The 53100-nt window shown below is 41.9% G+C and carries 49 protein-coding genes and 1 other RNA gene (1 of these 50 cut by a window edge); 41 read left to right on the top strand and 9 right to left on the bottom strand.

Features of this window, described 5'->3' with window-relative positions; all coding sequences use genetic code 11:
- Window positions 1–112 precede the first annotated feature (112 nt).
- The 4 genes from rnpB to KO530_RS03190 all read left to right on the top strand — a co-directional run bounded on the left by rnpB (window position 113) and on the right by KO530_RS03190 (window position 2769).
- An RNA gene (gene rnpB / locus KO530_RS03205) (RNase P RNA component class A) lies at window positions 113–487 on the top strand.
- Window positions 488–630: 143 nt separating this feature from the next.
- Window positions 631–1092, top strand: coding sequence for a DUF4190 domain-containing protein (locus KO530_RS03200; protein ID WP_216046952.1), 462 nt, complete (start codon window positions 631–633; stop codon window positions 1090–1092).
- 287 nt (window positions 1093–1379) lie between these two features.
- Complete coding sequence (locus KO530_RS03195) at window positions 1380–2009, top strand: hypothetical protein (protein ID WP_216046951.1); 630 nt, start codon at window positions 1380–1382, stop codon at window positions 2007–2009.
- A 307-nt stretch (window positions 2010–2316) separates the two neighbouring features.
- On the top strand, window positions 2317–2769 hold the full coding sequence (locus KO530_RS03190; RefSeq protein WP_303500500.1) for a hypothetical protein: 453 nt from the start codon (window positions 2317–2319) through the stop codon (window positions 2767–2769).
- On the opposite strand, the gene KO530_RS03185 is transcribed toward KO530_RS03190, so the two are convergent.
- Window positions 2766–3962 carry a dipeptidase gene (locus tag KO530_RS03185; protein WP_216046950.1) on the bottom strand — a complete coding sequence of 399 codons (1197 nt, stop codon included), beginning with the start codon at window positions 3960–3962 and terminating at the stop codon, window positions 2766–2768. The genes KO530_RS03190 and KO530_RS03185 overlap by 4 nt on opposite strands.
- Window positions 3963–4469: 507 nt before the next feature.
- Here KO530_RS03185 and KO530_RS03180 point away from each other — a divergent pair.
- Window positions 4470–6083, top strand: a complete 1614-nt coding sequence (locus tag KO530_RS03180) for a glycerol-3-phosphate dehydrogenase/oxidase (RefSeq protein WP_216046949.1) — start codon at window positions 4470–4472, stop codon at window positions 6081–6083.
- 222 nt (window positions 6084–6305) lie between these two features.
- The gene (locus tag KO530_RS03175) at window positions 6306–7085 is read left to right on the top strand and encodes a SapC family protein (protein ID WP_216046948.1); all 780 of its coding nucleotides are present in this window, start codon (window positions 6306–6308) and stop codon (window positions 7083–7085) included.
- Between the two features lie 46 nt (window positions 7086–7131).
- Here KO530_RS03175 and KO530_RS03170 read toward each other — a convergent pair whose 3' ends face one another.
- Entirely contained in the window at window positions 7132–8199 is a 1068-nt protein-coding gene (locus KO530_RS03170) for an aldose epimerase family protein (protein WP_216046947.1), read from the bottom strand.
- A 488-nt stretch (window positions 8200–8687) separates the two neighbouring features.
- Here KO530_RS03170 and mraZ point away from each other — a divergent pair, with 488 nt between their 5' ends.
- The 19 genes from mraZ (at window position 8688) to mutT (ending at window position 31098) form a co-directional block, all read left to right on the top strand.
- The gene (gene mraZ / locus KO530_RS03165) at window positions 8688–9146 is read left to right on the top strand and encodes a division/cell wall cluster transcriptional repressor MraZ (protein WP_216046946.1); all 459 of its coding nucleotides are present in this window, start codon (window positions 8688–8690) and stop codon (window positions 9144–9146) included.
- Window positions 9143–10093: a 16S rRNA (cytosine(1402)-N(4))-methyltransferase RsmH gene (rsmH, locus tag KO530_RS03160; RefSeq protein WP_216046945.1), complete on the top strand. Its 951-nt coding sequence runs from the start codon at window positions 9143–9145 to the stop codon at window positions 10091–10093. Before mraZ ends, rsmH begins: the two co-directional genes overlap by 4 nt.
- Window positions 10090–10410 (top strand): cell division protein FtsL, encoded by a 321-nt coding sequence (ftsL, locus tag KO530_RS03155; RefSeq protein WP_216046944.1) that lies wholly within the window; start codon window positions 10090–10092, stop codon window positions 10408–10410. The genes rsmH and ftsL overlap by 4 nt, the downstream gene beginning before the upstream one ends.
- Complete coding sequence (locus KO530_RS03150) at window positions 10407–12146, top strand: penicillin-binding transpeptidase domain-containing protein (protein ID WP_216046943.1); 1740 nt, start codon at window positions 10407–10409, stop codon at window positions 12144–12146. Before ftsL ends, KO530_RS03150 begins: the two co-directional genes overlap by 4 nt.
- A complete protein-coding gene (gene murE, locus KO530_RS03145) occupies window positions 12146–13669 on the top strand; it encodes a UDP-N-acetylmuramoyl-L-alanyl-D-glutamate--2,6-diaminopimelate ligase (RefSeq protein ID WP_216046942.1) in 1524 nt (507 codons plus the stop codon). The genes KO530_RS03150 and murE overlap by 1 nt, the downstream gene beginning before the upstream one ends.
- Entirely contained in the window at window positions 13669–15060 is a 1392-nt protein-coding gene (locus KO530_RS03140; protein WP_216046941.1) for a UDP-N-acetylmuramoyl-tripeptide--D-alanyl-D-alanine ligase, read from the top strand. The genes murE and KO530_RS03140 overlap by 1 nt, the downstream gene beginning before the upstream one ends.
- Window positions 15054–16136, top strand: a complete 1083-nt coding sequence (gene mraY / locus KO530_RS03135) for a phospho-N-acetylmuramoyl-pentapeptide-transferase (protein ID WP_216046940.1) — start codon at window positions 15054–15056, stop codon at window positions 16134–16136. Before KO530_RS03140 ends, mraY begins: the two co-directional genes overlap by 7 nt.
- A 9-nt stretch (window positions 16137–16145) precedes the next feature.
- Window positions 16146–17450: a UDP-N-acetylmuramoyl-L-alanine--D-glutamate ligase gene (murD, locus tag KO530_RS03130; protein ID WP_216046939.1), complete on the top strand. Its 1305-nt coding sequence runs from the start codon at window positions 16146–16148 to the stop codon at window positions 17448–17450.
- Window positions 17451–17470: 20 nt separating this feature from the next.
- Window positions 17471–18745 carry a cell division protein FtsW gene (gene ftsW, locus KO530_RS03125; protein WP_216046938.1) on the top strand — a complete coding sequence of 425 codons (1275 nt, stop codon included), beginning with the start codon at window positions 17471–17473 and terminating at the stop codon, window positions 18743–18745.
- Window positions 18742–19830, top strand: a complete 1089-nt coding sequence (gene murG, locus KO530_RS03120) for an undecaprenyldiphospho-muramoylpentapeptide beta-N-acetylglucosaminyltransferase (RefSeq protein WP_216046937.1) — start codon at window positions 18742–18744, stop codon at window positions 19828–19830. Before ftsW ends, murG begins: the two co-directional genes overlap by 4 nt.
- Window positions 19827–21281: a UDP-N-acetylmuramate--L-alanine ligase gene (gene murC / locus KO530_RS03115; protein ID WP_216046936.1), complete on the top strand. Its 1455-nt coding sequence runs from the start codon at window positions 19827–19829 to the stop codon at window positions 21279–21281. Before murG ends, murC begins: the two co-directional genes overlap by 4 nt.
- Window positions 21278–22225, top strand: a complete 948-nt coding sequence (locus tag KO530_RS03110; RefSeq protein WP_216046935.1) for a D-alanine--D-alanine ligase — start codon at window positions 21278–21280, stop codon at window positions 22223–22225. Before murC ends, KO530_RS03110 begins: the two co-directional genes overlap by 4 nt.
- Complete coding sequence (locus KO530_RS03105; RefSeq protein WP_303500508.1) at window positions 22225–22971, top strand: cell division protein FtsQ/DivIB; 747 nt, start codon at window positions 22225–22227, stop codon at window positions 22969–22971. Before KO530_RS03110 ends, KO530_RS03105 begins: the two co-directional genes overlap by 1 nt.
- Before the next feature lie 21 nt (window positions 22972–22992).
- Window positions 22993–24222 carry a cell division protein FtsA gene (ftsA, locus tag KO530_RS03100; RefSeq protein ID WP_216046934.1) on the top strand — a complete coding sequence of 410 codons (1230 nt, stop codon included), beginning with the start codon at window positions 22993–22995 and terminating at the stop codon, window positions 24220–24222.
- Window positions 24223–24306: 84 nt separating this feature from the next.
- Window positions 24307–25473 (top strand): cell division protein FtsZ, encoded by a 1167-nt coding sequence (gene ftsZ / locus KO530_RS03095; protein ID WP_216046933.1) that lies wholly within the window; start codon window positions 24307–24309, stop codon window positions 25471–25473.
- A gap of 267 nt (window positions 25474–25740) precedes the next feature.
- A complete protein-coding gene (gene lpxC / locus KO530_RS03090) occupies window positions 25741–26655 on the top strand; it encodes a UDP-3-O-acyl-N-acetylglucosamine deacetylase (RefSeq protein WP_216046932.1) in 915 nt (304 codons plus the stop codon).
- A gap of 286 nt (window positions 26656–26941) precedes the next feature.
- Entirely contained in the window at window positions 26942–27844 is a 903-nt protein-coding gene (locus KO530_RS03085; protein WP_216046931.1) for a M23 family metallopeptidase, read from the top strand.
- Between the two features lie 87 nt (window positions 27845–27931).
- Window positions 27932–30652, top strand: a complete 2721-nt coding sequence (gene secA / locus KO530_RS03080; RefSeq protein ID WP_216046930.1) for a preprotein translocase subunit SecA — start codon at window positions 27932–27934, stop codon at window positions 30650–30652.
- Between the two features lie 56 nt (window positions 30653–30708).
- Window positions 30709–31098 carry an 8-oxo-dGTP diphosphatase MutT gene (mutT, locus tag KO530_RS03075; protein ID WP_216046929.1) on the top strand — a complete coding sequence of 130 codons (390 nt, stop codon included), beginning with the start codon at window positions 30709–30711 and terminating at the stop codon, window positions 31096–31098.
- Here mutT and KO530_RS03070 read toward each other — a convergent pair.
- Window positions 31070–31723 (bottom strand): hypothetical protein, encoded by a 654-nt coding sequence (locus KO530_RS03070; RefSeq protein WP_216046928.1) that lies wholly within the window; start codon window positions 31721–31723, stop codon window positions 31070–31072. The two genes, mutT and KO530_RS03070, sit on opposite strands and share 29 nt — an antisense overlap.
- A gap of 117 nt (window positions 31724–31840) precedes the next feature.
- The gene (locus KO530_RS03065) at window positions 31841–33304 is read right to left on the bottom strand and encodes a sensor domain-containing diguanylate cyclase (RefSeq protein WP_216046927.1); all 1464 of its coding nucleotides are present in this window, start codon (window positions 33302–33304) and stop codon (window positions 31841–31843) included.
- 362 nt (window positions 33305–33666) lie between these two features.
- Between KO530_RS03065 and KO530_RS03060 the strand changes: the two genes are divergently transcribed.
- From KO530_RS03060 to mazG, 7 genes are read left to right on the top strand one after another with little or no spacing between them, the layout of a single operon-like run.
- Window positions 33667–33945 (top strand): hypothetical protein, encoded by a 279-nt coding sequence (locus tag KO530_RS03060; protein ID WP_252728775.1) that lies wholly within the window; start codon window positions 33667–33669, stop codon window positions 33943–33945.
- 11 nt (window positions 33946–33956) lie between these two features.
- Entirely contained in the window at window positions 33957–34685 is a 729-nt protein-coding gene (gene recO, locus KO530_RS03055) for a DNA repair protein RecO (protein WP_252728773.1), read from the top strand.
- Entirely contained in the window at window positions 34682–35413 is a 732-nt protein-coding gene (gene pdxJ / locus KO530_RS03050) for a pyridoxine 5'-phosphate synthase (protein ID WP_216046926.1), read from the top strand. The genes recO and pdxJ overlap by 4 nt, the downstream gene beginning before the upstream one ends.
- 1 nt (window position 35414) lies before the next feature.
- On the top strand, window positions 35415–35798 hold the full coding sequence (gene acpS, locus KO530_RS03045) for a holo-ACP synthase (RefSeq protein ID WP_216046925.1): 384 nt from the start codon (window positions 35415–35417) through the stop codon (window positions 35796–35798).
- A 2-nt stretch (window positions 35799–35800) separates the two neighbouring features.
- On the top strand, window positions 35801–37255 hold the full coding sequence (gene rlmD, locus KO530_RS03040) for a 23S rRNA (uracil(1939)-C(5))-methyltransferase RlmD (protein WP_216046924.1): 1455 nt from the start codon (window positions 35801–35803) through the stop codon (window positions 37253–37255).
- An 18-nt stretch (window positions 37256–37273) separates the two neighbouring features.
- A complete protein-coding gene (gene relA, locus KO530_RS03035) occupies window positions 37274–39430 on the top strand; it encodes a GTP diphosphokinase (protein WP_216046923.1) in 2157 nt (718 codons plus the stop codon).
- On the top strand, window positions 39408–40244 hold the full coding sequence (mazG, locus tag KO530_RS03030) for a nucleoside triphosphate pyrophosphohydrolase (RefSeq protein ID WP_216046922.1): 837 nt from the start codon (window positions 39408–39410) through the stop codon (window positions 40242–40244). Before relA ends, mazG begins: the two co-directional genes overlap by 23 nt.
- Here the strand turns inward: mazG and KO530_RS03025 are convergent.
- A complete protein-coding gene (locus KO530_RS03025; RefSeq protein ID WP_216046921.1) occupies window positions 40233–42326 on the bottom strand; it encodes a trypsin-like serine protease in 2094 nt (697 codons plus the stop codon). The two genes, mazG and KO530_RS03025, sit on opposite strands and share 12 nt — an antisense overlap.
- A gap of 486 nt (window positions 42327–42812) precedes the next feature.
- Here KO530_RS03025 and rplM point away from each other — a divergent pair, with 486 nt between their 5' ends.
- From rplM to KO530_RS02985, 8 genes are all read left to right on the top strand, one after another.
- Window positions 42813–43241 (top strand): 50S ribosomal protein L13, encoded by a 429-nt coding sequence (rplM, locus tag KO530_RS03020; protein ID WP_216046920.1) that lies wholly within the window; start codon window positions 42813–42815, stop codon window positions 43239–43241.
- Window positions 43242–43253: 12 nt separating this feature from the next.
- Window positions 43254–43646 (top strand): 30S ribosomal protein S9, encoded by a 393-nt coding sequence (gene rpsI / locus KO530_RS03015; protein ID WP_008845414.1) that lies wholly within the window; start codon window positions 43254–43256, stop codon window positions 43644–43646.
- A 302-nt stretch (window positions 43647–43948) separates the two neighbouring features.
- The gene (gene petA, locus KO530_RS03010) at window positions 43949–44584 is read left to right on the top strand and encodes a ubiquinol-cytochrome c reductase iron-sulfur subunit (protein ID WP_216046919.1); all 636 of its coding nucleotides are present in this window, start codon (window positions 43949–43951) and stop codon (window positions 44582–44584) included.
- Window position 44585: 1 nt separating this feature from the next.
- Window positions 44586–45854: a cytochrome b gene (locus tag KO530_RS03005; protein ID WP_216046918.1), complete on the top strand. Its 1269-nt coding sequence runs from the start codon at window positions 44586–44588 to the stop codon at window positions 45852–45854.
- Window positions 45851–46585 carry a cytochrome c1 gene (locus KO530_RS03000; protein ID WP_216046917.1) on the top strand — a complete coding sequence of 245 codons (735 nt, stop codon included), beginning with the start codon at window positions 45851–45853 and terminating at the stop codon, window positions 46583–46585. Before KO530_RS03005 ends, KO530_RS03000 begins: the two co-directional genes overlap by 4 nt.
- Window positions 46586–46737: 152 nt before the next feature.
- Window positions 46738–47370 (top strand): stringent starvation protein SspA, encoded by a 633-nt coding sequence (gene sspA, locus KO530_RS02995; protein WP_216046916.1) that lies wholly within the window; start codon window positions 46738–46740, stop codon window positions 47368–47370.
- A 22-nt stretch (window positions 47371–47392) separates the two neighbouring features.
- Entirely contained in the window at window positions 47393–47800 is a 408-nt protein-coding gene (locus tag KO530_RS02990; protein ID WP_216046959.1) for a ClpXP protease specificity-enhancing factor, read from the top strand.
- A gap of 78 nt (window positions 47801–47878) precedes the next feature.
- On the top strand, window positions 47879–48700 hold the full coding sequence (locus KO530_RS02985; protein WP_216046915.1) for a DUF2989 domain-containing protein: 822 nt from the start codon (window positions 47879–47881) through the stop codon (window positions 48698–48700).
- A 43-nt stretch (window positions 48701–48743) separates the two neighbouring features.
- Here KO530_RS02985 and KO530_RS02980 read toward each other — a convergent pair whose 3' ends face one another.
- From KO530_RS02980 to KO530_RS02965, 4 genes are read right to left on the bottom strand one after another with little or no spacing between them, the layout of a single operon-like run.
- Entirely contained in the window at window positions 48744–49319 is a 576-nt protein-coding gene (locus KO530_RS02980; RefSeq protein WP_216046914.1) for a BON domain-containing protein, read from the bottom strand.
- A gap of 4 nt (window positions 49320–49323) precedes the next feature.
- On the bottom strand, window positions 49324–49917 hold the full coding sequence (locus KO530_RS02975; RefSeq protein WP_216046913.1) for a phosphoheptose isomerase: 594 nt from the start codon (window positions 49915–49917) through the stop codon (window positions 49324–49326).
- 45 nt (window positions 49918–49962) lie between these two features.
- Window positions 49963–50322: a YraN family protein gene (locus tag KO530_RS02970; RefSeq protein ID WP_252728771.1), complete on the bottom strand. Its 360-nt coding sequence runs from the start codon at window positions 50320–50322 to the stop codon at window positions 49963–49965.
- On the bottom strand, window positions 50309–52252 hold the full coding sequence (locus tag KO530_RS02965) for a penicillin-binding protein activator (RefSeq protein WP_216046911.1): 1944 nt from the start codon (window positions 52250–52252) through the stop codon (window positions 50309–50311). Before KO530_RS02965 ends, KO530_RS02970 begins: the two co-directional genes overlap by 14 nt.
- Before the next feature lie 85 nt (window positions 52253–52337).
- Here KO530_RS02965 and rsmI point away from each other — a divergent pair, with 85 nt between their 5' ends.
- Window positions 52338–53100 carry the 5' portion of a 16S rRNA (cytidine(1402)-2'-O)-methyltransferase gene (rsmI, locus tag KO530_RS02960; RefSeq protein ID WP_216046910.1) on the top strand. Its footprint extends 77 nt past the window's final position, so the window shows 763 of its 840 coding nt (coding positions 1–763); its start codon is at window positions 52338–52340; its stop codon lies off the right edge, out of view.

Below are 53100 nucleotides of genomic sequence, written 5' to 3'. Positions count from 1 at the left end.
ACTGTGGGGATTCTTCAGGCCTTAGCCCGTGGCGAACATCAAGTTCCACAACGCTTTTTTTACCGGCGACAAAATATTGTATCTAATCAGCAATCAACGTAAACTGCACGCCAGAGCTGGTCAAGACAATCGCCGCTTTGTTACCTTTTAGGTTTTCAAAGGGGAGGAAAGTCCGGGCTCCAACGGGCAGGGTGCCAGATAACGTCTGGGCGGCGTGAGCCGACGACAAGTGCAGCAGAGAGGATACCGCCTAAGCGCGTAAGCGCCGGTAAGGGTGAAAGGGTGCGGTAAGAGCGCACCGGGCCACTGGTAACAGTTGGTTGCAAGGTAAACTCCACCCGGAGCAAGACCAAATAGGGTTCCTTATGGTGCGGCCCGCATCGGAACCGGGTAGGTTGCTTGAGCCAGTGAGCGATTGCTGGCCTAGATGAATGATTGTTAATCTCTTTGAGAAATACAGAACCCGGCTTAATGACCAGCTCTAACTTTTCCCGCTTTATTTGTTTTTCCTTAAATAAACCTTCTAAGTACATAAAAATTATAGAGTTATTAAAGTGAATGGGGTAAATTCAGTTAAATGGGTTTATGTCGGCACCTGTATTATTAATTCGCTTTATATTAGGAACGTAAATGAAAGGAACTATTCTCGATTTTCAGCCAGACTCTAAACAAGGTGTGATCTGCGCCGAAAATAAACGTTTTACCTTTAGTATGGATGAATGGAAATACAGTCAGTCGGCTCGTCCTGGACAACATGTTGAATTTAGTGCGCACTTGGGAAAAGCGAAAGAAATCAAGGCACTTTATAAAGCACCAAATGCAATCGTACTAGCATCAGACGCCGAAAATGCAGTTAAACGATCAAAATGTGCCGTGGCGTCTTTACTGTTTGGTATCCTTAGTCTATTTTTCTTTAGCTCTTTATTGGCGGTGATCTTTGGTCACATAGCTCGCTCTAAAATACGTCACAGTCATGGTAAATTGATAGGTAACAAAATGGCTCTGTGGGGGTTATGGTTAGGATATATCGGTATCATTATTAATATTATTTTCTTTATTATCCTTGCCGCACAATCAGGTAGTGGATATTGAAAAAGGCAATATTTCGCCATACTGCCCTATTGTTGCCGTTTTATCAGGATACATAATTGAGCCATCCAAATTGCTGTTAAACAGTCACTATCATTTAATCTAATTGTGTTTTTATGATTCTTGATTAACTATCTGAATTTATTAGCTAAATTAACGGTTGTTTAGTTGCTTCTTAATGTGCTCAAAACGTCCGAACAGATACTTGTAGTGCCTGTGATCGTTATCGCTGTTGGCACACAATCTGCTAATTCATTCGCATAATCATCTGTTTTGAATTGACAATTGATATGCAAATATATTCCCAACCACTTTCTTTATTTGATTATATCGGTAATCAAACCCAATCGAATCAAGATCTTGAAAATATTGCCCAAGCTAATAAACAAGATATTAAAGGTGGTTTAGCTGTTTTAAACACTGGCTTAGCTAATCAAGAATTTGAAGAAACCTTAAAGTTACTTGAAAAAGGTGAAATCGACTTAGACTTGAATACTGTCGAAAATTACTATCAATTTAATCAGAATAAATTGAACAAGGAAATCGAACAATTATTTGCCCAGTATGACGGCATAGACAGCCTTAAAATTAGTGTCGAGAACGAAAAGCTAACCGTCATTGGTGACAGCCCATCCGCTGAATCATTACAAGGTTATCTTGATCGCGATAGTCGACTAAACGACTTAGTACAACAAACTTCAAAATTATCGCAATTTGTTGAATGGGGTAAAGCTAAAGAGCAAGCGGCAGTTTATCAGCAGGAAAATATGCCAGAAGAGACACTTATTGATTATTTAAAAGAAGCCAGAGACGTTGTCAACAATGTAAATGAACTCACTGTGACTGCCACAGGTGGGGATTTTGCCTCTCACGGTCATACCGATATACTAACTAAAAAGTATTCTACCTCTGAAAACTAAATACTTTTAAAAACCAGCACTGATATTCATTAATCCGCTTTTCGTTATCTTTGTCATTGAATTTATGTCGATGCGGGCATTTTTGATTTATATTAATGTTTGCGACATTTTATTCGAATAAAATGCTGTTTAGTCTTTAGTCTAATTGTTAATCAATAAAGAAGTAGGGTAGATTGGTTAAAATATATACCTTTATTCATATTGGTTATCCGAAATTCATTCAGAGGTTGATATCAACAAGACCATTATCCCGACAATACTCGATATAGAGGCCAGTGGTTTTGGGAGCCATAGTTATCCAATTGAGGTGGGCGTTGTGACTTATTTGTCTCAGCGCTATTGTCGATTGATACAACCAGAAGCTGATTGGCATCATTGGACACAGGAAGCTGAGGACCTACACGGTATTTCTCGAGATGTATTACTGCAAAAAGGTACTGCTGCATCCCAAGTATGCGAAGATTTGAATAACCTTTTGAGAGGTCAAACCGTTTATTCTGATGGTTGGGTGGTGGACTACCCTTGGCTGATCAAACTTTTTAGTGCTGGTAAACAGCACATGAAATTCAAATTTAGTCCGTTAGAAAATATTCTGTCTGAAAAACAAATGGAACTTTGGCATGATACCCAAGAGAACTTAGTTAAAAGCATGGATTGTCGACGTCACAGGGCCAGTTGTGACGCAGAGTTAGTTCAGAACGTATATATGCAAACTCAGCACGATACTGAACTGACTAACTCTACTTCATTTCATTTTTAATGTTTAGCTGCGTACTCTTCTACTTCACGCCAAACGCGAAGTAAATTTGTTCCGAGTATTTTAGCAATATCAGATTCGCTATAACCCTTATCCAATAGGCCTTGAACTAAGTTTGGATAAGCAGATACATCTTTCAAACCTATGGGCAATGAATCGCCAACACCATCGTAATCTGAACCAATACCAACATGATCAATGCCAACCAATTTCACAACATGGTCGACGTGCTCCACGACCGTATCAACATTGGCATAGGGGAAAGGATTGTTTTTGAAATACTGTTCTTCAAAATTCTCTAACTCAGCACTGTCTGCACCAAACTCCTCTTCAATGGCTTTACGCTTTTCACCCATAGTGATGCGCCAACCTCTGGACACTTGGTCGACAAAGGTAGAACCGAAATTGATCATGACTACACCGCCGTTTTCGGCCAAGGCCACTAACATTTCGTCGGTCATATTACGTTCAAAACCCGGAGTAAAGCGGCGCAAGGATGAATGGGAAGCAATAACTGGCGCTTTACTCAACTCTATTACTTGGTAAAAGGCATCATCTGAGACATGGGAAATATCTATCATAATTCCGATGTTGTTCATTTCGCCAACCAGTTCTTTACCAAATGGGCTCAGGCCTTTCCATTTTTTGCGAAGATCGTATGAAGAATCGGAAATGTGATTGGCTAATGAATGGGCTAAGGTGATATATCGGATACCGCGGTCATAGAAGGTTTTCAGGTTTTCCATGTCTCCTTGCAGCGGTGAACCATTCTCCATACCCATAGGCAAAGAGATTAAGCCTTGAGCAAATTGTTTTTCAACATCAGCTGGTGATTTTGCTATGGCAAACTTATCTGGGGCTCTACCTACGATGGCTTCAACGTAATCAATTAATTTGTGAGCTAAGGCCGTGGATTTTGGGGAGTCATCTAAAGATGCTGGAATATAAATTGACATAAAAGGAGCGTTTAGTCCGCCTGCTTTAGCTCTAGGGTAATCGAAATCCCCAGAATCAGTGGCGACAGTCACATCTTCCCATTTTTGCTGTAGACGATAAGGTACATCAATGTGACCATCGACTAAAATATATTTTTGAGTCAGTTCAGTGGCTTTTTTTGAAGCATGAAATTCACTATCAGACGCAGTGACACAACCGCTCAATGCCAACGCTATACAAATCCATAAACTCTTTTTCATACTATCTGTTCCTTATTATTTTACGATTAGACGATTGTTCTAAAGACGCGCTGTTTCAAAAGCGTGTGGTTATAAATTTTTGTGCTTCTTTTAACGCTGTAGCACGGTTATTTGGATTTACTTAAATGTCTGCAGCTTTAGTTGTTTCCGTCCAAGGCTAGTTAAACCCCAAGCAACTTCAATGCTTGATTTACCTTATCAATACAGCAAATCACGTTAACTGTACGCAATGTATCAGTGTGACTAACAAAGTGATGGAAAAGTTGAGTGTTAAAGCCTGATTAACTTAAGCCTCACCGAGGTATCTAAAGCTGCGACAAACTATCCCGTATTTTTTAGTTGAAAACAAGGTGATAGGCTAAGCAAGACCTGAGGATTGTTAAATATAGTTTCCAACTTTGGTCTTTTATCGCCTACCATTGTACTGAATATGCTCAACGGTTTACTCATAAACCTGTCCGCGGGGGAAAATTGAATTAATGAATATTATTGATATGGCTCGAAACCATGAACTTACGTAAAAGTAATATTGCAAAACTTCCGCAAGATACTTTCGACGTGCTTATTGTGGGAGGCGGGATCAATGGCGCAGTGTCAGCAGCGGCGTTGTCGGCCAAAGGAGCCAAAGTTGCGTTAATCGATAAAGGTGACTTTGCTGGTTCCACGAGTTCAAATTCATCCAATCTTGCTTGGGGGGGGATTAAGTATCTTGAGAGCTTTGAATTTGGATTGGTTAATAAACTATGTAAAAGCCGCAATCATTTAATGAGGCATTATCCATCCACAGTTCAAGAGATCCGTTTTTTCACCAGCATTCAACGGGGATTTCGTTTCTCACCTGCATTCATTTATATGGGAACCCTTTTATATTGGCTGATGGGGCGCTTTTTCACAAAAATGCCTAAATATTTGTCCTGTGAAAAGATCAAACAAATGGAAAGTATTATCAATACCGAGCATATATCTGGCGGATTTGAATACTCAGATGCTTATTTACATGATAATGATGCGAGGTTTGTGTTCAATTTCGTTCGCTCTAGCATGAGTTATGGGTGCATTGCCGCCAACTATGTAGGGCTAGAACATTCCCGCAAAGTCGACGGATTATGGTTAAGTGAAGTGACCGAACAGATCAGTGGCGAAAAGATAGAAATTCGCTCGAAGGCTATTATTAACGCAACAGGCCCTTTTGTTGACCAAATAAATCAAATGAATAAACAAACAACGGAGCACCACCATGTATTTTCCAAAGGTGTGCACCTAATCGTCGACAAAATCACTGACAGTCATAAAGTGCTGACGTTTTTTGCTGATGATGGCCGATTGTTTTTTGTGATCCCCATGGGACCCAAAACCTGTATTGGCACCACTGATACACAAGTTCCCAGTCCGAATACGCAAGTCTCTGAGCAAGATAGAGCATTTATCTTGTCGAACGTTAATAAACTATTGGCCCTAGCTAAACCGCTGACTAAAAATGACATCATCGCAGAACGATGTGGAGTAAGACCTTTGGCTATCAAAGGAAGCGGAGGGAAAGCCGATTGGGTTAAATTGTCCCGTAAACACGCAATTGATGTTGATAAAGACAATCACTATTTATCTATATTTGGTGGTAAGTTGACAGATTGCCTTAACGTCGGTGATGAAGTCTGTGAGTTGATAGAGTCCTTTAATATTCCATTAGCTTACAAAGATTATAAATGGTACGGCGAACCTGGAGAGGCCGTAAAACGCGAGTTTTTCCATCGGGCTAAACTGATGGGGTTCGATGAGCTTACACCTGCAAGTTCCTCCGAGCCTCTGTCTCAACGTTTTTGGAGGAGGTACGGACGTAACGCGATTAATATGCTGGAAAGCATTCGTGAAAATCCTGCTATGGGTAAGCTATTAATTGAAAACAGCGAGTATCTGCGGGTTGAAGTTGAACATGCCGCTAATCGAGAAATGATAACAACCTTAGATGATTTTTTGCGGCGGCGCTCAAAAATAGCCTTAGTTGTCTCCCAGCAAGATATCTTGCAAGCCCCAGGGCTAAAAGAAGCATGTGAAATTCTGTTTGGCGATGAGGCTGAGGCTAAATTGGCAGAATATATTGCCACAGTCGTTAATTCTGCATAATTTTGCTGGTATGCACAATTTTTAACAAACTATTTCTAATTTAAGCTTTTTGGGTGGTGACTTCCCAGCCCAAATAAAACATACTTGCACACTTTCTGGCACAAGCTGACTTATATTTTACAGCGCTCAGGCAGTGCAAAGAGCAAGTAAAGTGTTTGAAAGTGATTTTAATCTCCGTCGTGTTTTCCCCACGGAGCATCATTTAAAAGAGAACAAGAAGTAATGAAAACGAATTATATTCCACTGGATAAAAATAAACATAGCGCGCTAAAAGTAAAGACGCAGCATAACTTTGAATTTGCCAAAGAGACTCATTTAGCATCAGCTTCCTTACGTGAGTTCGCTCAAATTGCCAGTTGTATGCCTATTGCCTTTATTAAGGATCAACCTTCAGGTAATTTCCATTCAATTGCTATGTTAGGTTTGGAGCAAGGTACTAATTTATATTTCAAAGATGACAAATGGTTAGGCCATGTTATGCCTTTGAATATTCAACGCTATCCTTTCGATGTGCGCCCTGACGGTGACAAATTAGGCGTTTACATCGACGAAAACAGTGTTCTGGTTGGTGAAGAAGAAGGCGAAAGCTTGTTCACAGCAGAAGGCGAACCAACAGATTATTTGAAAAATCGTCAAGACCTTCTGGGTGAAATTACCAATAGTGAATTGGCAACTCAGCGTTTTGTTAAAAAGATCGTTGAATTAGATTTGCTTGATGCTGTGCAATTAAATGTTCAATATGCTAGTGGCGAAAAGCGTGCTGTTACCGGTATTTTCACGATCAATGAAAAACGTCTGAATGAGTTATCTGACGAAATTATTATTGAATTGAAAAACAGCGGTTTTCTTGGTGCTATCTACACGGCAATGTTATCACTCACTCAACTAAACCGTTTAGCCCAATTGTCAGTGAACACCGACAAGCCAATTCGCGCAATTCAAATAAGTTTAGTTGACGATGCTAAAAAAGAGACAGCTAAAGAAGAAGCGCCAAGCGCGTAAAACGTTATCACGTTTTTGATATAGCTAAACAAAAGCCAACAGTACATTACTGTTGGCTTTTTTGTTTAACTTGGTAACTTGTCCGCGAGACGAAAGGTGTATTGGCTAGCAAAGTCGCACTTGGAAAAGCCGCTTGATTGGGGCTGTTCGGATAGAATTGGGATTCAATACAAAAGCCATGATAGGCAGCGTATTTAGTGTTATTTTTTCCTAGGGTATTCTCACCTAAAAAATTGCCAGTATAAATTTGTGCCCCCGGCATGGTCGTTTCCGTCACTAATGTTCGGCCAGATTTTGGCTCAGTCACTTGTGCGACCAATTGCAGTTTTTGTTGATCTTGTGAGAATCCATCCACACACCAATTGTGGTCAAGACCACTGGCCGCTTTGATTTCTTCATCTTGCTGTTTAATCGCTTTACCAAAAGGAGTTGGCTGACGTAAATCAAAAGCCGTATTATCGACTGATCTAATTTCTCCGGTTGGAATCGCATTTTCATCTGCTGGCGTGTAAAAATTGGCAGATAGGGTAATTTGTTGATCAAAAATACCGCCTGAGTCATGCCCAGCTAAATTAAAATAACTATGTTGAGTGGGGTTGAATACAGTATCTTGATTGCAAAGCCCACGGTATTCAATGGTTAATCGGTCTTCTTGATCGAGTGTGAAAATAACATCTACAGTGAGGGTTCCAGGAAAGCCTTGATCACCATCTTCACTTATTAAACTCAAGGTAATACTTGGATCTGGACGCTCAAGCAAATTACTAACTGACCAAATTCGATTATGGAATCCGTCAACCCCACCGTGTAGGCAATTACCTTGTAAATTTGTGCTGACCGAGTATTGCTTTTCAGCTATTTTAAATAGCCCTTTTTCGATTCGATTTGCATAGCGACCTACTGTTCTGCCTAAATAACTTTGATCAGATAAATAGTCATCCACACTATCAAAGCCTAAAACAATATCTACGTTGGGATCGGTAGCTAATGTCCACGATCGAATAATTGCTCCTAAGGTCAATATTTCAACTGACATACCGTTTTTGTTGGTCAAAATGTAACTATCTACTACTTGGCCATCGGGCATTTTTCCAAATTGATTTGTATCGATCATACTTCATCTCTCCCTGCTTAGGTTGGTAGATCAACGGCTTGCCATAGTTAGCCAATCACTATTCTATTGGGACACGAAATTCTCAATAAACTGCGTAATACTGAGTATCTTAATATAAGTTGACGCCGAGCTTATTATAAAAAAAACTATCCTCATGATTATTTTGCGTTTTTTAGAATAAGAAGGAAATTTCAAGTAAGATTTTTTAGCTTATTTTAAATCTAATGGATCCTCGATTTTCACTGTACATAAAAACAGCTTTGAAGGCTTTCTTTATATATATCAGCCGCTTTCGTCTAGCCCTTAGTTTAATTGGTATTCGCGGCTTCTCTTTAACCCGTTTTTTGTCCTTGACAATGGGGTTAGTGGAAACCTAAACTCTCATTTGTGGGTAATTGTGGCAGAAAGTGGATCAAAGTGATCTTAATGTGTTGCAAACTGATGCTAAAAAAATAATAAAAGCAAACTAATAACAAAGGCTAGGGGATATGTTCCGCGGCGCTAACGCAATCAATCTAGACGTAAAAGGCAGGGTGGCGATACCTACACGGTATCGGCAGTTGTTGCTAGATGATTGTCAGGGACAACTGGTTTGCACAATCGATACACAGCAAAGCTGTCTGCTACTTTACCCACTTCCTGAATGGGAAGAGATTGAGCTTAAACTTAGTAAACTTTCTAGCATGATACCTCAAGAACGCCGCTTACAGCGACTTCTTTTGGGTTACGCGATGGAAGGCGAAATGGACAAGAATGGTCGCTTTCTCTTGTCGGCTCCACTTCGTCAACACGCCAACTTGGGCAAAGAAATTATGCTAGTAGGACAACTTAATCGCTTCGAAATTTGGGATGCGCAAATATGGCAGCAACAGGTTCATCAGGATATTGAAACTGAAAAAGGTGGCGAATTTGAATTGACTGAGCGTTTACAGGACTTCTCACTTTGATTACTGAAAACCAATCGTCACAAACTTTGCACCGCTCAGTGTTGCTGGATGAATCCATTGAGGGGTTGGATATCAAGCCCGATGGCATTTATATGGATGCCACTTTTGGACGTGGTGGTCACACTGAAAAAGTGTTGCAGAAGTTGTCGGCCAATGGACGCTTGATTGCACTTGACCGTGACCCTTACGCGATTGAAGCGGCAAAACGTTTTGCCGATGACAGCCGTTTTTGTATTGAACATGTGGCATTTTCGAATATCGAAGAGGTGGCACTCAAACATCAGGTATTGGGCAAAGTCGACGGTATATTGATGGATCTTGGGGTGTCTTCGCCGCAGTTAGATGACGCGCAACGAGGTTTTAGTTTTATGCGCGAAGGTCCATTAGATATGCGCATGGACACCAGCAAAGGTATTAGTGCAGCTCAATGGCTGGCAAAAGCCGAAGAAGATGACATTACTCAGGTTATCAAAGAGTTTGGTGAAGAAAAATTTGGTAAACGAATTGCTCATGCAATTGTCAATAGCCGTGATGAATTTCCGTTAACGACAACATTGCAATTAGCAAAGTTAGTCGATGAAGCGGTGCCGGTTAAAGATAAATATAAACATCCTGCGACCCGTACTTTTCAGGCAATTCGTATTTATATTAATAGCGAATTAGATGAAGTTCGGGACGGGCTTAAAGGTGCATTAGCGTGCCTTTCTTCTGGAGGACGACTGGCAGTGATCAGTTTTCATTCGTTAGAAGATCGATTGGTAAAACGCTTTATGCGCGAACAAAGTCGCGGCATGCAGGTTCCAGCTCGTATGGCAATTACGCAGGCACAAATAGATGCAACACGGGCAATGAAATTAATAGGCAAGGCGACTAAGCCCAGCGAGTATGAAATTAAAGTGAATGCGAGGTCGCGAAGTTCGGTGTTAAGGGTGGCTCAGAAGCTGTGACAGAGACTAGGACCAACTTCAATTTGGTCAACTTAATCTTCACCGAACTAGCCCGTCATCCGATACGGGTTTTGTTGTTTTTAATGGTATTGATAAGTGCGTTCGCAGTGATCATGAGTGCGCACCATAATCGGCAGATGTCGATTGCTTTAGAGCAGTTGATGCAAGAACAAGATCAATTAGATATCCAGTGGCGTCATCTTATTTTAGAACAGGGTGCACTAACGGATCATAACCGCATTGAAGTGGCGATGAAAAAGCAACTTAATATGCACAGACCAAGTCCAGAAAATGAAATTGTGGTGCGCTTGAAATGACGAAGGCTAGGACTAAACAAGCTAAGAAAAACATTGCTCCAAGTATGGTGCAATGGCGTTTCATAGTGGTTGTTGGTGCCATATTAGCCGTGTTTGCAGTGTTAACTGTCAGAGCCGCTTATATTCAGGTAATTAATCCTGATCAACTAATTGAAGAAGGCGATAACCGTACGCTTCGAGTACGGAATAATGAAGTTTATCGTGGCTTGATCACTGACAGAAACGGTGAGCAATTAGCGGTAAGTGTGCCTGCAAAAGCGGTATGGGCACATCCACCTACAGTCACAGATCCAGAAAAAGGCGCACTAGCTGACACTCGCAGATGGCAAGCACTTGCAGAGGTGTTGGGTCAGGATGTGGATAAGTTGATTAAAAAAGCCAGCAACGAAAATAGCAAATTTGTTTATTTGCAACGCCAAGTGTCTCCGGCAATGGCAACGTTTGTGAAGAAGCTAAATATTCCCGGCGTATACCTTGTCAACGAATCTCGCCGTTATTATCCAGCGGGCGAAGCTTCTGCTCATGTGGTCGGTTTCACCAATGTGGATGATCAGGGAATTGAGGGGATTGAGAAGTTATATGATGAATACCTTTCGGCAACCCCAGACTCCAGAACGATCCGTCGCGATGCTAAAGGCCGTCAAGTTGAAATTCTTGAACAAGAAGAAGGAAAAGATCCCCAAGATATCCAACTTACTATTGATCAACGGATTCAAGCGCTTGCATATCGTGAATTAAAATCAGCAGTGCATTTTTATCGCGCTACATCTGGCTCTGTGGTAGTTGCGGATGTAAACACCGGTGAAATATTAGCGATGGTAAATAGTCCATCTTTCAATCCTAATAATCGCCAAGGTGTATCCCCTCGAAAAATTCGAAACAGAGCCATTACCGATACCTTTGAGCCAGGTTCCTCAGTTAAACCTTTGGCTGTAGTGAGCGCCTTAGAGTTTGGTTCTGCTGATACTGAGACGATTATAGATACCTCTCCAGGCTGGCGACGTCTTGGCGGAAGTATTGTTCGTGATTCCCGTAATTATGGCAAATTGACGTTGCAGCAAATCATTCAAAAATCCAGCAATATCGGTACATCCAAGCTGGCTTTATCGGTGCCTAAAGAGTTCCTGCTAGATACTTATTACAACATGGGATTGATGAGTGAAACGGGAACTAATTTAATTGGTGAACAGGGTGGTCTTTTCAACGAACAGCGAAGATGGTCAAAATTTGAATTGTCTACGTTGTCGTTCGGTTATGGATTATCTGTTACCACTATGCAATTAGCCCGGATGTACTCCATCTTAGGTAACGGCGGCATTAAGCAGCCACTAAGTATTGTCATGTCAGATGAACAGAAAATGACAGAAAGAGTCATTAGTGAAGAGAATGCCCATCGTGTATTAATCATGATGGAGAGTGTACTTGAAGACGGCGGCTCTGGTCGCAAGGCTCGAGTACCTGGATATCGCGTTGCAGGTAAAACAGGCACAAGCCGCAAAGCCATTAAAGGCGGATACGGTGAGCAATATGTGAATATTTTTGCTGGTGTAGCGCCTGTATCGGATCCACAACTGGCCGTGGTTGTGCTAATTAACGAGCCAAAAGGTGATTTGTATTATGGCGGCGATACTGCTGCCCCTGTTTTTAGCACTATTATGGCCAATACATTGCAATTGTTGAATGTGCCGCCCGATGCCAAAAACGTCTCCTCAATCGCTAAACGAGGAGAGCAATAATGCAGCAGTTTCAGGCAATTAATAATATTAAAGCGGTACTCGCTAAATTTCAGATTGATGCACCCGATGTACAAGTCAGCGAGCTAGTATTAGACAGTCGTGAAGTGGCGGTTCACAGTGTTTTTGTGGCAATAAAGGGACATCAATTAGACGGACGAGATTTTATCCCGCAGGCAATTAGCCTTGGTGCAAAACTGATACTGCAAGAAGTTGAGCAACCGCAACTTCATGGCGAAATTGAAATGCGCGAGCAAAGTATTTTGATTTCGTTTTATCAGTTAGGTCAAAAGCTATCTTTGCTAGCCGCCGCATTTTATGGTTCACCGGCTCAATACTTAGATGTGATTGGCGTAACGGGCACAAACGGTAAAACTTCGGTTGTGCAATTAATCAGTCAATTGCGTTTCTTATGTGGCGACGTATCAGCTTCGATTGGTACTTTGGGCGCGGGATTGTACAGCGTAGACAACTATCAATTAGAAAAAACCCTTAACACCACGCCAGATGCCTGCCAGGTACAAAAATCATTGGCTAAGTATGTGGGGTTGGGTGCCAAACAAGTTGCCTTAGAAGCGTCCTCTCATGCATTAGTTCAAGATCGCATTCAAGGGCTTAAAATGGACGTGGCGGTATTTACTAATTTGACTCGTGACCACTTGGACTATCACGGGGACATGACCGAATATGCCAAGGCAAAACGCCAATTACTTAATCAGCCAGAACTGAAAAATCTGGTGTTAAATGCTGATGATCCAGAAACCGCTAATTGGATTAGTGCTGCTTCAAAACAACAAAAAATCACGTTGTTTTCGACCCAATTGAGTGCCGAAAATGTGGCCGATACACAGCAATATTGTTTCGCCAGTAATATTCAATACGATCAACGCGGATTGTCTTTTCAATTGAATTCATCATGGGGAAATGCGGACATCCATTGTGGTCTATTAGGTAAGTTCAATGTAGCCAATTTACTGGCCGCAATCGCTAGCCTTCTAGTCTTCGGCTTATCGCTGCCAAAATTAGCGAAGTTGTGTAAAAAATTAAAACCCGTCGCTGGACGGATGGAGTTATTTGAACACCCTAAGGCTGGCAATCTCATCGTCGACTTCGCACATACTCCAGATGCGTTAGAGCAGGCCTTGAAATCAGCGAGAGTACATAGTCAAAAGCAACTTATTTGTGTGTTTGGATGTGGTGGCGACAGAGATAAAGGTAAACGCCCATTAATGGCAGCGGCAGCCGAGCAATATAGTGATCAAATTATTATCACCTCAGACAATAGTCGCTCTGAACCTTCTTCCTCAATTTTTGCCGATATACTTGCCGGAATAACGGACCAAAGCAAAGTCAAAGTAGAAACGGATCGTAAAAAAGCGATTCAATTAGCTATAGCGCAGAGTCAGAAAGGCGATCTGATTGTGGTTGCTGGCAAAGGACATGAAACAGAACAAGTCATCGGCCAACAGAGTCTGCCATACGATGAACGAAACTACGTTAACACTCTGTGTGTGGGGGAAATGTAATGATTGAAGTATCTCTTGATTGGATAGCGCAACAAACAAGCGGACAGCTGGTTGGAGATAATGCAAATGTGTCTGGCGTAAGCACAGACACAAGAAGTTTAGTGCAAGGGGATGTTTTCATTGCTTTGGTCGGCCCTAATTTTGATGGTCACAAATTTATTGATGAAGCAGCCAAAAATGGTGCGGCAGCGTTTATCGTGTCACAAAATATCGACACCCATTTACCCTATATTTTAGTCGAAGACAGCAAACTTGCTTTAGGCGCATTGGGCGCTGCGGTAAAACAAAAAGTTGCACCCAAAACTGTGGGAATTACCGGTAGTAGCGGCAAAACAACCGTGAAAGAAATGGTTGCCGGAATTTTGTCTCGGATCGGAAACGTATTGGCCACCAACGGAAACTTCAACAACGATATTGGCGTGCCTCTGACATTATTAAGATTGCAACAGAATCACGATTTTGCAGTAATCGAAATGGGTGCTAATCACTTAGGTGAGATTGCCTATACCACTAATTTAGTGAAGCCCGACGTGGCGACAATCGTCAATGCAGCTGCGGCTCACCTAGAGGGTTTTGGTAGTTTACTGGGCGTTGCCCGTGCTAAAAGTGAAATTTTTAGAGGGTTGAGTAGTAAAGGTACAGCAATCATTAATCGAGATAGCCAATTTAGCGATTTTTGGACTGGTAAGTTGAAAGAGTGCCATATTCAAGGTTTTTCAGTAAGCCAAGAAACCGACTTTTATGCACAGGATGTCACTTTGGGCATCGATGGTTGCGCGCAATTTATGTTGTGTACACCTAAAGGCAAGATTCATCTTACCTTAGTATTACCCGGAATTCACAATGTTGGCAATGCGCTAGTGGCAGCTGGATTGGCCATGAATGTTGGCGCCAATTTAGAAGATATTAAATTTGGTTTGCAAAATATGCAGCAAGTCAGTGGTCGACTGCAAGTCAAACAATTAACTAACCAAGTTAAAATTCTAGATGATACCTACAACGCAAATGTGGCATCGGTAAATGCAGCAATTGATTTACTTAGTAGTTTCAGCGGTTACCGTATTTTGATCTTGGGTGACATGGGCGAATTAGGTGAAAAAGCTCGTTATTACCACGAACTTGTTGGCGAATATGCTAATCAAAAAGGCATCGATAATTTAGTTACCTTAGGGGTTTTGAGTCAGGCTGCGAGTGACGTATTTGGCGGTAAACATTTCAGTGATATTAATTTGTTAGTTGAACATATTAGTGCTTCTTTAGCGTCTGAGCAGCGAGATATTACCATTTTAGTAAAAGGCTCCAGAAGTGCCCGAATGGAAAGAGTCGTTAAAGCATTGGAGGAATCTCCTGTGGGAAAGTTTGAAAGAGTTAGGGAGCGAATTGCATGCTAATTTGGTTGGCTGAGTGGTTGCAGCAATATGATTCTGGGTTCAACGTATTCTCATACCTTACGTTGCGCGCAATCCTTAGCACACTTACCGCGTTATTGATGGCCGTATTAATTGGACCAAGCATGATTCGCTGGTTGCAAACGATGCAAATAGGTCAAACGGTGCGTGATGATGGGCCGCAAAGCCATTTGTCTAAATCCGGCACACCTACTATGGGTGGTTTGTTAATTTTAGCTGCAATTCTAACGAGTGCGTTGTTATGGGCAGACTTGAGCAACCGCTATGTTTGGGTTGTATTGTCGATTGTTGTCGGTTACGGGCTAATTGGATTTGTCGATGATTACCGCAAAGTCGTGCGTAAAGATCCCAAAGGTCTGATTGCCAAATGGAAGTACTTTTGGCAGTCAATTATTGCCATCGCGGTAGCGGTTTACTTATACGCAAATAGTCAAGATCCTGCCGAGACAGCTCTGCTAGTGCCTTTTTTCAAAGAAGTCATGCCGCAGCTTGGTATGTTTTTTATGGTAGTGGTGTATTTCACTGTGGTAGGCACCAGTAATGCAGTGAATCTTACCGACGGCCTAGATGGATTAGCAATAGTACCCACTATTTTGGTTGCAGGCGCGCTCGCTATTTTTGCTTATACCACCGGCAATATTAACTTTTCAGCGTACTTAAATATTCCCTATATTCCAGAAACCAGTGAATTAGTGATCGTTTGTACCGCGATTGTTGGTGCTGGATTAGGGTTTTTATGGTTTAACACCTACCCAGCCCAGGTGTTTATGGGAGATGTAGGCTCATTGGCGTTAGGCGGTACTTTGGGAATTATGGCGGTACTTGTTCGCCAAGAAATAGTGTTGATTATTATGGGTGGTGTATTTGTCGTTGAAACCTTGTCGGTGATATTGCAAGTGGGGTCCTTTAAATTACGTGGCAAACGCATATTTAGAATGGCACCTATACATCATCATTTTGAACTTAAAGGTTGGCCAGAACCAAGAGTCATCGTTAGGTTTTGGATTATTTCATTGATTTTAGTGCTAATCGGTTTAGCCACATTGAAGTTGAGATAAATAGACGTTATGCAAACCCCTGATTTAAAAAACATGCAGGTTGTTGTGGTTGGTTTAGGACTGACCGGCAAGTCTTGCGTGAAATTTTTACAGGAGCACGGGGCGAACGTAATCGGTATGGATCGTAATCCTGTTGAAATGCCAGTTGGGGTAAAAACACTCAGCGGTGATTTCAGTCAAGACGTCTTACTCAATGCTGATTTGGTCGTATTGAGTCCAGGGGTTAATCCAAATGGTAGTGTCTTCCAAAACGTGCAAAAAGCGGGAGTGGAGGTGATAGGTGATGTGGAATTATTCGCTCGCTTTAATACTACTCCAGTCATTGCTATTACCGGTTCTAATGGAAAATCGACAGTAACTTGTTTGGTCAATGAAATGCTTAACTGTGCGGGTATGAAAGCGCAAATGGGCGGAAATATAGGCACTCCGGTGTTGGACTTACTCAATACTGATGCCGATTATTTAGTACTCGAATTGTCCAGTTTTCAGCTTGAATTATTGCAATCATTAACCCCAGTTTGCGCAACCATTTTGAATGTGAGTGAAGATCACATTGATCGTCATCAAACATTTTTGGCTTATACCGACGCCAAACAGCGTGTTTATCGCAACGCTGAATATACTATCGCCAACCGTGATGATGTTAAAACTTGGCCAAAAAATTATGTGACCAAAACCAGTTTCGGCTTGAGTCACTCTCCGCTAGGAGTTAGCTGGGACGCGACATCGGAAATGATTTTAGTCGATGGTGAAGGATTTATTTCTGCACAACAGTGCGCTTTGCAGGGGCTGCATAATATTTTAAATATTCAAGCCGCTATCGCCTGTGTTATGCCACTTGGTGTTGAACAGCCTGCAATTGCTAAAGCGGTAAGCTTATTTACTGGTTTGGCACACAGATTTGAAGTGGTCAGCGAACAGCACAATGTACGTTGGATAAATGATTCAAAAGCCACCAATATTGGGGCCACTATTGCTGCTTTACAAAGCCTTAAAAATAGAGGCGCGAGTAAACTTATATTGATTGCTGGTGGCGATGGTAAAAAAGCCGATTTCACACAGCTACAACCGATGTTGTTAGATGATGTAGATTTATTAATAACCTTAGGTAAAGACGGTAGGGAAATAGCATCGTTAAAACCGGGCAGTATTGAAGTGGCCGATTTGATGGAAGCGGTTACCTTTGCAAACGGTATCGTAGAAAGTGGGGATATCGTTTTATTGTCCCCAGCTTGTGCAAGTTTGGATATGTTTGACAACTATCAACATCGCGGTGATGTATTCAAACAAGCTGTTTTGGAGGTCGCTCAATGACTCAAAGCAGGACAACCACTATGAGCACGCAAAGTGATTCGCTATTGCGCAGCATGTTTTCTCAACGCCATGATGGAAAGCAAGTCAGTGGCAGTGTGTTTGATGTTAACTTTATTTTGATCAGCATCGCGTTAATGGCGATTGGTTTAGTGATTGTTACCTCTGCTTCTATGCCGGTGGCAGCGCGACTATTTGATAATCCATTTCATTTTGCGATTCGTCACGGTATCTATTTGTGCTTGGCCTGTGTTGCAGCATGTATTGTGATGCAAATTCCAATGCAATGGTGGCGAGTAAGCAATCCTTGGCTTCTTTTATTAGCCGTAGTGTTGTTGATTTCGGTGCTCTTTGTTGGCCGCACAGTAAACGGCAGTCGTCGCTGGTTGGCGATAGGCCCCATCACTATTCAAGTGGCTGAGTTAGCAAAGTTATTCTTCTTCTGTTATTTGGCTGGCTACATGGTGCGCAGATACGAAGAAGTAACCGAAAATCTCAAAGGCTTTATTAAGCCGCTAGCGGTGTTTTTTGTGTTGGCTTTATTAATTCTATTGCAACCGGATTTAGGCACCGTTGTGGTGATGTTTGCCACCACTCTTGGATTATTGTTTTTAGCGGGTGCAAAACTTTGGCAGTTTTTCGGCTTGGTATTCACTGGATTATCAGCGATTACGGCCTTGATTTTGACCGCAGATTATCGAATGGAGCGAATGAGTTCGTTCTTGAAACCTTGGGATGATCCCTTTGGTGCTGGTTATCAATTAACCCAGTCATTAATGGCTTACGGAAGAGGTGACTGGTTTGGTCAAGGATTAGGAAATAGTCTTCAAAAGCTCGAATTTTTGCCGGAAGCTCATACCGATTTTATTGTGGCGATACTCGCCGAGGAGTTCGGCTTTTTGGGCGTCGCATGTGTTTTAGGTTTGTTATTTGTTTTGGTCTTCAAAGCCCTAAAATTAGGTAATTTAGCGTTGCTTGCAGAACGTCCATTTGAAGGTTATTTAGCCTATGCCATCGGCATTTGGTTTAGTTTTCAAACGGCGGTCAATGTTGGTGCTAGTGCTGGCATACTTCCTACCAAAGGTTTGACTCTACCACTGGTCAGTTACGGCGGTTCAAGCTTAATTGTAATGGCTGTCGCGGTAGCCATTTTAATTCGAATTGATTTTGAAATCCGGGTTGATGGTGTTCAAGCCATGAGCAAGGGGACAAAGAAAAAAGCCAGTAAGGGTAAGTCTAAAGTGAAAAAAATGCTTGCTGAAGCAGCCCAGAAAAATAGTGAGGCCGTGGCAGAATGAATGACATGAGCAGAACTATTTTGATTATGGCTGGCGGCACGGGAGGACATGTTTTCCCAGGCATAGCGGTGGCAAAAGAATTACAACAACGTAATTGGCAAATCCATTGGTTAGGCACAGCTGCTCGTATGGAAGCTGATATTGTTCCTAAAGCTGGTTTCGACATCAGTTTTATTGATGTGGCGGGTGTTCGCGGTAATGGAATCGTACGTTTGTTAAAAGCTCCGTTTCAAGTGATTCATTCGGTGTGGCAAGCTTTAGCTGTGATCAAACAAGTTAAACCTGATGTGGTATTGGGCATGGGTGGTTTTGCTAGCGGCCCTGGCGGTATTGCGGCGTGGATTCGTGGAGTGCCTTTGGTTGTTCATGAACAAAATGCGTTGCCAGGTTTAACCAATAAAGTATTGGCTAAGTTCGCTGCCCGCGTATTGACCGGCTTTAATCAGGCATTTGGAAAGCAGTCTGAAAACAAATATAGCTGGGTGGGTAATCCGGTGAGAAGTGATTTTGCCGACCTACCTGCTAAGCAGTTCAGTGATGATAAATGCAATATTCTTATTGTTGGCGGTTCGTTGGGCGCCAGTGCCCTTAATAGCCATGTTCCGCCCGCTTTATCTGGTATTGCCAACGCACAAGTACGTCATCAAACGGGCAAAGGACAGCAACAGATAGTTGCTGATACCTATCAAAAGTTATGGCCTGACAGCACGAATTGGCAAGTCATGGAGTTTATCGATGATATGGCTCAGGCCTATGCATGGGCAGATGTGGTCATCTGTCGAGCAGGGGCGTTAACCGTTGCTGAAGTCGCAATGGTTGGCGTGGCAGCTATATTTGTTCCTCTTCCACATGCTGTAGATGACCATCAAACAATGAATGCAAGGGCATTAGTGGATCATCATGCAGCCGTTTTATTACCTCAACCTCAATTAGAAGAAGGTGGTTTGAAAGTTATTATTCAACAACTTGTTAACGACGCACAAAGTCGAATTAATATGGGCCAAAAAGCCAAATCTTTAGCTAAACCTCTAGCCACCAAAACGGTTAGTGACATCTGTGAATCGTTGGCAGGAGTGGCGTCATGATTAAGCCTGATAAAGCTAACTACCACGTACCGGAAATGCGTCGCATTAAACAAATTCATTTTATCGGAATTGGCGGAGCGGGTATGGGCGGTATAGCCGAAGTTTTGTTAAATGAAGGTTACGCAATTTCAGGTTCGGACCAACAAAATAATGGTATGACCCAGCGTTTGCAAAGCAAAGGTGCCAAGGTCTTTATTGGTCACCGTGAAGAAAACATTAAAAATGCCAATGTGGTGGTAGTGTCCAGTGCGATTGATCATACCAATCCGGAAATTATCGCTGCTAAAGAAGCAAGAGTACCTGTTATTCGTCGAGCTGAAATGTTAGCGGAACTAATGCGCTTTAGACATGGCATCGCGGTTGCGGGAACCCATGGGAAGACCACAACTACCAGTTTACTGGCGACAATCTTTGCTCAAGCCGAATTAGATCCTACATTTGTGATAGGTGGTCTATTAAACAGTGCTGGCACAAATGCCAAATTAGGTAGCAGCCGGTATTTGATTGCTGAAGCGGATGAAAGCGACGCGTCTTTTGTGCATCTGCAGCCAATGGTATCCATAGTGACCAATATTGAACCTGATCATATGGAAACTTATGACGGTGATTTCCAGCGGATGCAAGACACCTATTTGGATTTTTTGCACAACTTACCCTTCTATGGTTTGGCAGTAATGTGTATAGATGATCCTGTAGTTCAAGCACTATTGCCACGTGTGGGACGTAAAGTAATGACCTACGGTATTGACGAGCAAGCTGATGTGCGCGCGGTCAATATTGAGATGGGCTTTAATCAAAGTCGTTTTACCGCGCAGCGCTCAGGACGTTCGGATTTGCAGGTGACCTTAAATATTGCCGGCAAACATAATATTTTAAATGCGTTATCGGCCATTGCTGTCGCCACAGATGAAGGCGTTGACGATCAGGCTATTGTCGATGCGTTAGGTGCTTTTGAAGGAATTGGTCGTCGTTTCGAACAACTAGGTTGTTTCGACACCGGGGAGGGCGAAGTGATTTTGGTTGATGATTACGGTCATCATCCTACGGAAGTGGCTGCGACCATTGCAGTTGCTCGCAATAACTGGCCAGATAAGCGATTAGTGATGGCCTATCAGCCCCATCGATTTACTCGTACTCGTGACTTATATGAAGACTTCGTGCGGGTGCTATCACAAGTTGACTGTTTGTTATTACTCGAAGTGTATTCTGCTGGAGAAGCGGCGATTGAAGGTGCTGATAGCAAGGCTTTATGTCGCTCTATAAGACAACGTGGGCAAATCGAGCCAATTTATGTGGCGAACAAAGATGAGTTGCCCAAATTACTTTCAGAAGCGTTAAGAGATCAAGATGTTTTGATGACGCAAGGAGCTGGAAATATTGGCCAGATTGCCAAATATTTGCAGTCGATTGAATTAAGCAAAGAACGAATGAATACAGGGTTTGCCGAATGACACTTGGATTAAACATTGATGTAAAACAGTTTGGTAAAGTGGCCGTCTTATTTGGTGGTCATTCTGCAGAACGCGAAGTTTCTTTGCGTTCCGGAAATGCTGTTCTTAAAGCGCTGCAAAGTGCTGGCGTCGATGCCCATAAATTTGATCCTGCTGAACATTTGATAACAGAGCTTGTGGAACAAGGATTTAAGCGTGTGTTAATTATGCTGCACGGTCGTGGCGGCGAAGATGGCAGCATGCAAGGGGCGTTACAAGTTCTGCAATTGCCTTACACTGGCAGTGGGGTGTTAGGTTCTGCCCTAGCAATGGACAAAATTAAAACTAAACAAATTTGGCAAACATTGGGCTTACCAACCGCAAATTATCAGATTGCTGAGAAAAGTAGCTTTGATGCAGGATCTTGCAGGGTTATAATGCAAGAGTTGGGGGACACAGTCATGGTTAAGCCTGCGCAGGAAGGTTCCAGCATAGGTATGACCAAAGTGACGAATGCTGCACAATTAGACGCTGCCATTCAAGACGCATTTAAATACGATAATAGCGTCTTGCTAGAGCGCTTCATTCATGGTCCAGAATACACAGTTACTATTTTAAATGGTAAAGCTTTGCCATCAATTCGTATGTCTACCCCACATACTTTTTATGATTATGACGCAAAGTATCATTCTGATTCTACAGAATATTTTTGTCCTAGTGGGTTATCTATTGAAGATGAAAATAGGCTTGGTGAGCTAGCTCTCCAAGCCTTCGATGCTGTGTCAGGTATCGGTTGGGGACGGATTGATTTTATGCGTGACCAAAGTGGGCAGTTTTATTTATTGGAGGCCAATACTGTACCAGGCATGACTGAAAAAAGTTTAGTGCCAATGGCAGCGAAACAGGCAGGAATGACCTTTGAGCAATTAGTGTTGGCAATATTGCAAACGGCGGATCAGCACTAGTGCAACAATTAGCCGACAATAGCCAGACTAATCGCCGCTATCAATTAGCTGGCATGGTCTTTTTGGCTGTTGTTTTGCTCAGTCTAGTTTATGCCATTTGGTGGTTAGACAATTGGTTGGAAGATGCCCAAAGAGCACCAATAAACCAGGTTATTGTTAGTGGAAAAAGAGTAAATATTAAAGATGAGCTGATCGAAAATACCATTCGTTCAAAACATCCTGAAAGTTTTTTCGAAGTAGATGTGGATCGACTTCATCGGGAAATTGAAGCTTTACCTTGGGTTCATCGCGCATCCGTTCGCAAGCGTTGGCCGAATAGCTTGAATATTCATGTAGTGGAAGAGATCGCCAGTGCAAGATGGAATCGCGATTCGCTATTGAATCAATACGGTGAAATGTTTGATGCGCAGTTACCAGATGCAATGTTGCCTGCTTTGTTCGGTCCCGGTGGCAGTGAGCAAACAGCATTGGATGGTTATCGTGATATGCAAACTTTACTTAACTCAGCCAGTTTGAGTATTGATGAATTATATCTAAGTGAGCGTTTTGCATGGAACTTACGTCTAAAAAATGGCATTCGACTTAACCTCGGACGCTCAGAATATGTAGATAGATTGCAACGTTTTGTCGACGTTTATCCACTGCTTAAAAAGCAAGATAAACAAGTAGATTACATTGACTTGCGCTACGACACGGGGTTAGCCGTGGGATGGAAAAGCGCATCAACAAATGAACAAGAGAGTTAGTTAAAGTGGGTAGCAAATAATATGTCTAAGGTGGCAGAAAGAAATCTAATCGTTGGCTTAGACATGGGCACAAGTAAAGTGAAAGCTGTGGTCGGAGAGATTCTTGACGACGGCGATATCAGCATTGTCGGTGTTGGCACTCATTCAGCCAAAGGTATGGATAAAGGTGGCGTCAACGACTTGAACTTGCTTGTACAGTCTGTGCAACGAGCTGTAGGCGAAATGGAGTTGATGGCTGATTGTCGCGTATCTTCTGTGTTTATGTCGATATCTGGTCGTCATGTGAAGTGTCAAAACGAAAGCGGCATGGTACCGATTAATAATCAGGAAGTGACCCAAGATGATGTTGACAACGTCGTACATGCGGCTCGTTCAGTGCCTATTGCATTAGAGCGTCGTTTGTTACATGTGCTCCCTCAGGAGTACACCATCGATGTGCAAGAAGGGATAAAAAACCCTATTGGTATGTCTGGTGTTCGAATGGAAGCCAGAGCACACATTATTACTTGCGCTGATGATATGGCGAAGAATTTAGTGAAATGTGTTGAGCGCTGTGAACTCAATGCAGATCAAATGATATTTTCAGCATTGGCCTCGAGTTACGCAGTTTTAACTGATGATGAAAAAGAATTGGGTGTTTGTGTTGTTGATATCGGTGGTGGAACCATAGACATGGTGGTGTACACCGATGGTGCTATTCGTCATACCGCGGTTATACCGGTGGCAGGAAATCAAATCACTAGTGATATCGCTAAGATATTTAGAACCCCGATTAATCATGCTGAAGAGATAAAAATTAACTATGCCTGCGCGCTGCGCGACATGGTGAGTATGGAAGAACAAATACAAGTGCCAAGTGTCGGTGGGCGTCCATCAAGAATGATGTCTAGACACACTTTGGCTGAGGTGATTGAGCCTCGTTATCAAGAATTGTTTGAATTGATCCATGAAGAGATCAAAGCCAGTGGGTTGGAAGAGCAAATTGCCGCTGGAATAGTGTTAACTGGCGGCTCGGCCAAAATGGAAGGTGCCGTTGAATTTGCTGAAGAATTGTTTCAAATGCCAGTTCGAGTTGGAGAACCCATTGGCATGAAAGGATTATCTGAATACGTTGAAGATGCGAGTTTCGCAACTGCAGTGGGATTATTGCAATATGGCAAAGAATCCATGCAATCGAAATCGGCGCAAAAAGCCGGCTCCAGTGAAGGATTATGGCATCGTGTTCAAAGTTGGTTTAAGGGGGAATTCTGAGGATGGAAATATCTCGGGATCTTAAAAAATTGAACGTGGGTGTTAACGACTCATGTTTTATCGCGCAAAAATCGGAGAAAAATAATGTTTGAATTAATGGATAGTCACAGCGAAGAAGCTGTCATCAAGGTTATCGGCGTCGGCGGCGGCGGTGGCAATGCAATTGAGCACATGGTTTCGCAAAGTATTGAAGGTGTAGAGTTTATTGCGGTAAACACTGACGCCCAAGTTTTGCGTAGTTCATCTGCCAACCTAACTTTACAAATCGGCTCAGGTGTCACTAAGGGGCTAGGAGCTGGCGCTAACCCAAATATAGGTCGCCAAGCTGCAGAAGAAGACCGTGAAAATATTCGTCAAGCCCTTGAAGGTGCTGACATGGTATTTATTACCGCTGGAATGGGCGGTGGAACAGGAACAGGTGCTGCACCAGAAGTGGCTAAAGTGGCTAAAGAATTAGGCATTTTGACAGTTGCTGTTGTGACCAAACCGTTTCCGTTTGAAGGTAAAAAACGTACAGAATTCGCTGATCAAGGTATTGAAGAGTTATCAAAATACGTTGATTCATTAATTACTATTCCTAACGAAAAGTTATTGAAAGTAATGGGGCGTGGTACGCCATTGCTTAAAGCATTTAGCGAAGCCAATGATGTGTTACGTGGTGCGGTTCAGGGTATTGCCGAGCTAATCACGCGTCCAGGTTTGATAAACGTTGACTTTGCAGACGTGAAAACTGTGATGTCTGAAATGGGTACAGCGATGATGGGAAGTGGCTCTGCTAAAGGTGAAGACCGTGCAGAAGAAGCGTCTGAAGCGGCTATTGCTTGTCCATTGTTGGAAGATATCGATCTATCTGGTGCCCGCGGTATTTTGGTTAATATCACTGCTGGTCCTGACTTTGCGATTGATGAGTTTGAAACAGTTGGTAATGCGGTTAAAGCCTTTGCCTCTGAAAATGCAACCGTCGTTGTAGGTACCGTTATTGATATGGATATGAGTGATGAATTACGAGTAACCGTTGTGGCTACAGGCATTGGTGCAGAACGTAAACCAGATATCTCATTGGTTAGCAGTCAAGGCTCACGGGTATCAGCGGAAGCAAAACAATTCAAATTACAGCCTGATGGCGGTGATCGAATTGGTAATACAGCCACTGATATGAATAAAGCTGTCGCAACCGAAGAAAAAACGGAAGCCAATACTGATTATGAGTATTTGGATATTCCTGCATTTTTACGCAAGCAGGCAGACTGATTTTTCGCCGAATTTGAATTTTTTGGCGAATTAGTGGTCATAGCTAGATAGATAATTACGAATTTTTGAAAGCTTAAAAACGCGAAGGGTTATACTGTGCTTGGTCATAAGGTGATAGATGTCGAATGTGAAATTGACAATATTACTGACTAGATGTGAAAGTGCGGTTTAACAAATATGACAGATTTTTGACATTAGACCAGTTGGTCAGTATAATACGCGCCGGTTTTTAGCTGATATAATGTTTTTGGATTAGGCAACAGTTAGATGATAAAGCAACGCACAATCAAACATGCTGTGCAAGAAACAGGGATAGGTCTGCACAAAGGTGAAAAGGTCTCCATGACTCTCCGGCCTGCGCCGGCGAATACTGGTATTGTATTTCGCCGCATAGATCTTGAGCCCCATGTGGATATTCCTGCCAAAGCGAATGCTGTAGGCGACACAGTGCTGTGTACCTGTTTGAGTAATGAAAACGGGGTATCAATCTATACTGTTGAGCATTTATCCTCAGCCCTGGCTGGTTTAGGCATCGATAACATTATTGTTGAAGTAGACAGTAATGAACTTCCGATTATGGACGGCAGCGCGAGTCCGTTCATTTTCTTGCTGCAATCAGCGGGTATTGAAGAGCTAAATGCACCCAAAAAGTTCATTCGTATTATTAAACACATACGTGTTGAAGACGGCGATAAGTGGGCGGAGTTTCATCCTTACGATGGCTTCAGAGTGGATTTCAAAATTGATTTTGAACACCCAGTTATTAGTCAAACTCGTCAACACATTGTGATGGATTTTGATGCATCCTCTTACGTTGATCAGGTAAGTCGAGCCAGAACTTTTGGTTTTATGCGCGACTTCGAATACATGAATGCCAATAATTTGGCCTTGGGTGGCAGCATGGAAAATGCAGTTGCTCTGGATGAATACCGAGTGTTGAATCCTGAAGGTTTACGTTATCAAGATGAGTTTTTGAAACATAAAATTCTTGATGCGGTAGGCGATTTATACCTGGGAGCTCACAGTATTGTTGGTGAGTTGAAAGCATACAAATCAGGTCATGGTCTAAATAACAAGCTACTCAATGCGATGTTAAATGACCAGACTTGCTGGGAATATGTAACGTACGAAAATCAAGATGAAGTCCCCATTCATTTTGCATCTGCAGTTTTAGCAAATTAGCTATTGAACATCAAAATGCCGCATCTGCGGCATTTTTTAGTTTAGCATCTGGCTAAAAGAACAAAACACTTCATATAAATACCTTGATAACCTAATGTTCTACAAGGTATTGTTTGGGGTTAGAAAAAAACGAAATGCAGCTTGGCGAAAAATAACGAACAAAAAGCCAATGAAACTGTATGAAAAGTAATCGGTTGGATTGTTTCCAGATACCTATTAGAGCTATTAACCTAGGGCTAACAGGTTTAGTATCCATTCCAGCTAAATAATCACGAGAATACCTTACATGAGTTTAACACTACATTATAAAGGCAAATCAACGGAGTTTTCCTATCACATAGGAAAGCGGCGATTGGTTGTCGGCTTTGTTTTGGTATGCGGGCTGGTTATGCTTTCAAGTCGCACTAATCATAAGATTGATGAGTCTCATGCTCGTATAGAGTATGCAAAAAGCGGCTTTATTGAGCAAAAACGAGACGTATCAGAGCTAAAATCAGCAACAGAACAACAATTAGCTGGCATTATGCTTAATTTGGCAGACGTGCAAAGCCAGATTCAACGTGTCAATGCGTTAGGGGCAAGGTTGGTAGAACAAGCTGGTTTAAATCAAGATGAGTTTGGCTTCCAAGAGTTGAGTAGTGTTGGTGGTCCAATCACCGATTCAGTTATTACTATTCAAGGCAGTAATGAGTTGCTGGAGCGCATTGATTCGATGCTTGAAAGCTTAGATAGTAAAACTCAACAACTTGCAGCCCTTGAATCCATCATGATGAATCACCATATAGACGATCAGACTCATTTAGAAGGGCGTCCAATCACCTCAGGGTGGTTATCTTCATACTATGGTGTGCGGAAAGACCCATTTAGTGGCTTGCCGACAATGCATAAAGGTCTCGATTTTGCTGGCAAACAAGGTGACGCTGTTGTGTCTACCGGAGCTGGCCTAGTAACATGGGCGGGGGAGCGATATGGTTATGGTCAATTAGTTGAGATTGATCATGGCAATGGTCTTGTCACACGTTATGGTCACAATCAAGGCATAAGTGTTAAGATTGGGGATGTGGTCACCAAAGGCCAAGAAATAGCCCTTATGGGAAGTACCGGACGGTCAACAGGCGTTCATGTGCATTACGAAGTGATTAAAAATGGCAAGCAGCAAGATCCGCTGCCGTTTGTTTATCGAAAGTGATAAGTGATTTAACCACGTAAATTTGAAAATCGGCTCCATTGGGAGCCGATTGTTTTATCTCTCTATTAGATTGGAAGCTGTAAATCGATGTTTTCGAGTATATTCAGAAAAATTTTCGGTAGTCGTAATGACCGCCTGCTAAAAAAACTTAACAAACGTGTTGTCGAAATTAACGCCTTAGAGCCTGAGTTCGAAGCCTTGGACGATGAGCAGCTTAAAGCTAAAACGGTTGAGTTTAAGCAACGCATTCAAGATGGCGTTAGTCTAGATGACATCATGGTTGAAGCTTTTGCTGTTGTAAGAGAAGCCAGTAAACGGGTTTTCTCGATGCGTCATTTTGATGTGCAAATGGTCGGTGGCCAAGTGCTGCATGAAGGTAAAATTGCTGAGATGCGTACCGGTGAGGGTAAAACCCTTACTTCTACGTTGCCTGCTTATTTGAATGGTTTATCTGGTAAGGGCGTGCATGTTATAACCGTAAACGATTACTTGGCTAAACGTGATGCTGATTGGAGTCGTCCATTATTTGAATTCCTGGGTTTGACAGTGGGTTGTAATGTTCCTGGTATGTCCCATGCTGAGAAAAAAGAAGCCTACGCAGCGGATATTACTTACGGTACCAACAACGAATTTGGTTTCGATTATCTTCGCGACAATATGGCGTTTAGTCCCAATGACCGTGTTCAAAAGAAACTGTATTTTGCAGTAATAGATGAAGTTGATTCCATTCTGATTGATGAAGCCAGAACACCACTTATTATATCTGGTCAGGCGGAAGACAGTTCAGAGTTATATCGCCAAATTAACTTAATTATTCCACATTTAGTGCAACAAGCTGACGAAGATAAAGAAGGCGATGAAGCGGGCCGTGAAGGTGAAGGTGATTTCACCATCGATGAAAAAGGTAAGCAAATTCACTTAACTGAACGTGGTCAGATTCACGTTGAAGAAATACTCAAAGAAAACGGTATCTTGCCGCAGGATGAATCATTATTCGCAGCTTCAAATATTTCTTTACTGCATCACGTTAATGCTGCTTTGAGAGCCCATAAATTATTTAATAAAGACGTTGACTACATAGTCAATGGCGACGAGATAGTCATTGTTGATGAACATACCGGCCGTACTATGGAAGGACGCCGTTGGTCAGAAGGTTTACATCAGGCTGTTGAAGCTAAAGAAGGTGTGAAAATTCAAAACGAAAACCAAACACTTGCCTCAATAACGTTCCAGAACTACTTCCGACTTTATGAAAAACTGGCAGGTATGACGGGGACAGCTGATACTGAAGCATTTGAGTTTAACCATATTTATGGTTTGGAAACTGTGGTTATTCCAACCAACAAACCTATGCTTCGTGACGATAAAGCAGACTTAATTTACCTAACTGCCGAAGAGAAATACGAAGCGATAGTTGAAGACATAAAAGAATGTGTTAAACGTGGTCAACCAACTTTGGTGGGTACAGTTTCCATTGAAAATTCAGAGTTGCTTTCGCGAGTCTTGAAAAAAGCTAAGATTCCCCATGAAGTATTGAACGCCAAACAACATTTGCGTGAAGCCGATATTGTCGCACAGGCAGGTCGTCCTGGTGCGGTGACAATAGCGACTAACATGGCTGGTCGTGGTACAGATATAGTGTTGGGTGGTAACTGGCAATCTGAAGTTGCAAAAATACATGACCCTAAACCTGAAAAAGTAGCCAAAATCAAAGCGCAGTGGGAAGAAGATCACAAGAAAGTTATTGAAGCTGGTGGACTACATATCATTGGTACTGAGCGTCACGAATCAAGACGTATTGATAATCAATTACGTGGTCGTTCTGGTCGTCAAGGTGACCCAGGTTCTTCACGTTTCTATCTATCATTAGAAGATGCACTAATGCGTATTTTTGCTTCTGAAAAAATGGGCAATATGATGAAACGCTTAGGCATGGAACACGGTGAAGCTATTGAACACCCTTGGGTGACACGTGCCATCGAAAATGCGCAACGTAAAGTTGAAGGACGCAACTTCGATATGCGTAAACAGCTTTTAGAATATGATGATGTAGCCAATGATCAACGTAAAGTAATTTACGAACAACGTAATGAGTTGTTAGATGAAGGTGAAATCAGTGAAACCATTCAGGCAATCAGAGAAGATGTAGTCAATAGTGTTATTGACGACTACATACCGCCTCAATCTCTTGAAGAGATGTGGGATGTTGCCGGTTTAGAAGAGCGTATTCAAGGTGACTTCTTATTGGAATTACCCATCCAGAAGTGGCTAGATGAAGACGACAAATTATTCGAAGAAAAGCTACGTGAACGTATCCATGCTGGTGTAAATGACGCCTACAAAGAAAAAGAAGAGGCGGTTGGTGCAGATGTTATGCGTCAATTTGAAAAAGCAGTCATGTTGCAAAATCTGGATAGTTCGTGGAAAGAACATTTGGCTGCGATGGATCATTTACGCCAAGGTATTCATTTACGAGGCTATGCTCAGAAAAATCCAAAACAAGAATACAAACGTGAATCTTTCCAACTATTTTCTGAGATGCTAGAGAATCTTAAAGTCGAAGTGATCAACATTCTTAGCAAGGTACGGGTTAAAGCCGAATCTGATGTTGAAGCAGTTGAAGAGCAACGTAGGCAAGCCGATGAAGTTCAAAAGAGTTACGAACATGAATCGCCAAATGAGCCAGAGCAAAGTGCTAACGCTGGACCTACAACAACAGTGCGTGAAGGCGCTAAAGTTGGCCGTAATGATCCCTGTCCTTGTGGTTCAGGTAAAAAATACAAGCAGTGTCACGGTAAACTAAGTTAACCTTATTTGAATATATAAAAAGGGCATTTTTGCCCTTTTTTTGTGGAAATTAACGAATGAAAATTGTAGACGTGGCGGTTGGCGTCATTAAACGGGATAATCTAATCTTTATTAGTAAGCGAGCTGACGATTTGCATCAAGGAGGGTTATGGGAGTTTCCTGGCGGCAAGATTGAAGCAAACGAAACCGTTGCCCAAGCCACAGCGCGCGAGTTACATGAAGAGGTTGGTATCGATGTTGTTTCGCAGTCTGAATTTATGTTAATTGAACATGATTACGGAGATAAACAAGTTCGTTTACATATTCAATTAGTTGAACAATTTAGCAATGAGCCCTGCGGAAAAGAAGGTCAACTAACTCAGTGGGTGGCTATCGATAGCCTTGCTAGCTTGACCTTTCCGGCAGCGAATCAAGCCATTATAGCGAAGCTTGAATCCGACTTTTAAGCTTATCTGCATAGTCTTTTTGTTTTATAACAGTTGCTAATTCTTGGTTGATTGAGCGAATTAAAATGATTAATTCTCTGTGTTCCTTGGATTTGCTTTTGAGCAACTGATCAATTTGCGAAAGTTGATTCAAGCAACAGTCTTTCACATCCTCGTTATATTGTTTGCCAAGGAATTCGACTAATTGCGCCGTGTCATTCCCTCTGGCGCTGAACGGTTGGTTTTTGGCTTCTTCAATCTGTTTACGTAATTCAGATGTGCGATCAACCACTTGATTGAGTAGAGATTTGGCTCTGTCTACCAGGTTTGGTTCCAACGCTTGAATTACCCCTTCGAGCTCAGTTAATTTTTCATCTTGATAATGGGTAATATTATTTTTTGCATAAACCTGGCGAGCATCGCGCAACCCTTGGTTGGCAATAATTAAGGTATCTAGATTTGCCATAGGGGCATTTCTGACTTCAGGGGTTAATAACAACAAGGCTTTATCGAGGGGGATTTGTGCTTGCGTAACAGTTGCTTCTCGGTACAACATTGCATCCGTTTTGGCTGGCTCTTGCTGGCAGCCCACTAATATTTGCAAACAACACAGCAAAACCACATTACACCAGATCGTTTTAACCACTCTACAGCCTTAAAAAATGAACAGTTTTAATTGCAAGGGAGTATAGCAAAAGGCCTAGGCAACTAATACAACTCAAATGAAGTGATCAGGTGAACTGCAGGCAGCCTAAGTCAAGGGTTATCCGTGGGCATAGGTCTTTTGTGGATTACTACGTACGGGCTGTTTCACCGAGCATACTTTGTTACGCCCGCTATTTTTGGCCTCATACAAAGCTGCATCTGCACTGTCGATAAGTTGTGTCAAATTAGATTTACCCGTATCTGCGCTTATCCCAAAACTAGCGGTAATTTGAATCACTTTTTTATCTGCAACAAAGATATGTTTGGCGATAACTGTTCGCGCCCTGTCTGCGATGTGATTAGCAATCGTAATATCCGCTGCAGGGAGCAGAATAACGAACTCTTCTCCGCCCCATCTAGCGACAATATCAATATCCCTTAGAAAAGACTGAAGTAAAGTGGCGACTTCACACAATGCCTTATCACCAACGCTATGACCGTAAGTATCGTTTATATCCTTAAAGTGATCTAAATCCACCATTATCACAGCAATGGATTTATTCATTCTGGCTACTTTTTCATAGTGCCAAGCTAAATGTGCTCTATTGGGAAGTTGAGTTAATGGATCTCTTTGATGGCGTTTTGCAAATTCACCTTGTAACGACTTGCCGATTAACCAAATAATCAAAATTGCAGTAAAGATTGCGATAATGATGTAAACGGTTTGAATTATAAAGTCTTCAGTTGCAGCAATCTGACGAACTTTCAAAGGGTTGATTAAAAACATTTTCCAATTTAATGACTCGAAATCTGCCTCTGCAATGAGCAAGTCATCTCCTGCTACTTCAACAAGATAATTGTTATAGTGGTTGATATTATTTCGTTTAGAAATAAATGGGGCATACCAAGGCAGTTGATTTAGCTGCAAGATGCGCTTGCCATCAGCTACCAAGTTTGTGTCAGAAGACAGTACAATGTTGTCATTGTGATCAACGAAAACAAAATCGTAACCATATTGTCTTTTAAAATCGTCGAAGGCATTTATGAAAGTAGTTAATTTTTTGTTTAGCCCTATGAACCCAAGAAACTCACCTTCGTCATTATGTACTTTTACATCATAATAAATGCGTATATCTTGGCGATTGCCTAATATGCCGACGATTTTATGCTTGGTTTTTTTGGCGCGAAAATACCATTCAACTTTATTTTCATCCAAAGCCAATGATGGACCATCGGAATTATATTGAGTTCGGTTGCTTTCGTTGGCAACAAAAAACTCCATTTTGAATTCTTCCGATAAATCTTTGAGCTTCTGTTCAATTGCGATTTGATCGATAACTGTGTCATTCATCAACGTTTTCAGGCTTGATGCCCGCGCTATTGTTTCAGCGATAAACAAAGGTTTTACGATTTCTTCTGAGACTAAATTGAAGGCAGGGGTAAGGCTCTCTTGCTCCAATAGACTTTGTGTTTCTACTGACTTCAAAAGTGAAATAATTGCGCTTAAGGCCACTGCAAAAATGAATGCAACTATGGCAACTATAACTTTATTCTTGAAGTATCTTCGCCATTTTTGGACCATTACTTAAACCTATATTTACTGAGCGTAGGACTTTAACAAACCAGCCAATAAACACCATTCAACTTTAGTATAAAAATTAGGCGGAAAAAATACTAAGAAATCTCTTTGCGGTTACGTTTAGTGGCTAAAGGTCGTGCTAAATCAGGGGCTTGTTATCGGACAATTTAATTTAGACTCAGGGGCTTAATCCGTAACTAGGAAGGAGGATTGTGCTTTATTGTCCATTTTCACACGGTAAATGTTATTATACAGAAGCTGCAACCATAGAAGAGATGAATAAAGAGGTAATATTTCGTCTTTAAGTATATTTACTTAGCTTTGGTTACCTTAAATTTACCTTAAACATTTAGACTAAGAAGATTATGGCCAAATCCAACATTTCCAAATTACTGGATAAACATGACAACTTGATTCATTCCGAGATGATGAAAGTAGTTTCTCATGTACAACGCAAAGATGAAGACTGGATCATGAATACAGTGATGGTTGAAGGACAAGACGTGCCTTTTAAATTTCGTCGTAAGAAACAATACAAAAACCTCAATGGTTGTCAGGTGAATCTTACTTATTACCCAATAGTTGAAACTGTTGCGGGAATAGAATTTGAAGCGATGAAAGTGGTTAGAATCAAAATAGCTTAGGAATTTTGGCGATGGCTGAGCACAATGCAATGCTCAATGGGTTAGTTCTTCATCGACGACAATATCGGGAAACCAGTTTTCTTGTAGATTTTTTCACTAAGCAACAGGGGCGTATCTCTGCCGTGTGCCGCGGAGTCAGAGGCGGTAAAAGCGCCAAGTCGAATGAAAAAAAGAGTCTTCTACAGCCATTCCAACCCCTGAGCCTAACGTTCAGTGGAAGGCATGAATTGAAAAACCTTGCACAAATTGAAGGAAATGGCAGAGCTTTTTTGTTGCAAGGTGCAGTATTATTTTCCGCAATGTATTTGAATGAACTGCTTAATCGAGTATTGCCAAAAGAAGTGTCATATCCTGAAGTGTTTGACCTTTATATGGCCAGCCTGCTTCGCCTTGCTAACAATGAATCAATTGAAGTTGTATTACGGGAATTTGAAATCAGTCTGATTCACAATATTGGTTACGGATTCGATTGGCAATCTGATTGTCATTCTGGCGACAAATTAGAACCCAATGGCTATTATAGTTTCATTAGTGATCGCGGTTTTTATCGTCTTAATCAGGTGGAGCAAACCGCTAATTGTTTTCTAGGAACAGATTTAGAAAATGTTGCTAGTTTTCAGTGGGACAAACAAAGTTTACTAGTTGCCAAGCGTGTTACACGGATGGCTTTTAAACCTATTATCGGTGATAAACCGTTAAAAAGCAGAGAGTTATTTATTAAATTGGAGCGAACTGAATGAGTGATATCTTCTTGGGTGTGAATATTGATCACATCGCCACATTGCGAAATGCGCGAGGAACCCAATACCCTGATCCTGTGCATGCCGCCGATATTGCAGAGCGCGCAGGCGCTGATGGGATCACAGTTCACTTGCGTGAAGACCGCCGGCACATTAAAGATCGCGATGTGAGACTGCTTCGAGAAACCATCAATACTCGCTTAAATTTAGAGATGGCAGTGACCGAAGAAATGCTCGCGATAGCTATCCAGACTAAACCTGAGTTTTGTTGCTTGGTGCCTGAAAAAAGACAGGAGCTTACCACTGAAGGTGGTTTAGATGTTGCGGGTAATCTCAGTAAATTAACAGAGGCTTGTTCGCGATTGGGCGAACAAAATATCCAAGTGTCGCTATTTATCGATGCGCAAAAGAATCAAATCGATGCTGCGCTAAAAGCGGGCGCGCCGTACATTGAAATACATACAGGTCAATATGCCGAGGCGACTACCGAAGCTCAAATGTTAGTAGAGTTGGAAAAGCTTAAAACTGGGATAAGTTACGCCCATTCTTTGGGATTAAAGGTTAACGCCGGTCACGGTTTGCATTATCACAACGTCAAACCGATTGCTGCATTGGATGAAATTATTGAATTGAATATAGGCCATGCGATTATTGCCCGTGCTGCGTTTGATGGATTAGCCACTGCGGTTGCCGATATGAAACGACTGATGTTAGAGGCGAGGGCATAAGTTGGCCGTTTTAGGTCTGGGTACAGACATTATAGAAATAGTGCGATTAGAGAAACAACTTGAAAAATCAGATCGATTGCCTTTACGTATTTTAACGTCCACTGAAATGCAGATTTATCGTGAACACCCTTATCCTTCACGATATTTAGCGAAGCGATTTGCCGCTAAAGAAGCGGCAGTTAAAGCCTTAGGTACGGGGATTGGGAATGGTGTGGGTTGGCAACAAATCGAAATTACCAGTGGTGAGTTGGGTGAACCTATAATTCGCTTTAGTGGACACTTTGCAAAATTGTGTGAGCAGCGTGGTATTGATAATGCCTTGGTGTCTATTTCAGATGAGCAGCACTATGCAATGGCCACAGTGATTTTGGAGCAGAGTAAATAATCATGGTTAACTTCTATTCACCGAAAAAGAACAAAAGTAGTGATGCTTCCAAGAGTCAGTTGATTGGTCGGCGGGTTACCGTGACGATTTCTCACTTAGATCATTTGGCCCAAGGTGTTAGTGCAGATCACGACCCGCTTATTTTTATCGAAGGTGTTTTACCTGGCGAAACCGTCGAAGTTGAAATAACAGAAGATCGTGGCAAAGTCTGTAATGCTCGTTTACTCAACATTCTTCAGCCATCGGAATTTAGACAGCTTCCTTTTTGTGAACATGTTGATGTCTGTGGTGGATGCCAAACCCAACATTGCCAAACCGATGCGATGTTGCAATTTAAGCAAGCCGCGATACAAAACCTAATCTTACACACCGCCTTGGATACTAATCAATCTGCGCCACCGGCGAAAAGGGTGCTTAGCAAAGCCACTCGCGGAGGCAAAAATAAAAAGATGCGCAAGTTCAGCGATAAACAATCCAATTTAGATTGGCAAGCTGCACTTCACTCTAGTCCAACGGGGTATCGACGTAAAACACGGTTGTCTGTCGATGCGAGAAATCCAGATGCGTTGAAGCTTGGTTTTCGAACCAAAGGCAGTAATAAAATATTTAGCTTGCAACAATGTCCTGTGCTTAACCAACAACTTGAGCAGTTGATTGAGCCATTACAACAAATGTTCGCTAAGTTGCAAACACCTTCAAATATAGGTCATGTTAGTCTGCTAAACGCTGATAATGGTGTACAAGTTTGTATCCGCACGATTCACTCCTTGAGTCACCAAGATTGTGCGTTATGTGCTGAGTTTGCTGAAAAATATGGTCTACAGTTAATTTTAGAAGATAAGCAAAACAGACAAGAGTTTGTTACCCAGCGCGATAAGCAGTTGGCTTATGAAATTAATCCTAAGTTGAGTCTGCAGATCCACAATGATGATTTTGTGCAGGTAAATCCGCAGGTTAATCAGAACATGATCAAGCAAGCAATGGATTGGCTAGAGTTAGACAAATCTGACGCTGTTTTGGATTTATTTTGCGGAATTGGTAATTTTAGCCTGCCCATTGCGGCTCAATGCGACCGTTTAGTTGGTGTCGAAGGTGTACCTAAAATGGTGCAAAGAGCCCAACATAATGCAACTATCAACAAACTCAATAATTGTCATTTCATTCATTCTGATTTGAATAGCACAAAATTATCTGAGCATGAGCAAATTGAAACCTGCAATAAAGTGTTACTTGATCCTGCCCGAGAAGGTGCACTGGCTGTTGTTAAACAGCTAGCTACTTTAAAGCCATCTCATATTCTTTATGTGTCCTGCAATCCTGCCACTTTCGCCCGTGATGCAGCACAATTAATTGAAAAAAATTATAGACTCGATAAATTATGTGTAATGGATATGTTTCCACAAACTGCACACACTGAATTGATGGCATTATTTGTGCCTCTGAATAAACGAAAGTAACTCTACTGGGCTATTATTATGGTTTCTATCCGAACAGTTCATCAACCAGAACGACCTACATTTGATAAATGGCTTGATTGCCTGAACCTGTCGGAGAGCACCAAACAAAAACTACGAGACACATCTGAATCACCGGAAATCTTGCTTGTCGGCCAAGAAATGGTGGAAATTCTGCATGAATTAAATATGGATGATGAAACGCTTCAAGCGTCTTTAGTGTATCCATATTGTGAAGTGCATGGTTTAGATGATGATCAAATCGAAGAAGAGTTTGGCAAGGGCGTGCGTCATCTAATCAGTGGTGTACGTCGTATGGATGCGATTAAAACCTTGCATAGCCGTAGCAGTAAAAAAGCTGATGAAGCGCAAATAGACAATATTCGGCGCATGTTGTTAGCCATGGTCGAAGATGTTCGCACGGTATTAATCAAATTAGCTGAGCGAATTTGTACGCTACAGAAAATGAAAAAAGCGGATGAAGAAACCCGTGTTATCGTTGCGCGTGAATGTTCAACTATCTACGCTCCCCTTGCTAATCGGTTAGGAATTGGTCAACTGAAGTGGGAGATAGAGGATCTATCGTTTCGTTATTTACACCCAGAAACATACAAACAAATTGCTAAATTATTAGATGAAAAGCGTACCGACAGACAGCAATATATCGAAGAGTTTGTTACCAATTTACAAACTGAAATGGATAATGCCAATATAAAAGTTAAAGTCTACGGCCGACCAAAACACATTTACAGTATATGGAAGAAAATGCAGAAAAAGCATTTGTCTTTTGAGCAACTGTATGACATTCGAGCGGTCCGAATCATCGCTGAAAGACTGCAAGATTGTTATAGCGCTTTGGGTATCGTCCATTCACTTTTTAAACATATTCCGAATGAATTCGATGATTATATTGCCACTCCCAAACCTAATGGATATCAATCGATACATACCGTTGTTAATGGTCCTGAAGGACGTCCGGTTGAAATACAGATTCGTACTGAGCAAATGCATCAGGATGCGGAGCTAGGGATTGCCGCCCATTGGAAGTATAAAGAAGGGGTCAGTTCAGAGCGCTCAGCTTACGAAGATAAAATTAATTGGTTGCGTAAAATTCTGCTGTGGCAAGAAGAAGTCGCAGAATCAGGCGATTTGGTGGAGGAGTTACGCAGTCAGGTTTTCGACGACAGGGTTTATGTCTTTACCCCTAAGGGCGATGTTATTGATTTGCCGCTGGGTTCAACTCCATTAGATTTTGCTTATTACATCCATAGTAATGTAGGTCACCGCTGTAATGGTGCCAAAGTAAATGGCCGTATTGTTACCTTTACTTATCAATTGCAAACTGGCGATCAGGTTGAAGTATTGACGGGTAAGAATTTAAATCCTAGTCGCGACTGGATGCACCCTAGTTTGGGTTACGTGCATTCCTCAAGGGCACGAGCAAAAATTCATACTTGGTTTAAAAAACAAGACAAAGAGAAAAACCTACTAGCTGGAAAAGAACTGCTAGACCGTGAACTCTCCAAAGCTAATTTGGTTTTGAAAGATGCCGCTAAGGCGTGTGAACGATTCAATGTGAATCAGGTTGAGGATTTATACGCTGCCATTGGTGGTGGTGATCTGCGCATTATGCAGGTGGTTAATTATTTACAACAATTAGATGCGCCGCCACCGGAAATCGATCCTCGCGTTAAAACCACCCAAAGTAAACCTGCAAAAGGTACCACGGATACCATAGTCGTGGAGGGGGTTGGGAATCTCATGAGTCAAATTGCTAAGTGTTGTCAGCCTTTACCGGGTGATTCAATACAAGGCTATATCACTATGGGACGAGGTATTAGCGTGCATCGAGAAAATTGTGATCAGCTAAGCCACTTATTGGACCAACATCCAGAACGGGAAATAGAAGTAAACTGGGCGAATGATTTAAGAGGCAGCTTCCTAACCGACTTAGATGTTCACACTTCCGACCGCGATGGCATTTTACGAGATATTACTACTGTGTTGGCGAACGACAAGGTCACTTTGTTGGGGGTTAACAGCTTAAGTAACACTAAAGACCAAACAGCTAAAATCAAGATATCTCTGGAAGTTAAAGATCTTGCTAGTTTGTCTAGAACCATTGCCAGATTGCAACAAGTTAAAGGAGTCACTGATGTCGTCAGGCTCGACAAGTGAGTCAGGTGGACTGAGCCATTATCCACAAGTAGAGCGCTTGCTTAGCATCATGGCACGCCTGCGTGATCCTGAAAATGGTTGTCCGTGGGACAAACAGCAAAGTTTTGAAACTATAGTGCCTTTTACCATCGAAGAAGCCTATGAAGTTGCTGATGCAATAGAACATGGCAGCATGCAGGATGTTCAAGATGAACTAGGTGATTTGTTATTTCAAGTTGTGTTTTATGCACAATTGGGGAAAGAGCAGCAAGCGTTTGATTTTGAAGGGATAGCGCAAACAATCTGCGATAAGCTTATACGTCGTCATCCCCATGTATTTGCCGAGCAAAAACAGACTTCAGTAGAACAAGTAAGCCTGACTTGGGATGCGATCAAACAGCAGGAACGAGTACAAAAGGGGATTCATCCACAAGCCAGTATTTTGGATAATATTCCAATCGGAATGTCGCCATTGATGCGAGCGCAAAAAATCCAAAAAGAGTGTGCCAAAGTGGGATTTGATTGGCCTGATGTTGCTCCTGTGGTTGATAAAGTGGAAGAAGAGATCGCTGAGGTAATGGAAGAGGTGAAGCAAGATCCCCAGGATCATCAACGTATTGAAGAAGAAATGGGCGATTTGTTGTTTGGGGTGGTGAATCTATCTAGACATTTAAAGGTGAACCCTGAAACAGCACTTAGAAAAGCCAATCGAAAATTTGCTGGGCGCTTTGCCAAAGTAGAGCAACATTTTGCTGCACAAAAAACCGAGCTCAGTGATGCTACCCTAAGCCAGATGGAAGCCATCTGGCAAAAGGTTAAACATTTAGAAGGTTAGTTTTCGCGCGCCTAAACCAGCAAGTAATAGCAGTAGCAACCAAGTCATAGAACCACCCCCTCCAGAACTACTATCAGTTGGAGTCGTTGGGTTGCTAACTGGCGTTGTCGGAGTGAATACAAAGTTACGCACTTTCCCTTGGTCGTCGCCTTCTGAAACACTCAAGTCTTTGCGATAGGATATTTCTATTAAGTGATTACCGTCAGCAAGCGATATGCTCTGAGTCGTAAAATCCACTTCACCGGAAATAAATTCTTGTTCTTCACCATTTACCAGCAGATAAAGAGCGTCAAATGGCTCTGTTGGTTCATCTTCGTTTTCTTCTGATGAAACTGCCCACTCAAAATTCAATGTGCCTTCGCCTTCAATCAGGGCGATCAAAATACTCTCTTGATTACTTGAAATATTGCCACTTACAATACCTCCCAAAGAGCTACTTCGCCAAGCCGCGTCGCCACCACTGTATATCGTCACTGCTGCGTTTGCTGTGCCTATTGAACTAGCCAAATTAGTAGCTTGGTCAACCGCATAACCTTGAATATTAATATTGCTAGTGGGAATATCTTGTACATCAGATGTAATCGAAATTGTAGCTGACTTAAGCCCTTGAGATTGTGCATTAAAGGTGAGCAAAAGCTGACAGCTCTGTTGTGCCGTTAAGCTCGTGCATTGACTGCTATCGATACTAAAGTCGTTGCTATTAGACAGGCTAATAGTTGGCATAATCGTACTGTTCGAATTATTAGTCACTGTATATTGCTGTACAAAATTTACGTTGACTGGTGTGTTGGTGATCTTCGCTTCTCCTGTAATACCAACGCCATAGCGAGTGGCGTTAATGAAGCCGAGCAAAGCGCCGACTCTGGCATATACACCAGGATAACCTTCAGCTGCACAGCCTATGCCCCAGCTGGTGATACCCACTTGCATGGGGCCTGAACTCGTTTCAACAAACAAAGGCCCGCCACTATCGCCTTGACAGGCACTTGCTCCACCTGAATCCAGTGCCGCACATATCATTTGCTCGGTAATACCAGTAGCCGATTGACTTACCCCTTGTGAATTAGCTAATTCACTGCGACATTGGGTATTGGTGAGCAGGGGAAGTTCCACTTCTTGCAGTATATCTGGGAAGTTGCCAGTAGGTCCCTCGTTCGGCAGGTAACCGGTGCGGCCACCCCAACCAATAGATGTCGCAATCGTATTCTCGATAGCGAGTTGGTCTGTGGTGCTTGAATCTGCAAGTTGAATAGCCGTGTTTTCAAGACTCTGCTCTAATTCTATCAGCGCCACATCGTTATCGAAGGTTTCTGAATCATAATTAGGATGGGAATAAATCCGCTTAATGGCTAATGCTTGATCTGCACCATCTCTGAGATCGTATTCACCAACGTTAACTCTGTATTGATCTGCAAATTCAGAGTCTACACAATGGGCTGCGGTTAATACCCATTGCTCACCTAAAAATGTTGCTCCGCAAACGACATCTTGAACCGAACCTTGCAAAGTCGTAACAGTAATGCTGGCGGTGGCATTTTCTAATTGGATGAGTGCTTGTCCATCTTCTTGAGTAATACCCACAATTGGGATGCTGCCATTGAAGTCGTCGCCCAGTGTTCCTGATTCTAAGGGCCCATCGACGTTGTTATAGATAATCGCGCCAATTCCACCACCGGATTCACAATTGAGCGCTTTTTCGGAAAAATTAATTTCACCACGTTCGATTAAACAAATATTATTTGTTACGCCTTGGCATTGTGCATCGCCGATACCACAGTCGACTATAATACCTGTCGCTTCGCCGTCTGGTCCAAATCCGAATGGATCAGATTGATAAGCAGTATTATTTACCGTAACCGTAGTTTCCACTTCTGTACCCACTACCACTAATGCCGACATAAAGGGATACTCTCCCTCATCAGCAGATGAGCCTCCAACAATCAGAGGGGTAATAGCCGAGTCTTTTTTTTCGCTACTTTGCTGTTTGCTCAACGCTATTTGCTCTGAACGTAAACTGGTAGCAGAGGCTAAGTTAAATTGTATGGCTGTAACAACCAACAAAAACCACTTAATATACTTCATCTAACTGACTCCAATAGAAAATTGTATTCGCGCATAACAGACAAATGATATCCCAGACAGTGCGCGTTATGACCATAAAAATGACCTATGGTTTACATTGTTGGGCAATATATCTCAAACAAGGTTAATTAACTAATTTAGTGTTTTCAGGTATCTCAACTTGATACGGCTGTAATAAATACCAATATTTTCGCTGCAACTTGCCTTTACAATGGATCAAGTTAGATGAATAGAATATGAATTGATTGACTTAATTGCCTAAAAAACTTGCAATATACTCTCGCGTTTTATGAAAACTTCTGTATAATTCGCGCCCTGCCCAGTTACGCCCACTTTGGGAAAGTGGAAGAATCAATCGACTCGAAGGGGTCAATATGTTGATTTAAGAGGTTTTCTGGATTGTTGAATATAAGATGTTAAACATCGGATATTTGGCTAGAGCAGAAAATTAACCAGTAACAATTTATATATTTCGGGTATTTTAAAATGAAAACTTTTGTTGCAAAACCAGAGACGGTAAAACGCGACTGGTATGTGGTTGACGCCGCAGACAAAACACTAGGCCGTTTGGCCACAGAGATCGCGATACGTTTACGCGGTAAGCATAAGCCAGAGTACACACCTCATGTTGACACTGGTGATTACATTATCGTAATCAATGCTGAAAAAGTAACTGTTACTGGCCGTAAGGCACAGAACAAAATCTATTATTCCTACACTGGTTACCCAGGTGGATTGAAAGATACAACATTTGAGAAACTTCAAGCTCACAAGCCTGAAATGATCATTGAGAAAGCGGTAAAAGGTATGTTGCCTAAAGGTCCTCTTGGACGTGCTATGTTCCGCAAAATGAAAGTGTACGCTGGTACTGAGCATTCACATGCTGCTCAACAGCCTCAAGTTCTAGACATTTAAGGAGCGAGAAAAATGGCAGATACTCAATACTACGGCACTGGCCGTCGCAAAAGCTCTACCGCTCGTGTTTTTCTACGTCCAGGTAGTGGCAACATTGTAGTTAACAAACGTCCTTTGGATGTTTTCTTTGGTCGTGAAACAGCACGCATGGTTGTTCGTCAGCCACTTGAGCTAGTTGAAATGACTGATAAATTTGACCTATACGTCACCGTAGCCGGTGGTGGTATTAGTGGTCAAGCTGGCGCAATCCGTCACGGTATTACTCGTGCTTTGATGGAATATGACGAAACACTTCGTCCAGCTCTTCGTAAAGCCGGGTTCGTAACTCGTGATGCACGTAAAGTTGAACGTAAGAAAGTGGGTCTTCATAAAGCGCGTAAGCGTCCTCAATACTCAAAACGTTAATTTTTACGTTACGAATATTTCAAAAAACCCAGCAACGCTGGGTTTTTTATTGTTAAAAATTTGATGTTTTTATGTCTATTAAATTTGATTGAGTTGTCCTAAGACAAATTAATCCCACAAAACATAGGTTTATTTACTTAATTCCTTGTCTTTATTAGGGGTTTTCTTTTATCATTTCATGTTAATAGATAAATTCAACAAAACCGTAATTTCTTGTGACAGTTAGCTGCTAGCAAATCGCTATCGGAACCAACTAGTTATGTTCAAGAAGTATCACTAAATCCGAACTTGGAGAAGAGTGGATGAGCAATGTGTCTGTCGATACAAATGATTCGTCAAAGAATGACAATCAGCCCCAAGACAACCCTAGACGCCGATTCCTCACTGTAGCTACATCAGTGGTGGGTGCAGCAGGCGTTGCAGGTGTCGCAGTACCTTTTATTGGTTCTTGGAACCCGAGTGAAAGGGCGAAAGCCGCTGGAGCTGATGTGCAAATTGACATTGGTAAAATTCAGCCGGGGCAAATGATCCGTGTTATCTGGAGAAGTAAACCAGTTTGGGTTGTAAGGCGGACGCCAGAACTGCTAGCTTCACTGGCAAAACACGAAGATATACTCAAAGATCCAGATTCTGAGCAAGAGCAACAACCTGCTTTTGCTAAAAATCGTTACCGTTCTCTGAAGGAAGAATACCTAATACTCGTGGGCATTTGTACGCATCTTGGATGCTCTCCACAGCATTTGGCTGACGGCGCATTTGCCGAATACGTTGAAGGCGTAGACGAGGGATTCTTCTGCCCTTGTCATGGTTCCAAATTTGATATGGCTGGCCGCGTGTTTGATGGAGTACCTGCACCACTGAATTTGGTTGTTCCGCCTTATCAGTATGTTGATGACAATACCGTTATTATCGGTTCAGAAGCCGAGGGGGCAGCATAAGATGTTTAAAAGTCTTTTAGATTGGATTGAATATCGTATTCCGATGATGCGCGTTGCTAACATGCACGCGATTCAATACCCTGCACCAAAAAATATGAATTTTTGGTATATATTTGGCTTCTTGGCCACAATTGTACTGATAAACCAAATTGTCACCGGTGTGTGGCTAACCATGAATTTTGTACCTTCATCTGAAGGTGCTTTTGCTTCTGTAGAATACATCATGCGTGATGTGCCTTACGGAGACGTACTTAGATACATGCACTCTACAGGGGCTTCGGCTTTCTTTATCGTGGTGTATTTGCACATGTTCCGCGGAATGATGTACGGCTCTTACCAAAAGCCTCGTGAACTACTGTGGTTGTTTGGTATGTTCATTTACCTTGCGCTAATGGCTGAAGCCTTCATGGGTTACGTACTTCCTTGGGGACAAATGTCCTACTGGGGTGCGCAGGTAATTGTATCCTTGTTTAGTGCAATCCCTGTGATTGGTCCAGACTTAGTTGAATGGATTCAAGGGGACTACGTTATCTCTGGTGCTACCCTCAATAGATTCTTCGCCTTGCATGTTATTGCATTGCCACTGGTCATCGTCATTCTAGTGTTCTTACACATAGTTGCGTTGCATGAAGTAGGTTCAAATAACCCTGATGGCGTTGAAGTTAAGCGCAAAAAAGGTTCATTGACTGAAGATCAAAAAACCAAATTTGAAATGCACGAATACTACACTAAAAAATACGACATCATTGATGACGTAGTACCTTTCTTCCCACATATTGTGTTGAAAGACATGGTTGCATTTGCTGCATTCTTATTTATCTTCTGTTACATCATGTTCTTCGCACCTGGAATGGGTGGGTACTTCCTAGAACATCCTAACTTTGAAATTGCTAACCCGTTGAAAACTCCTGAACATATTTTCCCTGTTTGGTATTTCACACCCTTCTACGCAATCTTAAAAGCCGTTCCAGATAAGCTCGGTGGTGTTATCGGTATGTTCGCTGCAATCATTGCTTTGTTCTTACTACCTTGGATTGACCGCGGTAAAGTGAAATCTTGGCGTTATCGTTGTGGTTTACATCGCTGGAATCTATTGGTATTTGCAGCCGTGTTTATCTTCTTAGGTTACTTAGGTGGTACACCACAAGAAAATTGGAAAATAATTGCGTCTCGAATCGCAACTATCATGTACTTTGGATTCTTCGTTTTAATGTTTATTTACAGCAGAAATGAGAATACTAAGCCGGTACCAGAGAGGATCACGAAATGAAAAAGTTTGTATTAGTGTTAACTTTATTGTTTTCGGGACTTGCTGGTGCAGCCGGTGGTGGAATCGAAAACGACCATATAGATATTGATTTGAACGACAAAGCAGCATTACAAAATGGTGCTAAGTTGTTCAATAACTACTGCTTAGGTTGTCATAACATGCAGTACCAACGTTATGAGCGCAGTTTCAAAGATTTAGGGATTCCTAATGAATTGGGACAGGAATATTTGCAGTTCACCGGTGAAAAAGTATCTGACCATATAAAAAGTGCTATTCCTGCTGAGAATGCCGCTAAATGGTTTGGCGCTCCACCACCTGACCTGACGTTAGTAGCGCGGGTGAGAGGTGCCGACTGGTTGTATACTTATTTGCGTACTTTCTACGTAGACGAAAGCAAAACCTTTGGGGTTAACAATAAGCGTTTCCCTGATGTAGGTATGCCTCACGTATTGCAAGAATTGCAAGGTACACCGCGTGAAACCCATGAAGAACGAATGATCGACGGTGAAATGAAAGAAGTTTACGTTGGCATTAAAACTGATGGTAATGGCGAGCTTAACGCTGAAGAATACGATAAGGCTGTGGGTGACTTAGTCCATTACCTTGTCTATGTTGGTGAGCCTGGTCGTTTGAATCTTGAAGCGACTGGTAGATGGGTTCTTGCCTTCATCGTTGTGTTGTTTATCTTTGTTTACTTACTTAAGAAAGAATATTGGCGTGATGTTCACTAATTCACCCAAAATTAAGGTATAATCCGAAAAGGGGCGAGTCTGCCCCTTTTTTTAATGAGTCTAATACCTTGGCGGTGTTAGGCAGCCAATCAATTTTGTGGTTTAAAACAAAGAATTGGTTGACCTGTTTTGTTGATTCTGGAGGATAGTTAATGGCTGTAGCCGCGAATAAACGTTCAATCATGACGTTGTTCTCAGACACAAGTGATATTTACAGTCACCAAGTGCGTATTGTACTTGCGGAAAAAGGAGTGGGTGTTGAAATCAGCTATACTGATCCAACCAACCTTCCTGAAGATTTACTTGATTTAAATCCCTATGGCACAGTGCCTACGCTGGTCGATAGAGAACTTGTTTTGTACAAGTCCCATATTATTATGGAATACTTGGATGAGCGTTTCCCACATCCTCCTCTTATGCCAGTTTATCCTGTTTCTCGCGGCCAAAGTCGTTTGATGATGCACCGTATAGAACAAGATTGGTATTCAGTTGCTGAAAAGATTCTTTCTGGTAAAGGTGATTTGGATGCAGCACGCAACGAATTGCGCGAAGCGTTACTTAGCCTAGCTCCATTATTTGCTGAAACTCCATTCTTTATGAGCGAAGAGTTTAGTTTGGTTGACTGTTACTTAGCTCCGCTATTGTGGAGGTTGCCTGCACTTGGTATCGAATTAACCGGTACTGGCAGTAAAGAAGTATTAGCCTATATGAATCGCATATTTGCTCGTAGCTCCTTTAAAGCTTCGTTGACTGATCAAGAAAGAGAGATACACGATCCACTATAAGTGGTTTAGGTAGCATATTATGATGACTTCAAATCAACCGTATTTGTTAAGAGCATTTTACGAATGGATCGTAGACAACGACTTAACACCTTATTTAGTTGTTGATGCAACTGTTCCTGGTACTAACGTGCCACAGGAGCATGTGCATGATGGACAAATTGTTCTTAATGTATCACCAGGTGCATGTGTTAAATTAAATCTCGGTGATGCAGATGTTAGTTTTGAAGCTCGCTTTGGTGGTGTTGCACGGCAATTAGTCGTGCCCACTCATGCTGTTTTGGCTATATATGCTAAAGAAAATGGTGCTGGTACAGTATTTACTCCTGAAGAAAATTTAACTGATGGAGATAAAGGCGGAGTCGCTTCTAAACCTAAAGCGACACCTAAGCCTGAGAGAAAAGGACCACCCAATTTAACGGTTGTTAAATAATCAATAAGAGGCGCTGTTTAGCGCCTTTTTTGTCATCTAGTAAAATTAATCAGTTCAACATTTCTAGGAAAGGTATACATGCGTTATTGGCTCATTTTGGTAACTATTTTGATTACCGGTTGTGAAAATGGTGGAGTAGCAGATGACTCCATGTGGCAAATTTGTGATACCTATAAAGATATCTGTGATAACACTCATTCCGGAGCCTTGTGTTCAATACCTCGCAGTGAAGTCATTCGAGATCTAGCGCGTCAACGTGAGCAACTTAGCTCTATCAATACTTATGTTGCCCTCAAAACCTTAGATGCGTATCGCAGTTGTCTGGAGGATGCTTTTGTTTCTGAAGCGGTGAGAAATAAAGATGACAAACAATCACAAATCATAACCATCAGAAAGATTCCCGAAATACAGAAGGAATTAATTGCCAGTACTCGCGCTATAGCTCGTCCTGAAGTCAATCTATGGTTATGGACAAACTCTCAGAATGACGACAACTGGGAGTCTATGGTAAATGGCTTTGAGACAGCTAAAGACGTTCACGTAGATGTTTATGTTGCGTTGATGACCCGATACGCTAAATACAACAAAGAACAAGGTCTAGAGTATGCTCGTCAAGCACTCAAAAAGGCAGACGTAATTAAAGATATTCAGCCGTCAGTATATGAATTTTATGTTGGCTACTATCTGGATAAAAATGAACTAGAGAAGGCCGCTATTTGGCAAGGTCTATACAGTGCTTTAGACAAAAGTAAAGCTGAAGTGAACGCGCATTATTTTAAATTATTTGAAAAAATGTCACCGTCTCAAATACGCGTTGCTCAGAGCAAAGTGAATGATTTATTATTCGACGCTAAATGGTTATATAAAGATATGGACTCGTTTCCCAAAAACTTACAGTGAGTAACCTTACACAGCGGTTCCCGAGTCCAATCTAAAAAGATACCTATTTGTATTCAAATGCTTTGATGACTCGGGCGACACCATTTACGTTTCTGGCCACTTCAACCGCGATATCCGCTTCGTTGCTATCGACTAAGCCCATTAAAAACACTTCAGAGTCTTCAACTTCGACAATGATATTTAATCCATCCACACGTTTATCGCCAATCAGGGCGGTTTTCACCTTGCTGGCTAACCAAGTGTCATTTGCTATCACTGTGGCGGGTATAGGCTCAGCAACGCGCATTTGATTATGAATTTTACGCAAATTCTCAACAGTTTGTGCGGTTGTAGAAATCTCTGCTTTGATTGATTCTGTTGGTGCTTGTCCTACCAATAAAGCGATGCCATTGAATACTGTTATGTCGATTTTGGCAGAATCTAAATTCGAATTATTAGAAAACTTGGATGCTAACCGTGCCGTGGCGGTTTTGTCATCTATTTGCGTGCCCAAAGTGCGTCTGTCATGGGCTGCTGAAGCTGCGCCCACACCTGCACCGACTACCAGCGCTGCACAGCCCTGCATAAACAATGAGGCCACAACCATTAGAATCAGTAAACGGGAAGACTTAGTAAACATTTAGTTACTCCGCGCCTTGCTCAGGAAACAAACTGTCATCAATACACTCACATAGATTGTGTATCACCAATAAGTGTACTTCTTGGATGCGAGCGGTACGACTAGATGGAACTCGAATTTCGACATCATTTGGGCCAAGTAATCCGGCCATTTCACCACCGTCTTTACCGGTTAGGGCTACTATGGTCATATCTCGACTCAACGCAGCTTCCATCGCATTGATGACATTTCTTGAATTACCACTGGTGGAAATTGCTAGTAAAATATCACCGGCTTGACCAAGGGCGCGAACTTGCTTGGAGAAGACTTCGTCATAACTGTAATCATTGGCGATAGAAGTGATGGTTGAAGAATCTGTGGTTAAAGCCATTGCAGGTAAACTTGGGCGGTCGCGTTCATAGCGGTTGAGAAGTTCTGATGAAAAGTGCTGTGCGTCTCCTGCTGAACCACCATTACCACAGGATAATATTTTATTGCCGTGAATTAATGCATCAACCATCATTTGCGACGCTTTAAAAATAGACTCTGGAAGTACTTCTCCTGCAGCGATTTTAGTCTGGATACTTTCAGTGAAATTAGCTTTTATTTGTTCAATCATGACAATCTCAATAGTGTTTTAAATAGAATTTCAATGGCGTTTCTTTCAGACCGACTTAAACCATTGGATTTGATCCCCGTCAATCGCAACTAAATCGATTCGATGCGCTACCATTGCGGGGTTTAGACGGTGAAAGTGCATAAAATGTTTCACTGCCTGCGTAAATTTTTTTCGTTTAGCAGCATGAAAATATTCCGCTGCCGTACCGTAGTCAGATCGACTCCGAAATTTCACTTCAACAAATACCCATTCTTGGTCATCTTGCATCACCAAATCTATTTCACCTGTGCGGCAGTGATAATTGCTTTGGAAAAATCGGAGTCCGTTTTCTTCCAAGTATTGGCGAGCTCGATTTTCAGACAGCAGCCCTGTTGTTCTGGAAAAGCGCTGCTTAATCCATTGCAAGCAAAATAACCTCGTTTTCGGTAATCTTTCCAAATGGCAGTACACGAATAATATTGCCATTTTGGTCTACTGAAAGGGTTCCTGTCAGGCCTTTAATAGAAACTTGTGGTAATGCTTTTAAACCGGGTAAGAAAGGTACCAGAGTATACGCATCATAACCTAATGCAAATAAACGTTTTAACGTGTCGTCTTGTTTAGGCCAAATTTCAGCAACTTCATTTTTAAGTGACTGGTGCTCGCCATCAGGCAACATCCAAGGCATGTCAGTAAATGTGATATTGCGCAGATCTCGTAAGGTATTATTACTGAAGTTCTGACTATAACTCCGTGATGAAGCATATACGGGCACAGCTTTATCATTAAATGGACTTAAACTTGTTTCAACAATAGGGTTGAGTAATTCGGTTTGTTCTGGAGATGCAAATAATACTATGGCATCAACATCTCGACGGTTTCGTGGTACCGAATATATCTTCTCGCTTGTGATACTTTCCAACTGATCAATGCGGGTTTTACTTTGGGATACATCCAGCAAAGAGGTTAAGCTGGTTCGCATACTTTTATTATCGGTAAAAGTCGCTAATCCCGGTGACACATCATTGTCTTCGGTTAAAATTTGCCAAGTTTGCAGAAACGTATTGGCCATTCGCATAGGGGCACCGCTTTGCTGGGTTACCACTATTGGACTTACCGCTCCAGTTTTGAATACTTTGTTGGCCAGTTGCACCGCCTCATCTTCTGGTGATAATGCAAAGTAAATTCGAATCCCAGGAGGGGCTGCTTGCTCAGCTAGCGCTAATTTCTGATTTTCATCGATGGGCTGTGTATCTATTATTCCAGGTTCTGCGACTAAGTTTGTTTCGTCTAATCGGTTCAAGCCAATTATATTCAGTTCTGGAGGAGCAAGCTGACTGAACTCAGCCAATTTATCTTTTACTAGAGGACCGATAACCACATCATAATCAGAAACTTCTGCCACTAATTCTGACATTGGTTTACTTTCTATATCGAAAAAGTGTAGCGCTGGAAAAGCATCCTGAGAATCACTTGAAACAGATTTCTGTTTTAAATAGTAGGCGGCTAAGAGGCCTTGTTTTATGGCTTCTCCTTGTTGCGATAACCTGCCTGAAAGCGGCAGTAAGACTGCAATTTTTTGCATTTGTAATTGACTGATCTGCATGGCTTGCTGTATTTCACCAGGCAAATTAAGGCTTAACGGGTGAGCTTGAAAACGTGTTTGCCATTCGGCTACGGCAGTTTGTAATTGCCCTTGTTGCAGACCAAAACGTTTAACAATCAAACTCAGTTGTAACCAAGCAGACAAATCTGCATGTTTGCGCAGTGCATTCTCTAACTCTTGTTCATTCAGTCTTTGCAGCAGATACCATATATCTTCACTTTGCTGTTGTTCTGTCGGTTCAATTTGATTCAAGGATAGTGCCGCATTTAGCCATTGTTTTAAATGCACAAACTGCGCATATTGGATACGAAGAGCGCGGTTCTTATGACTAATATCTTGATTTATTTGGCCTTGCAGTTTTGCGATTTTTTGCCAGTCAGTAGCGGGCTTAGATAACTCACATTCCGCTAAAATTATTTGACTTTGATTGCGTAGGGCTGGGTCAGTAAATTCACGGATAGATAAATGTACAATTTTTTCACTTTGCAGACATGCGCCTTGCTGTTTATAAGATTCTGCGGCACGGATTATCCATTGATTACGCCGATGTTGGTCTCCGGTATTGGCATAAACACGTTTAGCTTCATCTAAATAAAAGATAGGATCTTGCGGTAGCGTGTTTTGTTCATCTTGTTTAACCAGATCTGTTGACTGATTATTGCTCGCCGTATCGTTCTTCACAGGTGTTGAACCACAACCAATTAATGCCGTGATCGCACTGCAAGCAACTAGCCATTTTAACTTACCCATCGATACTCTCAAAATTTTCCAACCCATTTACCTTTAGGTAGTTTAAAATGCCTAATGACGTAAAACAATCAAAGGCTGATTATAAGTGGTAAAAACTGGCACATTGTTCATTGTTTCAACACCAATTGGAAATTTGGATGATATTACGCACCGCGCAATCAAAGTATTAAATGAAGTGGATTTGATTGCCGCCGAAGATACTCGACATAGTCAAAAGCTGTTGCAGCATTGGGGAGTGAAGACCCGAATGACTGCAGTTCATGATCATAACGAAAAACAAATTTCTAATCGCTTGATAGAACAGTTGAAAGAAGGACTGAATGTCGCGTTGATTTCAGATGCAGGCACACCTTTAATTAGTGATCCTGGATATAACTTAGTCAATCGCTGTAGAGAGCAAGAGGTGACAGTAGTGCCTATCCCAGGCGTTTGTGCGGCTATTGCTGCCTTAAGTGCATCTGGGCTTCCCACAGATCAGTTTCTATTTTACGGATTTTTGCCTGTAAAGCAGGTCGCTAAACATAGCGTACTAGAACGTCTCAATAGCGAAACAGCAACCACTGTTTTTTACGAATCTCCCCGTCGTATTGCAGATACAGTAAAAGCTATAATTGAAGTCTTGGGTGAGGACCGTAAATTATCCATCGCCAAAGAAATAACTAAAACCTTCGAAACATTTTATTCTGCAAGTGCCGTTGAGGTCTTGGCGTGGCTTTTAGAAGATGCTAACCATCAGCGCGGAGAATTTGTGTTGATGGTTGCAGGCGCACCGAAAAACGATAACGAATTGCCAGCTGAAAGTTTGCAACTGCTCAAAATCTTATTGCAAGATTTACCCTTAAAAAAGG

It is taken from the genome of Aliiglaciecola lipolytica (assembly GCF_018860635.1).
Lineage (GTDB): Bacteria > Pseudomonadota > Gammaproteobacteria > Enterobacterales > Alteromonadaceae > Aliiglaciecola > Aliiglaciecola lipolytica_A.
The sequence above is the reverse complement of the archived record's forward strand: the minus strand, read 5'-3'. Positions and strand labels throughout refer to the sequence as shown.

Coding starts and splice junctions, on each gene's coding strand:
- KO530_RS03200 (WP_216046952.1), top strand. CDS start 631: ATGAAAGGAACTATTCTCGATTTTCAGCCAGACTCTAAACAAGGTGTG.
- KO530_RS03195 (WP_216046951.1), top strand. CDS start 1,380: ATGCAAATATATTCCCAACCACTTTCTTTATTTGATTATATCGGTAAT.
- KO530_RS03185 (WP_216046950.1), bottom strand. CDS start 3,962: ATGAAAAAGAGTTTATGGATTTGTATAGCGTTGGCATTGAGCGGTTGT.
- KO530_RS03180 (WP_216046949.1), top strand. CDS start 4,470: ATGAACTTACGTAAAAGTAATATTGCAAAACTTCCGCAAGATACTTTC.
- KO530_RS03175 (WP_216046948.1), top strand. CDS start 6,306: ATGAAAACGAATTATATTCCACTGGATAAAAATAAACATAGCGCGCTA.
- KO530_RS03170 (WP_216046947.1), bottom strand. CDS start 8,199: ATGATCGATACAAATCAATTTGGAAAAATGCCCGATGGCCAAGTAGTA.
- mraZ (WP_216046946.1), top strand. CDS start 8,688: ATGTTCCGCGGCGCTAACGCAATCAATCTAGACGTAAAAGGCAGGGTG.
- KO530_RS03150 (WP_216046943.1), top strand. CDS start 10,407: ATGACGAAGGCTAGGACTAAACAAGCTAAGAAAAACATTGCTCCAAGT.
- murE (WP_216046942.1), top strand. CDS start 12,146: ATGCAGCAGTTTCAGGCAATTAATAATATTAAAGCGGTACTCGCTAAA.
- KO530_RS03140 (WP_216046941.1), top strand. CDS start 13,669: ATGATTGAAGTATCTCTTGATTGGATAGCGCAACAAACAAGCGGACAG.
- mraY (WP_216046940.1), top strand. CDS start 15,054: ATGCTAATTTGGTTGGCTGAGTGGTTGCAGCAATATGATTCTGGGTTC.
- murD (WP_216046939.1), top strand. CDS start 16,146: ATGCAAACCCCTGATTTAAAAAACATGCAGGTTGTTGTGGTTGGTTTA.
- ftsW (WP_216046938.1), top strand. CDS start 17,471: ATGAGCACGCAAAGTGATTCGCTATTGCGCAGCATGTTTTCTCAACGC.
- murG (WP_216046937.1), top strand. CDS start 18,742: ATGAATGACATGAGCAGAACTATTTTGATTATGGCTGGCGGCACGGGA.
- murC (WP_216046936.1), top strand. CDS start 19,827: ATGATTAAGCCTGATAAAGCTAACTACCACGTACCGGAAATGCGTCGC.
- KO530_RS03110 (WP_216046935.1), top strand. CDS start 21,278: ATGACACTTGGATTAAACATTGATGTAAAACAGTTTGGTAAAGTGGCC.
- ftsA (WP_216046934.1), top strand. CDS start 22,993: ATGTCTAAGGTGGCAGAAAGAAATCTAATCGTTGGCTTAGACATGGGC.
- ftsZ (WP_216046933.1), top strand. CDS start 24,307: ATGTTTGAATTAATGGATAGTCACAGCGAAGAAGCTGTCATCAAGGTT.
- lpxC (WP_216046932.1), top strand. CDS start 25,741: ATGATAAAGCAACGCACAATCAAACATGCTGTGCAAGAAACAGGGATA.
- KO530_RS03085 (WP_216046931.1), top strand. CDS start 26,942: ATGAGTTTAACACTACATTATAAAGGCAAATCAACGGAGTTTTCCTAT.
- secA (WP_216046930.1), top strand. CDS start 27,932: ATGTTTTCGAGTATATTCAGAAAAATTTTCGGTAGTCGTAATGACCGC.
- mutT (WP_216046929.1), top strand. CDS start 30,709: ATGAAAATTGTAGACGTGGCGGTTGGCGTCATTAAACGGGATAATCTA.
- KO530_RS03065 (WP_216046927.1), bottom strand. CDS start 33,304: ATGGTCCAAAAATGGCGAAGATACTTCAAGAATAAAGTTATAGTTGCC.
- KO530_RS03060 (WP_252728775.1), top strand. CDS start 33,667: ATGGCCAAATCCAACATTTCCAAATTACTGGATAAACATGACAACTTG.
- recO (WP_252728773.1), top strand. CDS start 33,957: ATGGCTGAGCACAATGCAATGCTCAATGGGTTAGTTCTTCATCGACGA.
- pdxJ (WP_216046926.1), top strand. CDS start 34,682: ATGAGTGATATCTTCTTGGGTGTGAATATTGATCACATCGCCACATTG.
- rlmD (WP_216046924.1), top strand. CDS start 35,801: ATGGTTAACTTCTATTCACCGAAAAAGAACAAAAGTAGTGATGCTTCC.
- relA (WP_216046923.1), top strand. CDS start 37,274: ATGGTTTCTATCCGAACAGTTCATCAACCAGAACGACCTACATTTGAT.
- mazG (WP_216046922.1), top strand. CDS start 39,408: ATGTCGTCAGGCTCGACAAGTGAGTCAGGTGGACTGAGCCATTATCCA.
- KO530_RS03025 (WP_216046921.1), bottom strand. CDS start 42,326: ATGAAGTATATTAAGTGGTTTTTGTTGGTTGTTACAGCCATACAATTT.
- rplM (WP_216046920.1), top strand. CDS start 42,813: ATGAAAACTTTTGTTGCAAAACCAGAGACGGTAAAACGCGACTGGTAT.
- rpsI (WP_008845414.1), top strand. CDS start 43,254: ATGGCAGATACTCAATACTACGGCACTGGCCGTCGCAAAAGCTCTACC.
- petA (WP_216046919.1), top strand. CDS start 43,949: ATGAGCAATGTGTCTGTCGATACAAATGATTCGTCAAAGAATGACAAT.
- KO530_RS03005 (WP_216046918.1), top strand. CDS start 44,586: ATGTTTAAAAGTCTTTTAGATTGGATTGAATATCGTATTCCGATGATG.
- KO530_RS03000 (WP_216046917.1), top strand. CDS start 45,851: ATGAAAAAGTTTGTATTAGTGTTAACTTTATTGTTTTCGGGACTTGCT.
- sspA (WP_216046916.1), top strand. CDS start 46,738: ATGGCTGTAGCCGCGAATAAACGTTCAATCATGACGTTGTTCTCAGAC.
- KO530_RS02990 (WP_216046959.1), top strand. CDS start 47,393: ATGACTTCAAATCAACCGTATTTGTTAAGAGCATTTTACGAATGGATC.
- KO530_RS02985 (WP_216046915.1), top strand. CDS start 47,879: ATGCGTTATTGGCTCATTTTGGTAACTATTTTGATTACCGGTTGTGAA.
- KO530_RS02980 (WP_216046914.1), bottom strand. CDS start 49,319: ATGTTTACTAAGTCTTCCCGTTTACTGATTCTAATGGTTGTGGCCTCA.
- KO530_RS02975 (WP_216046913.1), bottom strand. CDS start 49,917: ATGATTGAACAAATAAAAGCTAATTTCACTGAAAGTATCCAGACTAAA.
- KO530_RS02965 (WP_216046911.1), bottom strand. CDS start 52,252: ATGGGTAAGTTAAAATGGCTAGTTGCTTGCAGTGCGATCACGGCATTA.